The sequence below is a fragment of the Sorangium sp. So ce385 genome, from assembly GCF_051474135.1.
Classification (GTDB): domain Bacteria; phylum Myxococcota_A; class Polyangia; order Polyangiales; family Polyangiaceae; genus Sorangium; species Sorangium cellulosum_D.
Map to the genome: position 1 here is coordinate 5,112,918 of NZ_CP150337.1, position 57,671 is coordinate 5,170,588.

A 57,671-nucleotide genomic window follows, 5' to 3' on the forward strand; every position below is an offset into this window, starting at 1 on the left:
GGTGGACGCCGCGCGCTGGCGGGCGTTCTGGATGGAGCGCTGCCAGGGCTGGGATCTCGGCGCGCGGTACCGGCGGGGGCGGCCGTACGCGCCGGAGGTCGTGCTCGACGAGCTCGACGCGGGCCGGGTGACCCCGGCGGAGCGGCGGCACCTCCAGCGCGAGCTCATCGTCCGCACCGGCGCCTTCGTGCGCTTCGATCCGCACGATTTCGTGGTGGCGCAGGAGGAGGCCATCGCGGCGTGGCGGCCGATCGCCGCGCGCGCCTCGGGCGCGCCGGGGCGCTGGACGCGGCCGCGCCGGCGCGCGGGGTGAGCGAGGCGAGGGGGCGCGCGGCGTCGCGGAGCGCCCCGCTCGCGCAGAGATGCGCGCTCGCCGCCAACGCTTCACGAGCCTCGGGTCGGATCGAGCCTGCGGTCCACACGGACGTACAGCTCTTGACGTGCGCGCGGGGTGGGCGACCATTCGGTGATGGCGCGCACCGCTCCGGTTCCGAACATCCCCGCGATTCCCGGCATGAATCCAGGCGTGTGGATCATGGGCGGCGGCGCTGCCGGAGGTGGCGGCGCCGGAAAGGGGGGGCGCGGTAGCGGCGACGGTCAGGGAGCGAACGGGCAGGGCGGCGGCAACGGCGCGAACGGCGGCGGCAAGAACGCTGCCTCTTGCGGGCCTGGTAGCGGCGGCGGGTGTCCGAATCCCGCGCACGGCAATCGCGGCACCCACGCGGGCGATCCGGTCGACCCGATCACCGGGCGCGTCTACACGGTCTCTGTCGTCGATCTCGCGCTTCCAGGCGCCCTGCCTTTGTTCATCCGGCGCTCGTACTCCAGCGCCTACCGCGAAGAGGACGTCGGCCTCGGCTTTGGGTGGATGCACTCGCTCGCGTGGTCGATCGTCGAGTCGCGGCGCACCCTCCGCGTAATCGATCCGCTGGGCGCTCCGACCACGTGCGACAAGCCCGCGATGGACGAGACGGTGCGGCTCCCCTGCGGTCAACTGCGGCGCTATGAGGGCGGCTACGTCCTGGATACCGGGGACGGGCGCGCGCACATCTTCCGGCGCGAGGACGCGCTGGGCGGCTGCTATCGACTGACCCGCTTCGTCGACGAGAACGGCAACGCGATCCAGCTCTTCTACAGCGCGAAGGGGCTCGAGACGATCCTCGACAGCGCCGGGCGCGCAGTGCGGGTGCGGCGCCACGCGAGCGGGCGCATCGCGGCGTTCGAGGTGAAGAACGCGCCGCAGCAGGGTCGCTGGGTGTCGTTCCGCTCGTACACCCACGACGAGCGCGGAGACCTCGTCGCGGCCGTGGACGCCTGCGGAAACGCGGAGCGCTTCGCGTACGACGAGGAGCACCGGCTCGCATCGCGGCTGTCCGCGGCTGGCCTCGCCGTGGAGTTCCGGTACGACGGCCGCGGCCGTTGCGTTGAAAGCTGGTGTCTCCGCGCGGCAGGCGAGACCGGGCTGGACGAGCGTGTCCCCGATACACTCGCCGACGGACAGACGAACGCCAAGGGGTTCCTCCACGTCCGAATCGACCATTACGACGGGTTCAGCGAGGTAATCACGTCGCGATCCGTCCGTCGGATCGTCGGAAACGCGCTCGGGGAAGTCGACATGATGACCTGGGGGCGCGGCGTGCATTCGAAGAAATTCGACGATGCGGGGGCGCTCCTCTCGTACCAGGACGCTAGCTCCGCAACCTGGCTCTATAGCCGCGATCCGGTCGGGCAAATCGTTCGCGAGATCGATCCGCTCGGCGCCGTGACGGAGCACGAATACGATTCCCGCGGGCTTCTCGCCGCGACGCGGTACCCCCTGGGCGACGTGGTCCGCTACACGCGCGATGACAGCGGCAACCTGCTGTCGCTCGATGACGATTCCGGGCAGGTCGCAACGTTCGCTTATGACCCGAGGGGCCTCCTGATCGAGGCCACCATGCCTGAAGGTCGCGCATCGCGGATGGCCTACGACCATCACGCGAACCGCGTGGCGGTCATGGAGCCGGACGGCGCCGTGCGGCGCCTCCGCTACGACTACCTCGGCCGACTCCTGTCCGCGGTCGACGAGCGTGGCTTCGAGACCACCTTCACGTACGATGATAATGGCCTCTTACGGAGCATCCGCAAGCCGAGCGGCGCCACGACGCGCTATGATTACGATGGAGACGGGGATCTCGTCCGGGTCACCCGGCCCGATGGTCGCTTTGACGTCCTCGTGCGCGGGGGCCACCACCAGGTCGTCGCGGTCGTGCGATCGGACGGCGCCTGCGTGCAATACCGTTACGACCGCGAGCAAGATCTCGTGCGCATCATCAATGAGGCCGGTGACGAGCACCGGCTGGACCGCGATGGAGAGGGGCGCGTGGTCGCGGAGCGCACGTTCGACGGTCGCACGATTCAGTACGATCACGATCTCAACGGTCGCATCGTTTCCGTCAAGCACGATGGCGGAGATCGCGTCGACGTTGTCTATGATGATGTCGGTCGGATCCTCGAGCGCAATCACTCCGATGGGTGGACGGAGAGGTACGAGTACGATCTCGCTGGCCGTATGGTCGCCGCTGAGAACGGCGAGGTCACATGCCGCTTCGAGCATGACGCCCGCGGCAACGTCGTGCGCCAATCGACGACCTACCGGGGGGTGACCGAGGTCGTCGAGGCCGAGCACGATCGGAGCGGCAAACGAAGGCTCCTCCGGCTCCCTGGCCGCAAGGTGCGCTTCGCGCTCGATGCTGCGGGGAGGCCGATGGAGGTGCAGATCGAGGACGACGCGCGGCTGCAGCTCGCGTACGACCGCAGCGGCTACGAGGTGGGTCGCCTGCTCCCCGGCGGCGGGCGCATCGATCGAGAGTACGATCCCGACGGAACCATGGTGCGGCTTTCCGTGCGCGGAACGTCGCGCCGACGACCGCTCCGTCCTGGCGAGCCGATGTGGGTCGGCGAGCAGCAGGGTGATGAGACGCTAGTACAGAGCTTCGGCTGGTCACCCTCGCAGGATTTGCTCTGGATCGAGGATCGGCACGAGGGCGGGACGCGGATCGAGCACGAGAGCCGCGGGCGCATCGCAACGCGCCAGGCAGCGAAGGGTCGGCGCGAGGTGTTCCGCTATGGGGTCGCCGGGGAGATGTACGACGCGTCCTCGCCGGGCTCGACGCGCAGGTACGGCCCAGGCGGCAGGATCGAGGAGCGCGACGGCGTGAGCTACACCTACGACGCGCGGGGCAGGCTGGTCGAGAAGCGCGCGCCTGGCCCGGCGGGCGCCATGGATTGCTGGACCTTCGCGTGGGGGCCGCACGGCCTGTTGCAGGCGGTGACCGGACCGACCGGGCGCGTCGAGTTCGCATACGATCCGTTCGCGCGCAGGGTCGAGAAGCGGTCCTTCTCGGGCCGGGAGCTCGTGAGCGTCACGCGCTATCTCTGGGACGGTGAGGTTGTCGTGCGCTCGGTCGAGGAGCGGTATGATGTGAATGGTGGCAAGGCGCTGGAAGAGCGCGACTACCTCTACCTCCGCGACGACATCCTGCCGAGCGCGCAACGCGTGCGGCGCAACGGGGAGGCCGCGCCATGGCACTACGTGGTTGCCGACGGCCTCGGTATGCTGCCGCAGGCCATCGTGCGGGCCGACGGCGCCGTGGCGCAGCGGCTCGATCCGTCCCTCTTCGGACGCATGGACGCACCGGGGGAGTCCGCCACGCAGCTGAGGCTCCCCGGACAGATCGCGGACCGCGAGACGGGCCTGCACTACAATCGCTACCGCTACTACGATCCTGATGCCGGCACCTTCCTGAGCCCTGAACCGCTCGGGATCGAAGCGAGCCTGATGCCGTATGCGTACGCGGACAACGAGCCGCACCGCGCGTTCGACCCTGACGGGCTCGCCGTCCCTTCACGCGTCCGGGGTTCGGCGGGCACCACGGAGGTGAATGCGGGTGGCCGGACGGCCGTCGTCAACGGCCAGCGCCAGCCCCTCATGCCGCTTCACCCGGCCGTCGCCGCGGCCTTGCCGAACAGCAACGCGCGTGAGAACCCGAACCACTCGATGCTCGGCTGCGGCGATCCGCACGCGTTCAGCGAGTACCTGTACCAGTGGGAGAACCAGAACGGCCGGCGATGCGATCCTGCCACACGCCAGGGCCGCTCCGCGCTACGTGACGCGCTCCAGAGCATCGATCGCTTCGAGTCGGAGCGGACGAGCCCCAACAGGCCAACGGAGGCCTTCACCCCCTGCCCGAACTGCTCGCAGACCATCTCGCGCCTGTACGGCCTCGCCGGGCTGCATCCTCCGCGGAACGCGACCTCGGCGGAGACACCTCCCGTGGCCGGCGCGAATCCGGCGATGATGCGCGACGGCCGCCGGAGCCCGCCCGGCCCAGGCTTGCCGTCCACCACGGGCACCTACGACAGCCCGCACCCCAGCTCGCAGCTCCGGCAGGCGATGAACCAGCCTGGCGGCGCCGCCGCCCAGAGCCGAGCCAATCGGGGCGAGTACGCCAGCGCGGTCGCCGGGGCGAGCGCCGATCCCCGGGCGGCGCAGTGGAACCAGGGCTCCGCGGCGAACCCCAACGCGCCGCTGCCCAACGCCGGGATCTACGACCACAACAGCGGGCGCTGGGAGCGTCGGTGACGATGCTCTCCCGGGAAGCGCAGCAGCATCTGCAGGGCGTCACCTCGTGCACGGCCTGGTCTCCGGCGGACGTCCAGCGCGCGCCGATCCAGCTCCGCACCTTCGAAGAGGCGCTGTTCGAGGCGACCGTCCGGCGTGGCTTGCCGGTGCTCGCGGGCTTCTCGTTCGGCCACGGACAGGCGCTGCTCCGCGACGCGGTGCCTGACAGTCCCGGCGTGCCCCTGGCATGGCACCCGCGTCGCGCGACGCTCCGCCTGGCCGATGACGGTCGCGTCGTCGTCTCCGGTCCCCGCGCTCCCACGGTCGCTCCGAGCCTGGCATCGCTGGTCGATCGGCTCGTGCTCGCCGATGAGATCGCGCGTCGCGCGTACCGGCTGGTGAGCCAGCGACAGCATGCGCACGCCTTCGCGGCCGAGCTCGGCTGCAAGAAGCACCCGACGTGGGGCCACCTGTGGCTCCGGAGCGGAGGGGAAGCCTGCCTGATCGAGATCTGGGGTGAGCACACGCTGCTCTTGTGCGCTGCCCGCGCGGACGCGGAGCGGTGCTTTCGGCTGGCGCAGGAGCGCGGGCTCCTGCTCCGGCTCGAAGACGAGATGGCGACCGTCGCCGAAGCGCCCCTCGAGAACGAGGCGCCGGAGCCGAGCTCGCTCTACGAGGTAGGTCCGAGCGATCGGAGCTCCTGGTTCGGATCGACGGGGCTCCGGGTGTTCTCCGGCGAGCGCGGTCAGCTCGTCCAGAGGCGCGACGGGCTCGGCGGCTGCATCGATGTCCGCATCGCGACGCCGGGCGCGGTGCTCGTCGAATGCCCTCCGCTCGCGCGCGGCTCCTCGCGTCTCCACCGCTACCTCGTCGCGCACCGGGCGCGGCAGGTCCCGCGCCTTTGCGCGCCGGAGGAGCTATCTCGTTGGCTGGACGCGGCCGGAGCTCGGGCCTTTGGCGTGATCGCCGAGGTGGAGGCCCAGCTCGGCGGTCTCGTGTCCGCCGGCGAGTGGGGCGGTCCTGGCCCGGTGCTGCTCGGTCCATGGTTCGTCGTCACCCACCGCGAGGCGCTCGCCGAGGCGCAGTGGGGCTACAGCGTCGACGCGCAGGACAACCCCCAGCGCCTGCCTTTCGTGCACCTCGCCGGCCGCGACCTCTTCCATCTGGGGATCGCGCCCGAGCTGGAGCTCTGCGCTGACGAGCGGGGCTGGATCTGGTCGTGGGATCCGGATCGTCAGGAGCTCAGGCCGCTCGCCGAGACCGCGCTCGTCGCCCTCGAAAAGCTCGCGCTCGCGTGGGAGCTCCTCGGCGAATGGGCCCAGGACGTAGCGCTCCTGATCGAGGGCGACCCGGGCGAGGAGCTTCCGGAGAGCTTCGGAGCCCGATTGCAGGAAGAGGCTTCGGACGCCGTCTCGGCGCAGTACATCGGAGAGCGGATCTGGATCCAGCGCCACACGGCGATTCCCCCGAAGACGGCGGAGACGAGCGTCGTCACGGCGACGCTCGAGGTGATGGTCGAGGCCGCGCGGCGAGCTCGCGGCCTCTGCCCGTCCGCCGCGCTGACGCTGCGCGGATCCTCCCTCGACATCGATCTCCGGTGGAAGGCTCTGCACGACGCCGGTCTCGGCGACGTCAGCGTCGCTCCGTGAATGCAGCGCAGCGGCCGCGGACTGCGTTTGTGCAGCGGCTTCTGCGACCTCTGCTGGGCCGCCGAGGTTCCACAGATCGGCGTCGTCGCGCGGGTCACGGCACCAGGATGGACTCCAGGGTCGAGCCCGCCGCGCCGCGCAGGCGGCGCGCGCCGCCGGCCTTGCCGCGCCGCGCGCCATGGAGGGACCATGGCCCGAGCGGGGCCCCGCGCCCGCGAGGGGATCATGGACCAGGGCGGACTTCGCAAGACCGGCAGGCGGATCCTCGCGGCCGCGGCGCTCGGCGCCGCGCTGGTGGCGGCGCCTCCGGCGAGGGCCCAGACGAAGGAGGAGCTCGCGGCGGCGCGGGTGCTCTTCCAGGAGGGCGTCGCGCTCAGCGCGGCGAACAACTGCGCCGCGGCGCTCGCGAAGTTCCAGGCGGTCGCGAACGTGCGGCGCACGCCGCAGGTGCTGTTCAACATCGCCGAGTGCGAGGCGCGGCTCGGCAAGCTCGTCTCGGCGCTGGGCAACTACCGCATGGCCGCGGCCGCGGCCGAGGGCGACCCGAGGGCGAACGACGTCACCGCGAACGTCGGCGCGCGGATCGAGGACCTCGAGGCGCGCGTCCCGAGGCTCGCGATCCGCCGCGGCGCGGGGGCGCTCACCGCGACGATCCTGCTCGACGGCACCGCGCTCGGCGCCGCGGAGATGAGCGGCGACATCCCCGTCGACCCCGGGCCCCACGTGGTCGCCGCCCGGATCGGCGGCCGCGAGGTGGTGCGGGAGACGGTCACGCTCGAGGAGGGGCACGCGAAGACCGTGGAGATCACGATCGCCGAGCCGCCGGCGGCCGCGGCGCCCACGGCGGGCGCGCCGCCGCCGGGATCGCCGGCGGCGGCGACGGCGATCCCGGCGGCGGCGGCGCGGCCGTCGAAGGTGCCGGGCCTCGTGGCGCTCGGCGCCGGGATCGCGCTCGGCGCCGCGGGCGGCGTCTTCCTCGGCCTCCGCGCCGGCACGCTGAGCGATCTCGACGCGCTGTGCGGCGGCGACAGGAGCTGCCCTCCCTCGGCCAGGCCCACCGCCGACCGGGGCCGGCTCTACACGGGCGTGGCCGAGGCGACGATCGGGCTCGGCGTCATCGGCGTCGCCACGGGCATCGTCCTGCTCGCGACGAGCAGCGGCGGCGCCGCCGAGCCGGACGCGGGCGCCGCCGCCGCCCGGTCCGCGGCGCGGCGGAGCACCGGCGGGCGCGTCCGCCGCGCGGAGGTCCTGCCGCAGGCGCCCGGCGCCGACCTCGCGGGCCTCAGCGTCGCCGGCAGCTTCTGAGGCCGCCGGGGCCGCTCCGGGTCGCCTCGGCGCCCGCGGGCCGGTCGGCGCCCTTCGGGCCCCTCAGCCCTGGCTCTGGCAGCAGAACGTCCTCGGGGCGGCGCCCCGCGCCGTCCCCGTAGCGGTGCCGCCGCTCGGCGCGCACGCGCCCCCGGTGGGCGTCGCCGACGTCACCTTGCGCCCGACGATCGTGGGGTTTCCCTCGACGTTCTCGCACCCGCCAGCGAGGACCTCGACCACCGGCGTCTCGCACGTGTCCTCCGCGTTGTCGGAGTACAGGGCGATCGTCGCCCGGCACGTCCCGCTCGACGGCTCGCCGCACGAGCAGTCGTCCTCGCAGCCGCGGTCGTCCTCGATCGCGGTGAAGAACACGTGCTTCTCGGTGTACGCGCCCGGCGGGCAGGCGTTGTCGCCGTCCTTCGCGATGCAGAGCCCGCCCTCGAACGGCGCGCCCGGCCTGGGCACGCAGACCCGGCCGACGTTGCAGCCCTGGCCAGCCGGCGGCGCGGGGCACGCGCGCCCGAGCCCCGTCCATCGCGGGGGCGGCGCATCGATCTGCACGGGGTTCGGCGTGCAGCTCCCCCCGGTCGCGCCGAGCGCCCCCGCGGAGACCGACACGACGCACGGGTGCGCCTCGAGGCTCGCATCACACAGGTCTTCCGCCGGCTCGCAGGCCACCCCGCCGCCGAAGACGCCGTCGGGCCCGGCGCACTGATCCCGCATCCAGCCGGGGATGGGCTCCAGATTCCACGCGCAAACCCAGGGCGAGTCGCACGGCGCATCGCTGACGCTGATCTCGATGTTCTCCAGCGCCGCGCATCGCTGTCCCTGCACGGGGCCGCACGAGCACGTGCAGCTCGCCGGCGTCGCGGACAGGCCGCGGTTGCCGATGAACGGCTCCCCCGCGGCGAACGCGTCGGGGCAGCCCGGGTCCCTCGCGGGCTCCCCGTCGAACAGCGCGAAGTAGCCGCTCCAGCCCTCCGGCACGGCCGTCGTGCACACGAAGTCGCCGCACGCAGGGTCCGCGCAGTCGACCCGCCCGTCGCCGTCGTCGTCGGCGCCGTTCGAGCAGTCCTCCGCGCCTGCGTCGCCGCCCGTGCCGGTGCTCCCCGAGGGCTCCGGCTCGTCGAAGGTGTAGTCGGGGTACAGGCACGCCGCGGGCGCGGCGACGACGCCCGCGGCGCCGAGGCCGATCAAGGCCGCGAGGCGCGCTCCCCGGGCGACGAGAGAAGAGCTCACCGGATCACCTTCCCGACGGAGCGGCGCGCGCCGCTCCAAGGGCCGACGCGGCTCGGCTACTTCTTGGCCGGGGCGGCCGGCTTCGCCGGCGCCGCGGGCGCAGGGCCCTTGGCCGGCGGCGCGCCCTTCGCGGGCCCCGCGTCGCCGACCTGCCCGCTGTTGTACATTTGGATGGCGCGATCGGTGAGCTCGAGATCGGCGCGGTAATAGGGCGCGGCCGACTTGTCGAGGATGAGGTCGTACCCCTCCTGCGCGGCGAGGCGGCGGAGCAGGCCGAGGACCTTCTGCAGGATCGGCGTGGTCAGCTCGCTCTCCTTGCGCTGCATCTCGCGCTGGTAATCGACCATCGTCGCCTGGAGCTCGGCGGCCTGGCGCTGCCACGTCTCGAACCGGCGCTGGAGCGCGTCCTTCGGCGTCTTGCCCGCCTGCGCCTCCTTGTCGAGCTTGTCGCGCTCGTCGGCCAGCGCGCGCTGCTTGGTGTCGAGCTCGACCTGGCGGCTGTCGAACAGCTTCTTGAGCGTCGCCTGGACGCGGAGCCCTTCCTCCGTCTCCAGCATGGCGCGGCGCACGTCGACGACGGCGATCTTCGACTGCGCCGACGCGGGCGCGGGCGACAGGAGCGCCGCCCCGCCCAGCGCCACGGCCGCGAGCAGCGGCAGGAGGCGCGCCGCGGGGCGCCGGCCCGCGGCGCGGCGGGCCGGGGGCGCAGCACACCGGCTCGCGTCGGCCGAACGCACGGAGCTGGAGAGCGTGGAGCAGCGCGCGAAGGGCCGCTCAGGAGCGTTGTTTTGCATCGGGCATGGCCTTAGCTACCCGGCCACCCAACGTCAAGAACGTGGCGCGCCCTTCTCGCGCGCCGGAGCCGCCGCGCCGTCGCCGTGCGCCTCCTTGCCCTGCGCCGGCCCCGCGCCGCGCTGCCCCGCGGGATCGCCGCCCGGCGCGTCGGCGCGATCTTTCCGGGAGACGGCGCTGGCGGTCTTCGTCGCGCCCCTGCCCCGCGACGGCGCTGCAGCGGCCCGATGGACGGACGCGTCCGCCGCGGAGGCCGCGGGCAACGAGCGGCCGAGGCGCTCGCGGGCGAGGGCGATGAGCCGCCCGGCGTCGTCGCTCCCGCGCAGGAACGCCTCGCGGTGGCGGGGATCGCGGAGGGCCTCGACACGCGCGCACAGGGCGGTGAACGCGGCGTCGAGCGCCGCGTGCGCCTCGCGCTCCTCGCCGGCCGCGAGGAGGGCCTCCACGAGCGTGAGGCGGATCGCGTCGTTCCACTCCTCGATCGGCCCGCCCTCCAGGTGGCGCGCGGCCTCCCGCGCCGCCTCGACCGCGGCCCGGAGCTCGCGCCGCGCCAGCTGGACGCGGGCGAGCGCGAAGCTCGCCATCGCCTGCAGCGCGGTCGCGTGGCGCGCGGTCTCCTCGCAGAGCCAGCGCGCGATCGAGTGGGCGGTGCCGTAATCGCCGGGCGCGCCGCGCCAGACGAGGAAGATCGCCTCGTACAGCCGGCCGGCGATCCTGAGGCGCGCGACGTGGCACTCGTCGGCGATCCGGCCGGCCTGGCGCTCGTGCGCGATGCCCTCCTCGAGGTTGCCGAGCCGCGCGTACGACATGCCGAGGTTGTGGAGCGCGAAGCCCTCGAGCGCCCGGAGCTTCCGGCTCCGCGCGCCGTGCAGCGCGCGCTCGAGCAGCGCCTGCGCCTCCTCGAACAGGCCGAGCTGGTTCAGCACCGACCCGGTGTTCAGGCGGGCCCTGGCCGCGATGACGGCGTCGCCCTCGGCGTCGGCGTCCGCGACGAGCGACGCGCCCGCGGAGGCCGCGGCGGACAGGTCGCCGACGTGCATCAGCGCGGCGAGGTGCGCCTCCCGGGTGTGGAGGAGCGCGGCCGTCGAGCCGCTCGCGCGCGCGACCTCGACCGCCGCCTCCGCGGCGCCGAGCGCCTCGGCGGGCCGGCTCAGGTCGACGAGGGCGCGCACGCGCGACGCGAGCAGCGTCGCGCGGATCTGCGGCGAGAGCGCCGCCGCGAACTGCGGCGAGAGCGCGGAGGCGGCGCGCGCGTCCGCCTCGGCGCTCTGGCCGGCCGCGATCATGCACCGCACCGCGAGCAGCTGCGCCTCGCCCCACAGGTCCGAGCCGGGCAGCGCGAGGCGCGCGGCCTCCTCCGCCGCGTCGAGCCCCTCGGGGGCGCGGCCCAGGAGCTCGCACACCTCGCCCCGGTGGACGAGGAGCGTCGCGCGCGTCGTCCCCTCGGCGCCGCACGCGAGCCCGCGCGTCGCGAGATCGAGCGCCGCGTCGAGCTCCGCGCCGCTCGCCACCGCGGCCCGCGCCGCCCGGGCGTAGAGCAGCGCGGCCCGCGTCTTCTCGCCGCCGGCCTCGGCGTGGCGCGCGACGAGCCCCGGGTCGACGTCGCCCGCGGACTCGAGCCACGCGGCCGCGGCGCGGTGGAGCGCGGCGCGGTCCTCCTCGAGGATCGAGGCGTACGCCGCGTCGCGCACGAGCGACTGTCGAAACGTCCACTGCGCCTGCCCCACGACGCGCGGCGAAAGCTCGCGCGCGATGATCTCGCCCGCCTCGAGCTCGGCGAGCTCCGCGCCAACGGCGCGCTCGAGCAGCGCCTCGACGCCCGCGGTCCAGAAGACCGGGCCGAAGACGGACGCGGCGCGCAGCACCTCGCGCACCCCGCTCGACATGCGATCGACGCGGTGCTGCACGAGCGCCTGCACGCTGAGCGGCACGTCGTCGCGCCCCTCGGCGGCGTGCCGGATGAGCTCCTCCAGGAAGAGGGCGTAGCCGCCGGCGCGCTGCACGATGGCGCCGCGCGTGGCCGGGTCGGCCTGGGGGAGGGCGGTCGCCACGAGGCGATCGGCGGCCTGGGGCGACAGCGGGGAGAGCGCGATGCGGGTCACGTTGCGCTCTTGCCAGAGCGACGGGAACCGGCTCGCGAGCTCGGGGCGCGCGAAGCCGAAGACCCCGAAGCGGAGGTCGGTGCAGCCGAGCAGCCAGTCGACGAGCTCGACGGTGGTGCTGTCGGCCCAGTGCATGTCCTCGATGACCAGGATCTGCGGCGTGCTCTCGGACTTCGAGCGGAAGAACGCCTCGATCGCCATCCGCGTGCGCGACTCCATGAGCTGCGGGCTCTCGCGGGCGGCGCGCAGCGGCTCGTTGCCGTCGTTGGGGAAGGGCACGCCGGCGAGCTCCCCGATGAAGCCCGCGAGGAACCGCAGCGGGCGGGCCAGGCGCACCGCCACGTGGGCGTTCACCTTCTGCACCTGCTCGTCGAGGCGCTCGCCGTCGTGGATGCCCATGAGCGCGCGCAGGGCGCGGCCGAGGCCGGAGAGCCCCGATCCCTGGCTCATCGGATCGCCGCGGCAGAGCAGGATGACCGGCGCGTGCGGCGCCATGTCGAGGCGCTGGATCAGCTCGGCGCGGACGCGGCTCTTGCCGATGCCGGCCGGGCCGGTCACGAGCGCGGCGCGCGGGACCGCGTCCTCGGCGATGTCGCTGTAGATGCCCTGGAGCCGCGCGATCTCGTGCTCGCGCCCGATGGTCGGCGTGGGGGGCCCGAGGAGCTTGCGCGCGTCGAAGCCGGCCGCGTCCTCGTGGAGGAGCACGCCGCCGCGCGCGTCCTCCTGCACCACGAACCGCCCCTCGAGCGCCGCGGTCGCGTACCCGTCGATGCGGACGGCGCCGGGGACCGCCGACTCCAGCTGCTGCGCCGCGCGCTCGAGCGCCTCGCCGGCGAGGTTCGCGCGGCCGCGGACCGCGTGCCCGACCGCGACCGAGACCCGCGCGCCCGGCGTCGACCTGGCGACGGTCAGCGCCGCCCGCGCGGCGCGCATCGCCTCGTCCCCGCGCGAGCGCTCCACCCCGAGCACCGCGACCATCTTCCCGCTGAGGAGCGGCTCGAGCCGCGCGTCGTCGCCGAGGACCTCGCGGAGCGCGGCGTCCACCGCGGGGCTGAGCGGGCCGGCGCCGAGCTCGAAGAGCACGCACGCGACCACGCGCCGCTCGCTCGTCGCGAGGCGCACCTGCGGCCGCTCGTCGCTCGGCCCCGCGGGGCTCGCCGGGCCCGAGCGGACCTCCGGCGCCGCCGCGCGGCGGATCGCCGACGCGGACCTGTCGGTCGCGGGGGGGTCGTTGTTGAGCTCCCCGACGCGCGCGAGCGCGCGCGCGAGCTCGCCGCCGTTCTCGTACCGCACCTCGCGATCGCGGGCGATGGCGCGCGTGATCACCTCGTCGAGCGCCTCCGGCACGTCGAAGCGGATCTGCTGCGCGCGCGGCGGGTCCTCGAGCACGAGGCGGCCGAGCAGGGCGATCGCGTGCTCGGTCTCGAACACGTTCCTGCCGGTGACCAGGCGGAACAGCACGGAGCCGAGCGAGTAGACGTCGGCCCGCGCGTCCACGGGCTCGCCGCGCGCCTGCTCGGGCGCCATGAAGTGCGGGGTGCCGATGATCGTGCCGCGCTCGGTGGGGCAGTCGTCCGGGGTCGCGAGCTTGACGACGCCGAAGTCGATCAGCTTGATCGCGGTGCCCTTGCCGCGGACGAGGAAGATGTTGGAGAGCTTGAGGTCGCGGTGGACGACGCCGCGCGCGTGGATCGCCGCCATCGCGGCCGCGCTGCGCCGGACGACCTCCACCGAGTCGCGCAGGCCGAGTGGCGCGCGCCGCTGGCGCTGCCCGAGGTCCTCGCCGTCGAGCCACTCCATCGCGAAGAAGAGGCGCCCGTCGAGCCAGGTGCCGTGCGCGATGTACTGGACGATGTTCGGGTGCCGCAGATCGGCGAGGATCGCGATCTCGCGCGCGAAGCGGGCGCGCTCCTGGGGCGACGCCGCGGCGCGCAGGACCTTGATCGCGACCGGGGCGCCGGTGGTCTGATCGGTGCCCTTGAAAATATCGCCCATGCCGCCGCTTCGGCTGCGGGCTTCGATCATGAAGCGGTCGGTCGGATCGGTGAACTCCGGGAGCACCGTCAGGAAAGGCTACGCGAATTTCGCGGCTTCGTGCCAGAGAGAAGGCGTTCTGCGCCGCGGGGCGCGCACCGGCGGGCGGCCTGGGCCGACGTTCGTCGCGTGCGCCGGGCGCCGCGCGCCGCGCGCCACGCGCCACCCGAGCGCACGCGTCGAGGACCGGGCCGGTGGTTGAAAATTCCAGCCACGATCCGTGCCGCCGCGCCGTCCTCACCGTCATGAGCCCTGCCGGAAGCGTCCCGCGCGCCTCCTGCGCGCCGCGCGCGCTCGCGCCGACCGGCGCGCGCTCAGAACGACGCGATCACCCCGGCGCCCACGGACGCGCTCAGATGAGGCGCCCTCAGGACGTCGACGTCGGGGCGCTTCTGGAGCCCCACGGCCGTGAGGAGCTCGAGGTGGGTCGAGAGCGAGAGCCGGTCGTTCAGCGCGAGCTCGACCCCGGTGCGGAGCCCGAGCGCCACGAACATCAGGATCAGCCCGCTCTGGCCGCCGGGCTGCCCGGAGAGCGTCAGCACGCCGAGCTCCACGACGGTGCAGGTGGCGAGCAGGTCGTTCGTGTGGAGGCAAGGGACCAGCGCGGTCGTCACGAGCATGCGGGTGTGCACCGGCTGCCCGTCCGAGCGCCCGCCGGCGCTTGGCTGCCCGTCCGAGCGCCGGTCGGCGCTCGAGGCGCCCAGGCTCCATCCCCCCTCGCTCGGGCCTGCGCTCAGCGGGAGGAACGCATCCTGGACCTCGAGACCGAAGGAGAGGCGGTCCGACCAGCGAGCCTCGCAGAACCAGGAGACGCCGCCGACCAGCTGATCGGTCAGCCCGATCTGCGCGAACACGCCGGTGCCGCCTCGGATCGCGCTCCGGCGCCCGGCGGGCTCGGTCGCGGGGAGCGGGCGCGCCGGCGGCGCGCGCGGGTGCGGCGGGGCCGGAGGCGGCGCGAGCTCGGGGGGAGGCGGCGCCGTCGCGGGGACCTGTTCGTCGCGCAAGAACGGCGTCAGCGTGAACGCGATCGAGAGCGCGACGTAGCTCGTGAGCAGCGCGCAGGCGGCGTCGCCGCTCGGAACGTTGAAATCGCGCGGGGCGGACTCCCTGCCATCTTCGTCCCGGTACTTGAGGGTGGCGACCAGCGCCGCGCCGCGAGGCCCGATCGCCACGTCGACCGCCTCCGGCGCGTCCTCGCGGAAGGGATCGTAACCCGCGCGCCGCTGGACCTGCTCGCGCAGCGCGCCCTCTCCCGGGCACGACGCCGCCCGCGGATCCTCGCTGTAGTGCATTCGCAGCGTGCGGCGCGCCGGCTCCGCGGCCAGCGCGGGCGCGCTGAACAGGAGAGAGGCGAAAACAATCTTGTAGAGAGAGAAGCGTGGCATTCCGGTTCGATGGCTCCGCTGATGGGCTGTTGGCGGCGGCCATTGAGAGCGCTCGAGGCATAGCGCGTCAAGAGCTCATGGCGCTTCTTTGGCACGCAATCTCGAGCCCGGAGAGCTCCACGCAGCGTGATAATCGAGGAGGATGATGCGTAATGGGCTCGTGAACGTGATTTGCGAGCGGCCGAGATCCGAATCTGTGACGATTCTGGCCAGCGTACGTATTGGGTTAACGTGCGGTTCATCGAGCGAGCGTGGCTGTATTCATGGCAATCGAGGCACGCTGTCCGTAAGAGCGCGCAAACGACGCGCAAACGGTGGGCGAGCGGCGCGCGAGCAGCGTGCGAGCAGCGTGCGAGCGGCGTGCGGCGACCGCGTGCGCGCGCCCCGCCGACAGCGCGGGCCGTTCGGCCGGCGCTGCGCGGGTCGATGTTGATGGGAGGGGGAGAGGACGAGAGAGGGGGGGAAAGGCCGCCGGGCGATCAGCCCGCGCCGGCGCCGGCACCCGCGCCCGCGCCCGCGCCCGCGCGTGAGGCGAGCCGCGCGAGATCCTTGGGATCGCTGACCCGGACGAGGATGACGGTGATGTTGTCGCGGCCGCCGCCTGCGTTCGCCTTCTCGATGAGCGCCTGCGATGCCTTCTCGGGATCGGGCTCGGCGAGGAGGATGTCGCGGATGGCCTCGTGCGTCGCCATCTTCGACAGGCCGTCGGAGCAGAGGAGGTAGACGTCGCCGGGGTGCGGGCGAGCGATGATCAGGTCGACCTTGACAGCGGGGGAGATCCCGATCGCCCGGCTTAGGTGGTTGGCCATCGGCCCGGTGATCCCCGCGGCGCCCATCGTGTGATCGGTGGTGAGCTGCGTCAGCTCGTTGTCGCGGAGGCGATAACAGCGGCTGTCGCCCACGTGGCCGATGTAGAGGCGCTGCTTGTTGGGCGAGAACCGGGCGCTGACGAGGGTCGTGCCCATGCCGGTGAGGCTCCGCTCGGCGTGGGCGCGCTCGTAGATGGCCTGGTTCGCCCGCTGGATCGCCACGGCGAGCTCGCTGCCGCGGCGGGGGACGTCGGGGTAGGGGCTCTCGGCGTCGCTGTCCAAGAACGACGGGTCCTTGAACGCCCTCGCGATCGTGTCGACCGCGAGGCGGCTGGCGACGTCGCCGCCCGCGTGGCCGCCCATGCCGTCGGCCACGGCGAACAGGTAGTGCTCGTCCAGGCAGAGGTAGCAGTCCTCGTTCTTCTTGCGCTTCTGGCCGGGATCCGTCTGCCCGACGGCGCTGATGAGCAGGAGCGGCGACGAGCTGGTCGGCTCGTCCACGGCCGCCTCGTCGTCGTAGATGATCGGGACGGCGGAGGGCTCCTCGCGCTCGTGCTCATCGTCGTCATCATCGTCGTCGTCGTCGTCGCCGCCGTACGATGGGGCGCTCGGGCGCTTGATCGTGCTCTGCAGCACCTCCGGCGGCGCCAGCGTGATCAGCGTCAGGTCGTCGTCGTCGTCGTCGAAGGCGTCGTCGTCGTCGTCGCGGCGCGACGGCCCGTTCGCACGTTTCCAGTCGGCGCCCGAGACGCGCTCCGCGCGGCCGTGTCCACCCGTGGTCTTCGCGTGAGAGCTCTCGCCCGCGGGCACGCGCGCGCCTTCCTGCGGGCCAGCTGCGCCGGTTGGGCCTTCGAGATCTGCCTCCCCCTCATCGAGGGCCTGGGCTCCTGGGCCGCCTTGCAACGGCGTCGTCGCCGCGCGCGGCCGTGCCCGGTCGCCGTTGTTCGAACGAAAATACCAATAGATCAGCCCGAGAAGGGCGATTCCCATGACAAGGGCGGCTGCGAGATCGGCCATGTCCCGGCGACCAACGTAGCAAAGGCGCGCCGCGTCTCCGAGATCAACATGCAGGGGGACGGACGACGGCGATCGATCTTGCCCCGGGCTCGGCAGCGGAGCCCACGCCGGAAGGGCGCACCTTGGGTACCCATCGGCGCAGGAGAGCGACGTTGCGTCCTACCGCCGGGCGCGCTCTGGCGGGCGGGCGCCACAGCACACCTCGCGGGCGGCGGCGCCGTCACGCTGTGTGCGCTCGCCGGGCGGGCGCGGGGTGTGCTGCGTTGCGGCACGCCCCGCGGCCACCGGAGGAGCGAGCGCCTCGGTCCTCGTTCGCCGCGACGCCCGCGGAGGCCGCGCGGCGCAGGGCCCGCCTCTCCCGCGCCCTGGAAGACGGAAGCGGCGTCGCGGCGCTCCTACGGAGAGGGCCCGCGCTCGCAGGCGCGCCGTGATCGTGCGGCGGGGGCCCTGCGCTCGTAGGGAGAGGGCCCGCGCTCGAGACGTCGCGCTGCCCTCCACCGCTCGGCGCTGCGCGCTCTCCGGCGCCGGCTCCGCGCGCCGACGCTCGCGCCGGCGTGCGCCGCGCGCGTCCGCCGCAAACGAACTCGTGGAGCGGGTTGCCAGTGCTCGTGGCGCTGACTAGTCTCCGCGCCCGCATGAAGCTCGGCCGCGCACTTCTCCAGACACCTCGCATCGTCGGCGTGGGCCTCGCGGCCTCGATCTTGGGCGGGCTCGGGGGTGCCGGCTGCTTCGTCGACAGCGAGGGGCTCCCGCCGCCGGGCGAAGGGCTCTACTTCCCGACCGGCCTGGCGGCGTCCCCCGGCGGCCGGGTCCTCTACGTCGCGAACTCGGACTTCGATCTCCAGTACAACGGCGGCACGGTCCAGGCGCTGGATCTCCAGCGGCTGCGCAAGCGGGCGCTCGCGCTCCAGGCGTCGCTCTCGCCGGCCGACGCGGGCGAGGGCGGCGACGTGAGCGCGGCGTGCGGGGCCGTGGGCCTCGGCACCAACCCTGCGCCGCTGCTCTACCCGGGGCCGTGCGCGCCGCTCGATCTCTCCTCCCTCCAGGGAGACGAGGAGGTCGTGCGGAGCTCGGCCGTCATCGGCGCGTTCGCGTCGAACATCCTCCTCGTGCACCGGCCGCTCGCCGGCGACGCCGCCGGCGGCGACGCGGAAGCGCCGAAGGCGCGGCTGTTCGTGCCCGTCCGCGGCGACCCGTCCGTGACCTTCTTCGACGTCGCCGACGATCGGCTCGACGCCCCCGACGCGCAGCGCTGCAGCGGGGACTCCTGCTTTCAGCTGGACTGCGGCGCGGCCGAGGCGGGGGGGCGCTGCGGCCGAGACCACCGCATCGGGGAGGATCCGGGCCAGGAGCTCCTCCGGCGCAAGCTGCCGCTCGAGCCGTTCGGCATCGCCGCCGGCCCGGACGGGACGAGCGTCGTCGTCTCGCACCAGACGGAGGACACCGCGAGCGTCATCGTGAACCCGTGGGAGAGGGGGAAGAGGCCGCAGCTGGCCGCGGTCCTCACGGATCTCGCCCTCGGCCCCACGGAGCTCGCGGCCGTGCCGCGCCCGCGCCTCGTCACCCAGCTCGAGGCGGCCGAGGAGGAGATCGACTACCAGCCTGCGTTCGCGCTCACGTTCATCGCGGCGCCGCAGCTCGGTCTGCTCCGCTACCAGGAGGCGTCCGAGGGCGCGGCGGCGCTCCTCTTCGAGTCGCCCAGCACCCAGATCACCGCGCTCGCGAACGGCACCGACTCCCGCGGCATCGCGATCGACGCGCGCGAGCGGCAGGCGTGCGAGGCGGCCTGCGGGGACGCCGACTACGCGTGCCTCGCGCGGTGCACGGCGATCCCGCTCGAGTTGTACGTGGCGCACCGCTTCCCGAACTCGCTGCTCATCGGGGAGGTGATCACGACCCTGGTCGAGAACCCATCGGCCGACCCCGACAGGCCCGAGGACCGGTGGGGCGCGGCCTACGAGACGGTCGTGATCCGCGACGCCGCGCCGCTCGCGGCCTACCCGTCGCGGGTCGAGGTGGGCGAGGTGATCGGGGAGGACAACCAGCGCCACCGGCGGGTCTTCGCGGCCGCGTTCGACTCGGGGCGCGTCTTCTCCTACAACCCGGAAGCGCGCCGCGTCGACGCCGTCATCACCACCGGGCGCGGGCCGCAGGCGCTCGCGTTCGACACGGGCTACGCCTGCGGCGACGAGAAGGAGCGCTGCGACTGCGCGCCGGGCAGCGACGGCTGCGAACCCTATTCCCTCATGTACATCGCGCATTTTACCGACTCGTACCTCGGCGTCGTCGACCTCGACCTGCGCAAAAACACGTCCGCATCGATGATCCTCACGGTGGGCACGCCGGTCCGGCCCCGGGAGTCCCAATGAAGCTGCGCGCCGCGGTCATCGCCCCTGCCTCCGTCCTGGTGCTCGCCGGGTGCGCCGAGGACCCCGAGCCGGTCGCCGTCGAGGCGCTGTCGCAGTCCGGCCAGAGCGCCTTCGTCTGCCTCGCCGTCGACCGGCCGGATCCGAGCGCGCCGGGCGTGGTGCGCTCGCTGCCGATCACGGACTGCGGCGACCGCATGGCCAAGTCGCCCAGCGACTTCGGCGTCGACGCGGCCAGCGGCGGCAAGGCCACGCTGCCGCACCTCTACGCCCTCGTGACGCAGACGTTGCGCGGCGAGGTCGCGGTCATCGACATGACCACCGAGAGCGCGCCGATCCTCGATCAGGACACGGGCACGCCCGGCGCGAGCTTCCTCCCGATCGGCGCGCAGCCGGTCGACATCATCGCGACGCCGGGCGGCACCGCGTCGTTCGTCGCCGTCGCCGAGCCGGGGCGCGCGGGCATCTTCGCGCTCCCGTCGGCGAAGGTGGTGCCGCGCACCGGCTGTCCGGTCCCGTCGCTCACCTCGTGGCCGGCGTGCTCGCTCCCTTCGGCGCCAGGCGAGGTGCTGCTCGCCTCCGATCCGCCGGATGCCGACGGCAAGCTGCGGGCCTCGTGCTCGGGCGCCTACGACGTCGAGCCGGCGAGCCCCGAGGACGCCGAGGCGGGCGGCGACGCCTGCGGCAGCGGGAGCGGCGACCTGAGCCAGGAGGGGCTCGGCCGACAGAAGCTCCTCGTGAGCATGCCCGAGCTCGGCGGCTTCGCCGTGATCGACGCGCAGACGCTCCTCCAGGACGAGCGGTACCAGGAGGGCGGGTTCGCGCCGTGCGAGGTGGAGCGGTGGGTCCCCCTCGAGGTCTCGCTGCCCCCCTCGCCGCCGGCCCCGGCGCCCGACGAGGCCCCGGACGGCCCCGCCGCGTGCGTCCAGCGGGAGACCGCGGCGAGCCCCGCGCAGGCGGTCGCGACGCCCCGGCCCGCGGGGCTCGCGCTCGCGGGCGACCGGCTGTTCATCGGCGATCTTGACGCGCCGGTGATCCACGTCGTCCATCTCCCGACGCCCTGCGCGCCGGCCGAGCTGCCCCCGCTCCTGCCCGCGTCGACGCTCGACCCCGAGCGCGTCGTCACGACGAGCCGCATCGCGGTGAGCCAGGCGCTGCCGCCCGACTTCCGCCGCTATCTCTACGCGGTCGACGCGGGCGACGGCAGCGTCATGGTCTTCGACGTCAGCGACGGCGCGTCCAGCCGGTCGCCGCTCGCGCGCCCCCATCCGGAGTGGAACCCGTTCCAGCCGCCCGATCGCATCCGGCTGACCGCGCCGGTCCGCGATCTCGCGATCGTCCATCGCGACGCCCCCGCCATCCTCCCCGCGACGGGCGTGGCGCCGGAGGGCCTCCGGTGCGATCCCGATCCGGACCTCAAGCAGTGCGACATCAACGTCGCCTCGTGCGACCTCGCGACGCTGTACCGCACGTCGGCGGGCCGCGACGCCGGCGCCGGCCCGCTCAAGCTCCGCGGCTCGTTCGCGTACCTCGCGCTCACGAACGGCCAGGTCGCGGTCGTCGACGTCGACGACCTCGACGCGGCCTGCCGCGGGCCCGAGCGGCAGAGCGCCCGCGCGGGCTGCGCCGGCGCGCCCGCCGGCGGCGATCCGCTCGAGACGAGCGGCGAGGTCTCCTGCAACGTCGTCCTCCCGCACGCGCTCCGCTCGGAGGACTACGTCGTGACGAACGACGCCACCGGCGTCCTCGAGCCCGGCGTGCGAGCCCTGCCGATCCTCTACGATCGCAGCGGCACGGTCGTGCAGCTCTCCGCGGACAGCCCGAAGATGCGCGCCACGCTCCCGCCCGAAGCGGAGGCGCCGGCGCTCGCGCTCGCGGTGGGCGCCCAGCGCGAGGCGATCGCGTCGGCCGACACCGGCGAGAGCGCGCTCGACGAGCAGGGGCTCGTGCTGAGGTCCGGCGAGCCGCAGCACGCGCTGGCGATGAACCTCGAGGACCCCCGCGTGCACCTCGTCAACGAGGCGTGGACGGTCACCTACGAGGGGACGCTCCCCGGCTTCGCGCGGACCTTCGTCCACTTCGACGAGGACGCCGCCGCCGTGAGGAGCGGCGACGCCCGCTTCTGCCGCCGCGGCGTGCAGAGCCGGGCCAGCGTCAGGGAGCAGCTGCTCGCCGCCGGCGCCCCCGAGGGCGAGGCCGACGCGCAGGCCGCCGAGCTCGCCGACTTCGTGCAGATCACGTCCGAGCTCCCGGGCGAGGACGCCGGCTACTGGGACGAGGTCGATCCGGCCGTGTGCTCGTTCGAGAGCTGCAACGCGAAGTACGGCAGCGTCATCACGTCGCGCCCGGGGCTCCGCGTCGCCGAGGCCTACGAGGACCGCCTCGCGCTCGAGTCGCGCGATCCCGCGGTCGACGAGGTCGCGTTCGCGGCGTGCTGCTTCCCCGGCGAGGTGCAGCTCGACGTCCGCCCGGCGCGCCAGTGGGTGGTCCGGAGCAACGCGGCCGGCTTCCTGCACCGCGTGATCGCCGATCCCGAAACGGGCAGGTGCCGCAACTCGTGCGACGCGCGCCTCGCGCGGCTCAACGGGCGCGTCGCGCACACGCTCGTCGACGGGCGGGTGACCGACGGCGCGCCGGGCGCGTTCGTCAACCCGATGTTCCGCTTCGCCATCACGGGCGGCGTGCCCGAGCAGGACATGCAGTTCCGCTTCACCACCCAGGGGGCGTTCAACCCCCTCTTCGTCAACCTCGTCAGGAACGAGGTGGAGCTCCAGCCCCAGGCCATCCGGCCCGTCCCGGCGACCGGGGAGATCGCCGTCACCGACGGCTCGTTCGAGGGCCTGATCCTGCTCGGCGGAAACGGCGCCGAGGTCGTGCGCCAGTTCCACTGAGCTGGTCGCCGAGCCCGCGCGCCATTCCGATTTCTGCGCCAATTTTTCCACGAAAACCGCGGGAACAACGCGCTGCGAACGCGCGAGTCCCGCGTAGACCTCACCGGGCGTCGCGGTTACAACCCCGCCGATGCAACTGTCCGAGCAGCCCGCGGCCAGGAAGAAGCTCACGCCGGTGATGCGCCAGTACGAGGACGCGAAGGCGCTCCACCCGGACGCGATCCTCTTCTTCCGGATGGGCGACTTCTACGAGATGTTCAACGACGACGCGGTCCTCGTGTCGCGCGCGCTGAACCTGACGCTCACGAGCCGCAACAAGGGGGAGCCCGAGGAGGTCCCCATGGCCGGCGTCCCGCACCACGCGGCGCACGGGTACATCGCGCGGCTCCTCGCGCTCGGCCACAAGGTGGCGATCTGCGAGCAGTGCGGGGATCCGTCGAAGATCAAGGGGCTCGTGCCGCGGCAGGTGGTGCGCGTCGTCACGCCGGGGCTCGTGACCGAGACCGAGCAGCTCGACGCGCGCGCCAACCACTACCTCGCGGCCGTCGACGGCGGCGGCGCGCCGCGGGGCGACGCGGGCGAGGCCGGCGCGGCGGGCGGGCCGTACGGCCTCTCGCTGCTCGATCTCTCGACGGGCGAGCTCTCGGCCACCTCGGTCCCGGACGCCGCGACGCTGCTCGCGGAGCTCTCCCGGGCGGATCCGCGCGAGGCGCTGATCGCCCGGGATCTGCCGGACATCCGCGCGGCCGCGACCTCGCTCTCCTGCCGCGCGGCGCTGCGCGACGACGACGAGCTCGACAGCGCGGACGTCGCGTCGATCCTCGACGACGCCGCGATCGAGCCGATCTCGGCCGCGGCGCTGGCCGAGCACCCGCTCCCGGCGGTGCGCGCGGCGGCGCGGGCGCTGCGCTTCGCGCGCCGCTGCAGCCCCGGCGCGCGCATCCCGGTGCGGCGCATCGCCCCGCACGACACCTCGGGCACGCTGCGCATCGACGAGACGGCCCAGGCGCACCTGGAGCTCGCGCGGGCCGCCGACGGCGGCCGCCGCGGCACGCTGCTCGACGTCATCGACTGCACGGTCACCCCGGGCGGCGCCCGGCTCCTGCGCCGCCGCCTGCTCACGCCGCTCGCCGATGTGGCGGCCATCCGCCGCCGCCTCGACGAGGTGGAGCTCTTCGTCGCGAACCCGCGCGCCCGCGGCGAGCTGCGCGAGGCGCTCGGCGGCGTCGGCGACCTCGAGCGCCTCAGCGTCCGCGCGCTCCTCGGCGAGGCCACGCCGCGCGACCTCGGCTGCCTGCGCGACGGCCTCGCGGCGGCCCCCGCGGCGGTCGCCGCGGTCCGGTCGATCCCCGACCTCGGCGACGGGGGCGCGGCGCCGCTGCTCGCCGAGGCGGCGGCCGTGGACGTCGCCGCCGACGTCTGCGCCGAGCTCGCCGCCGCGCTCATCGAGCGGCCGCCGCCGAACGCGCGCGAGGGCGGCATCTTCCGCGAGGGCTACGACAAGGAGCTCGACGAGGCGCGCGCCGTGGAGAAGAACGCGACCGAGCTCATCCTCGCGCTCGAGGCGAAGCTGCGCTCGCAGACGGGCGCGCCGTCGCTCCGGGTCAAGTACACGCGCGTCTTCGGCTGGTACATCGAGGTGACGCGCGCGCACGTCGCCAAGGTCCCGGACAGCTTCCGCCGCAAGCAGACCGTCGCGACCGGCGAGCGCTACACGAGCGACGAGCTCGACGAGCTCGCCGACAAGATCGAGCACGCCGGGGCGCGCGCGCTGGAGCGCGAGGCCTCGCTCTTCGATCGGCTGCGCGGCCTCGTGGCGAAGAGCGAGGGCCGCCTCCGCGCCCTCGCGCGCAGGCTGGCGGCGTGGGACGTCGCCGCCGCCCTCGCCGACGTCGCCCACCGCAACGACTACGTGCGGCCGCACGTCACGGCCGGCGAGGCGATCGCGATCCGCGACGGCCGCCACCCCGTGGTCGAGCGCTACGCGGCCGCGGGGCACTTCGTGCCGAACGACACCCGCCTCGATCTGTCGGGCGAGCGGCTGTGGCTGATCACGGGCCCCAACATGGCCGGCAAGTCGACGCTCATGCGCCAGGTCGCGCTGATCGTGGTGCTCGCGCAGATGGGCAGCTACGTGCCGGCGCGCGAGGCCGAGATCGGCCTCGTCGACCGGATCCTCTCGCGTGTGGGCGCGAGCGACAACGTCGCGCGGGGCGAGAGCACGTTCATGGTCGAGATGCGGGAGACGGCCGAGATCCTCCGCGACGCCACGCGGCGCTCGCTGGTGATCCTCGACGAGATCGGCCGGGGCACGAGCACGTACGACGGCCTCGCGATCGCGTGGGCGGTGGCCGAGCACCTGTTCGACGCGATCGGCTGCCGCGCCCTGTTCGCGACGCACTACCACGAGCTGACGGAGCTCTCGGCGCGCGCGCCGGGCATCGCGAACTACTCGGTCGCCGCGCGCGAGCACGGCGACGACGTGATCTTCCTGCACAAGCTCGAGCCTGGCCCCGCGAGCCGCAGCTACGGCGTGGCGGTCGCGCGGCTCGCGGGCGTGCCCGAGGGCGTGCTCGCGCGCGCCCGCGCGATCCTCGCGACGCTGGAGTCGGGCGCCGCGCTGCCGGGCGGCAAGCACGCCTCGCTCCGCGGCCGCACGCGCGGCGGCGCCGCGCAGCTCGACCTGTTCGTCCCGGCGCAGGCCGCCGTGACGCCGGAGCAGTCGGCCGTCCTCGAGACCCTCCGCTCCGTGGACGTCGATCGGCTCGCGCCGCTCGACGCGCTGCGGCTCGTGGCGAAGCTGAAGGGGCTGCTCGGCGGCGCCGGCAAATGACCGCGGCGGCCGGCCGCGGCGGGGCCGCGCCTCAGTCCGGCGCCGCGATCTCCCGGAGCTCGGTGCCTCCCGCGTACGCGTAGCTCACGAACGAGTCGAACCCCGTGACGAGCAGCCCCACCGGCGCGGAAGCCGCGATCCGGTGCACGCCGTCGCGCTGCCGCCCGGGCCGCACGTTGTCCGGCGCCGGCAGCGTCGGATCGATCGACGCGAAGCTCAGCTGGCAGCGGTAGACGACGAACGGCGGCGCGCCGCCCCCGCGCTGCTCGTCGGTGAGCCCGTCGGCGGGCGCGATCTCGCACTCCTCCGGCCCGAGCGCCACGCCGTCGAGCCGCACCACGGCGGACGGCGGCGCGATCACCGAGATGAAGTCGAACGCGTACTTGTCCGGCGTCAGGAACACGTAATCCTGCCGGAACTGCTCGATCGGCGGCAGGATGACGAGGCTCGGGTCTCCGCCCGGCAGCCCCTGCCGCACCCCGGTCGCGTTCTGGCTGGCCATGATCTGCGACACGATGACCGGCTCGGAGCTGTCGATCACGAAGTCGCCCCACGCCATCACCTCGTGGAACTCGCCCTGCGACGACAGCGTGATCCGGTCGTCCGGCGGCGGCAGCGTCGTCGTGATCGCGGCGCCCTTGCTGCTCACGGCCACGATCCTGACGAACTCCGGCTCGGGCACGACCTCGATCTGCGCGCCGGCCTGCTTCACCGTCTGCGATCGGTTCGGCGTGTGCGGCACGGCGAAGCGCTTGCCGGTCGCGCGGATCGGGTCGAGCTGGTCCTCCAGGTGATCGGCGCAGCAGCGCCGATCCGCGAGCTTCGGGAAGTGGGGCGCGTCCGAGGCCTCGCCGCCGGTGAAGACCGCGATCGGCTGGTCGGCCCTGATGACCGAGCCGGTGAAGTCCTCGTTGAACCCGCCGGTCTCCAGGTTGAGCACGTCGAACGCGCCGAGCTTGACCTCGATCGACCCGCCCGGCTGCGTCTCCGGGACCGGCCCGCCGCCGACGATCTTCGCCGTCGTCGTCACCTGCACCGTGGTCTGCTCGCGCGTCCCGACGATGGTCAAGAACGCCCGCAGATCGGTCGGGTTCAGCGGATCGAAGTTCGTGTCCGGATCGTCCGTGCTCGCGATGGTCTGCGGCCAGCCGGCGACCACGTACGCCGTCGACAGCGCGCCCGGGCTGTACGTCAGCGCCTCGCGCGGCTTCAGGAGCGAGGCGTCGTTGGAGAACACGTTGACGTTCTCCAGCGGGTTGAACTGATAGGCGACGACGGGAAACTTCGAGGTGATCTTGTACGCGTGCCGCGTGAGCGCCGTGTGCGTGCCCGCGTTGTACTCGCCCTCCGGGCTGCCATCGACCTCGCGCGGCCCGAGCTTGAACACCTGGAGATAGAGCGGCGCGATCAGCGCGCTCGCGATCTCCACCGGGGCGGGCGGATCGCCCGGCGCGCCGTCGTCCTGGAAGATGTGGATCTCGTTGGGCACGTCCGGCTGCGGGTTCGAGATCACCACCGCGAACTGCTGCGCCGCCGCGTTGCTGGTCGCGTCGATCAGCGCGTTGTCCAGATCGACCGCCCAGTACTCGCACCCCACGTTGCTCCGCTCGAGCTCGGCGGCCGCGCAGAGGTGGAGGCAGCCGCCGCCGCGGCACGCCTCGCCGGCGTCCGGATCGCACGTCTCGAGCACGCCGCCGAAGCTGCCGTCCGGCGCGCACGTCACGACGTCCTGCCCTCGGCACGACGTCACGCCGGGCACGCACTCCCTGCACCCGAGGTCGATCGACGCGCACACGAGCCCCTGCGCGGCGCAGTCCTCGAGCGTCACCCACGCCGGCCCGGCCGCGGTCTCCTCGCAGCGCGAGAGCTCCGCGCCGCACCGCACCTCGCCGGCCGTGCACGGCGGAGGCGGCGGCGGCTCGTCCGGGATCTCGCCCCACCGGACGCCGCTGTCGAAGCAGCTCGGCGCGAGCCCGAGCGCCGCGGCGGCGAGGAGGGCGGCGGCCGCCGCGCGCCGCGGGCGGGCGCGGCGCCGGGACCTGCGGGATCGCGTCGTGGGGAGCGGCTCGCTCCTGCGGGATCGCGTCGGGGGGAGCGGCTCGCTCATCACAGGTGCGCGCTGAAGCTGTCGAGGGAGTAGGCCGCCATCCCTTGGGGCGTGAGCTGCCGGTAGACGAGCTTGCCGTAATCGAAGCCGTCGATCCGCGCCCCGTACACGCCGATCGTGACCGGCCCCGGCGGCAGCGCGCCGTGATCGAGCCCGAGCTGCCGGATGTCGGGCAGCTCGACGGCGTGCGACCCGGCGGGCACGGCCACGGTCCACCGGATGAGGCCGCTGCCGCTCGCGATGTCGTAGACGCTGAGGTCGACGGGCGCGCCCGCGGCGAACGAGGTCGCGAGGTGCGCGCCGTCCCAGGCGCCGTTCTGCGCCGGCGTCTCCAGGGTCGGAACGCCCACGAAGTCGCCGATGCGCACCGGCGCGCTCGTGGTGGTCGAGAGCGCGCGGCCGACGACGGACAGCGGCGCGAGCCCGGCCTGGCCGGTGACGGCGCGCGCCGACGAGTGGTAGCTCGCCCCGAGCAGATCGCGGTTGAGCGGCGGGACGCCCACGAACGACAGCCCCCCGTCGAACGGGATCAGCGGGCTCTGGGCGCCGGTGGGCAGCGTGGCGAACCCGTCGTTGCCGATCATCAAGGACACGTTCGCCTTGATCCGGTCCGGCCCCTTCGGCCCCTTCGCGGGCGCGGTGACCTCCATCGTGAGGGCGTGATCGAGCGGCTGATCGATCCGCACGAACACGTCCGTCGTCACCCGGTTCGGGAGCAGCGGGATCCCGCGGACGATCCCCATCGCGTACGCGGTGAAGCGGGGCGGGTCCGTCGAGCGATCCTCGACGCCCGCGAGCGCGTAGATCGAGCGGTTGCCGGGCGCGAGGTACATCGTGAACCCGTGCCCGAGCTCTCCCGGCGTGTCCGGGGTGATCGCCTGGTACTCGGGCGGCAGCTGGAAGGTCGCGAGCGGGTCGGCCCCCGTCGTGAACACGTACGCCGCCTTGCGCTCGGTCTCGCGCTGCGGGCTCGGGATGTTGCCCCACGCGACGGCCCCGGGGTCCAGCGCCGTGTCCCAGACGAGCTCGCCGTCGAGCACGGCCGCGCTGCCCACCTTGCCGCCGACGGGCGGGGGCGGATCGCCGGAGGCGCCGCAGGCGGGCGTGAGCACCGGGTCCAGGTACACGGTCACCGTGTCGACCGGCACGGAGGCGAACGAGATCGGGCTGTGGCACGTCGCGGCGACGGTGACGGTCCGCGGGGCGTCGAGCGAGGCGTCCTCGAACACGGCCACGCCGGACGCGTCGGCCTCGCCGAGGAGCGCGGACGAGAGGCTGCTGCCCACGACCACGCGCGCGCCCCGGATCGGGTCGCCGGTGAAGTTGTTGTAGACGAGGACCTTGAGCCGTCCGGCGAGGGGGCCGCCGCTGAGCCCGCCCTTGTAGCCGTTCTGGCTGTCCTCGTAGGTGTAGCCGTCGAGCACGAGGATCGTCTCGTCGCCGGTCGTCACCGAGATCGTCTTCGCGCCGGGCGTGCCCTGGGGCACGGTGCAGGCGAGCCGGGTCGGCTCGAGGACGGCGAGCGACGTGCAGGGCTTCTGACCGATCCTGGCGACGGTCGTCGCGTCCCAGCGCGTGCCTTGCCCGATGAGCTCGATCGTCGTGCCGCCCGAGATGGGCCCGCTCGACGGCGACGCGTAGAGCGCGTCGTAGACGTAGCCGCCCGGCAGCGATCGTCGGGTCGATGCGTCGTCGCCGTTCTGCGCCGCGAGCTCCACCGGCCCGGCTGCGCCCGGCGGCGCCACCACCTGGACCCGGCTGGGATCGATCGGCACGATCGCGGACGGATCGACCTCGACGTCGCCGAACCAGACGCGGACCTTGGAGCTGAAGCCGTTTCCGTGGAGCAGGACGCGCTGGCCCCCGTTGAACGGGCCGTGCGTCGGGTCCGCGCCGAGCAGGGCGTGCGGATCGGCGTCCGGGAGCCCGGTGCTGGCCGACGAGGACGTGGTCTGCGGATCCACCCCGAAGTCGCCGCCGCTGCCCCCGTCGCCGTCGGTCTGCCGGCGGATGCCGCTCGGGGCCGTGGCGACGCAGGCGGAGACGACCGCGAGGCCTGCGCAGAGCGGGGCGAAGCGTGCAGAAAGGAAGCGTCGTGACGCGGTTCGCACGCGCCGAGTGTACGCCATCGTGGATGCCGGGACACGGCGCGCCGCGGCCCGCGGCGCAGCGGTTTCGTGCCGCGCCGCGGCCTCACGCGCATCCCGGCCACGTCGGATTCATGCGGGACGACGCGCGCTCGCGGGGGCGCGCTCGCCGAACGGCGCTTGGCCGTTGATAACCCCGCGTAACCTTGCATAAATGCTCGAAAATATCGGCCCCGTGTTGACCGCCGCCTCCGCTTGACAAGCGCGGCGCATCGGGGTAGCAAACCGCCCCCTTCTCACGGTCTCGTGACGAGGGGGACAGCGGCGGTCGAATCCTCGCTGTCGCTGCGACGAAATCCACACGCTCTCCTGGCACCCACGGCATTCCGCGGCCCGGTGCCCCATCGGCTCGGACGCTCCTGTCCGTGCGTGGGGTTGGCGGCGGGAGGGGGAGCGGCGGACCAACCGAAAGGACACAGCCGTGACCGATACAAGCATCTCCGCATCCGCCCCGGCGGCCGACACCATGCAGGCCGTTGCCCCCCAGCCGGGGGATTTCCCGCTCCCGCTCCGCTCGCTGCTCGACGCGGGCGTGCACTTCGGCCACCAGACGAAGCGCTGGAACCCGAAGATGCGGCCGTTCATCTACGGCGCGCGCAACGGCATCCACATCATCGACCTCGACCAGACGACGCGGCTCTTCAAGCGCGCGTACGACTTCCTGACCGACGCCGTCGGCCGCGGCGGCCACGTGCTGTTCGTCGGCACGAAGCGCCAGGCGCAGGACATCGTGCAGGAGGAGGCCCGCCGGGCCGGCATGTACTTCGTCACGAACCGCTGGCTCGGCGGCACGCTGACGAACTTCCGGACGATCAAGCAGGGCCTCGATCGCCTCCGCACCCTCGAGCGCATGAAGGAGGACGGGACCTACGAGCAGCTGCTCAAGAAGGAGGTCGTCCGCCTCGAGAAGGAGCGCGAGCGGCTCGAGAAGTACCTCGGCGGCCTCAAGGGCATGGGCGGCCTGCCGGCGGCGATCTTCGTGATCGATCCGCACCAGGAGTCGATCGCGATCAGCGAGGCGCGCAAGCTGAACGTCCCGGTCGTGGCCATCACGGACACGAACTGCGACCCGGATCTCGTCGACTTCGTGATCCCTGGCAACGACGACGCCATCCGCTCGATCCGGCTGATCACGGCGCGCGTCGCGGACGCGTGCGTCGAGGGCGCGCAGCGCCGCAAGGACCACGGCGAGGGCGCGCACGGCTCGCAGCCCCCGGCCGGCGGCCGCGGCCAGCGCGACGAGATCAACGTCTACCAGGGCGGCCGCGGCGGCCGCGGCGGTCCGCGCCAGCAGCAGGCGTCGTAGCGCGGCGCGAGCCGCATCGGAGAGCGGCCCGGCGCTCGGGCGGCGGGGTGACGGCGTCGCCTCCCGCCCGGAGCGGTGGGGACCGCGGGAGCGCGGAGGGCGCGGGGACAGAAATGAAAATTTCACGCCTCTGCGCCTTCTGTGCCTCTGCGGTCCGGCGGCTCGTCGCGCGGGCCCTCGTGGTTACCAGTCTGAAGTGCGATGAAGAGGGGCCGCTCGGCGCGGCCTCTTCCTATCTAGGTTGAAGGAGAAAGAGCCATGGCCGGCATCAATGCGCAGGCGATCAAGGAGCTTCGTGAGCGTACCCAGGCGGGGATGAGCGACTGCAAGAGCGCCCTCACGGAGGCCGAGGGCGACATGGAGAAGGCGGTCGAGATCATCCTGAAGAAGGGTCTCGCGAAGAGCGCCAAGCGGGCCGGTGCGTCCGCCACCGAGGGCGAGGTTCGCGCGGTGGTCGCGGCCGATCGGCGGAGCGCGACGATGGTCGAGGTCAACATCCAGACGGACTTCGCCGCTCGCAACGACGCGTTTCGGCAGTTCGTCGGCGACGTGCTCGCCGCGGCCGAGAAGGCGGCCGACGGCGCGGACGTCGCGCAGCTCTCGATCGGCGGCAAGCCGGTCGCCGACGTCGCGACGGAGCTGACGGCGCGCATCGGCGAGAAGATCGCGGTGCGCCGGTGGGATCGGGTGTCGGTCCCCGAGGGCAAGCACGGCGTCGCGCACGCCTACGTGCACCTCGGCGGCAAGATCGGCGTGCTCGTGGCGGTCGAGACCTCGAGCCAGGCGGTGGCGGAGCACCCCGAGGTCCAGAAGTTCGTCGAGGACACGGCGATGCAGGCGGCCGCGATGAGCCCGCTGGTCCTCCGCCGCGACGAGGTCTCGGAGGAGCTGAAGGCGAAGCAGAAGGAGATCTTCGAGGCGCAGCTCCGCGAGGATCCGAAGCCGAAGCCGGAGGCGGCGTGGCCGAAGATCATCGAGGGCAAGTTCAACAAGTGGTTCTCGGAGGTCGCGCTGATCGAGCAGGAGTCGGTGGAGGCGGCGTCGCGCGGCGTGGCCGGCCAGACGATCGACAAGCTGCGCGAGGCGGCCGCGAAGGCGGCCGGCGGCGAGGTCAAGCTCACGCGCTTCGTGCGGTACGAGCGCGGCGAGGGCATCGCCAAGAAAGAGGACGACTTCGCCGCCGAGGTGGCGAAGATGGCCGCGAGCTGACGCGGTCCGATGGGGGGGCGCCTCGCCGCCGTCTCGATCGATCTCGACGAGGTCCCGAACTACTTCGCCATCCACGGGCTCGCCGTCCCGGAGCGCTCCGGGGCGGCGGCCTCGCTGAGCGCCGTCTATGACACGGCGCTGCCGCGCATCGCGGCCTTCGCCGCCTCCTACGGCATCCCTGTCACGCTGTTCGCGATCGGCCGCGATCTCGCGCGCCCCGCGAGCGCGGCGGCCTTGCGCGCGCTGAGCGACGCGGGCCACGCGGTCGAGAACCACTCGTACACGCACCGGTACGACCTCTCGCGGCTCCCGCGCCCCGCGATCGCGGCCGACGTCCTCTTGGGCGCCGAGGCGATCGCGGAGGCGGTCGGCCGGCGACCCACGGGCTTCCGCGCGCCGGGGTACACGGTGAGCGACGCGCTGTTCGACGCGCTCGACGCGGTCGGGGTCGCGTTCGACTCGTCGGTGTTCCCGTGCCCGCCGTACTACGCGGCGAAGGCGCTCGCGATGGGGGTGCAGCGCGCGAAGGGGAGGGGATCGGCGGCGATCCTCGACACCCCGCGGGTGCTCGCGGCGCCGCGGCGGCCGTACCGGCCTGGGCGGCCGTGGTACCGGCGCGGCGGGCGGCGCTTCGTCGAGCTGCCGATCCAGGTGACGCCGGGGGTGCGGCTGCCGGTGACCGGGACGAGCGTGGCGCTCGCGGGGCCGACGGGGGCGAGGTGGCTGGCGCGCGCCTGCGCCGGGGAGGCGCTCGTCAACCTGGAGCTGCACGGGATGGACTTCCTCGACCGGGGGGACGGCCTCGAGGCGCTCGCGGCGTACCAGCCGGAGCTCCGGGTGCCGCTCGGCAGGCGGATGGAGGCGCTGGGGGCATTCGTCGAGGAGACCGCGCGGGGTGGAGCGAGGTTCGTGCGGCTGGACGAGGCGGCGGGGGAGCGCGGGCTCGTGGAGTGATCCGCGACCCGAACCGATGGCGCCGTGCGCGGCGTCCAGCCTCGGCTCGTCTTACCTCGACCGCTTCAGCTCGCGACGAGCCGCCTCGCGACGACCATCCCGAGGACGCCGGCGAGCAGGCAGCCGACCAGCGTGATCGCGATGTTGACGAGCCCCGCCGCCACCGACTTGTCGTGGATGAGCCTGATCGTCTCGTTGTTGAAGCTCGAATACGTGGTGAAGCCGCCCATGACGCCGGTGCTCAGGCCGAGCCGGAGCGTCGGCGACAGGAGCTCCGTCGTCGCGGCGACCTCGCCGATCGCGCCGAGCAAGAACGACCCGAGCACGTTGACGGCGAGCGTCCCGTACGGGAAACCGGCGCCGAAGCACTCCTCGCACCACCTCGACAGCGCGTAGCGGGCCAGCGTTCCCGCCGCGCCGCCGAGCCCGATCCAGAACCACCGATCCATTCGCTTCACTCTATCGCGCCCTTAGCGCTCGTAGCGCTCGGCGGGTGCTCCCTTGCTTCTTCCCGGCCGCTGGCCCAAGGCTCGGCGGGTGAAGCGCCGCTTCAACACGACCGGCCCCTGCCGCCCTGATCTCCACTACATGATCCCGGCCGACAGCCGGCTGCCCGAGGTCCCCGGCCTCGTCGAGCAGATGGGCTACTTCGTCGTCCACGCCCCCCGGCAGACCGGCAAGACCACCGCCCTGCGCGCCGTCGCCGAGCGGCTCACCGCCTCGGGCCGGCACGCCGCCGTCCTCTTCTCCTGCGAAGAGGGAAGCGCAGCAGGCGATGACTACGGCTCCGCTCAGCGCGCCGTCCTGCGCGAGCTCGCGCGCGCCGCGCAGATTGCCCTGCCGCCCGAGCTCCAGCCGCCGCCGTTCTCGCTCGAGGGCGACGAGGGCCTCCTCTCCGCGGCGCTCACCGCGTGGGCGCGCGCCTGCCCGCGCCCGCTCGTCCTCATCTTCGACGAGATCGACTCCCTCCGCGGCCAGGGCCTCCTCAGCATCTTGCGCCAGCTCCGCGCCGGCTTCCCCAGCCGTCCCGACCACTTCCCCGCCTCGGTCATCCTCTGCGGCCTGCGCGACGTCCGCGACTACAAGGTCGCGAGCGGCGGACATCCCGAGCGCCTCGGCACCGCGAGCCCGTTCAACATCAAGCTCGAGTCCTTACGGCTCGGAGACTTCTCCGAGGAAGAGCTGCGCGCGCTCTATGCCCAGCACACCGAGGACACCGGCCAGGTCTTCCTCGACGCCGCGCTCGCCCGCGCGTTCGAGCTCACCGCTGGCCAGCCCTGGCTGGTCAACGCGCTCGGCCGCGAGATCGTCGAGAAGCTGGCCGTTGCGCCCCGCGAGGCGATCACGCGGGCGCACGTCGAGCAGGCCAAGGAGCGCCTCATCCTGGAGCGCGCCACCCACCTCGACTCGCTCGTCAGCAAGCTCGCCGAGCCGCGCGTCCGCCGCGTGCTCGAGCCCATGCTGGCGGGGACGTACGCGGGCGGCGGCGACACCTACGACGACGACGCCTCCTACGTCCGCGATCTCGGCCTCGTGGCCCAGGGCAAGCCGCTGCGCGTGGCGAACCCGATCTACCGCGAGGTGATCGCCCGCGTCCTCTCGTCGTCGGCCGAGGAGCGGATCGACGCCCCGCCCGAGCGCTTCCGCCTGTCCGACGGCCGCCTCGCCTTCCGGCGCCTGCTCCGCGCGTTCGCCGCGTTCTGGCACGAGAATGGCGAGGTGCTCGCCTCCGGGATGCCGTACCCCGAGGTCGCCCCACAGCTCGTCCTGATGGCCTTCCTGCAACGCGCGGTCAATGGCGGCGGCTTCATCGATCGCGAGTACGGCGTCGGTCGAGGGCGCATCGATCTGCTCGTCCGCTTTCCGTACCGCAAGCCCGACGGATCCCGGGCCGTCCAGCGCCGCGCGCTCGAGCTCAAGGTGTGGCGCAAGGGCCAGAAGGACCCGCTCCGCGAGGGCCTCGCCCAGCTCGACGAGTACCTCGCGCGCCTGCGGCTGAGCCGCGGGACACTCGTGATCTTCGACGCCCGCGGGCGCCTCGCTCGGAGCGAGCCCCGCTTCGGCGAAGCCACCACGCCCCGCGGCCGCCGCGTCGCCGTGCTTCGCCTGTAGTAGCCGCGCCGCGGCGCTCCGCCTGGAGCGGCACCGCCGCGCCGCGATCCGCCCTCTACTCCGCCGCCTTCCGGAACTCGATCACCTGGCCGCCGTCGCCGTTCGTGCTGTCCGCGAGCGCCGGCCGGTTCACGCGCGACACCTTCTCCGGCGCCACCCCCGCCGCCGCGATGAACTGGCGCGCCTGCTCGTTGTCGCCCGACGCCAGCTCGTCCGGCGTCCCCGACGCGACCACCCGCCCCTGGATCACGAGGAACGCCTGGTGCGCGATGCGGAACGTGCTCGCCATGTCATGCGAGATCACCACGCTCGTCACCTTGAAGCGCGCCCGCGTCTCCTCGATCAGGTCGTCGACCATCCGGCTCGTCAGCGGATCGAGCCCGCTCGTCGGCTCGTCGTAGATGAGGATCTCGGGCTCGAGCATCAGCGCGCGCGCCAGCCCCACGCGCTTGCGCTGCCCGCCGGACAGCTCCGACGGCATCCGGTCCTCCTTGTTCTCCAGGCCGAGCGAGTTCAGCATCCCCACGACCTTGTCGCGGATGTCCCGCTTCGACATGTGCTTCCGGTGCTCGCGCAGCGGGAACGCCACGTTGTCGAAGATCGTGAGCGAGTCGAGCAGCGCCGCGTACTGGAACACCATCCCGAACCGCTGGCGCATCCGGTTCATCTCGTAGTCGCCGAGCGCGCCCATATCGACGCCGTCGACCCAGATGTGCCCGGTGGTCGGCCGCTCCAGGCCGATGAGCAGACGGAGCAGCGTGGTCTTGCCCGCGCCGGACCCGCCGATGATCACCGCGGTCTCGGTCCGCTTGAGGTGCATGGTGATGCCGTGCAGCACCTTCGTCGGTCCGAAGGACTTCTTGATGTCGTCGACGAAGAGGTGGTCCCCAGGCTCCCACCCCGGCGGCATCGCGCCCCCCGGCTGCGCCCCGGAGGCGGCCCCGTCCTGGGGGGGCTGGCTGGGAGGCCTTCTCCACATCGGCGCACTACGGTACCACGGACGAGGTCCCGTACGACCCCGATCGCCTTGCAATCCAGTAAGGGGCAGCACGCGCTTGACGCGGCAGGGCGCGGGGCGGAAACGTTGCTCATGACCGACGACATCCTCAAAGCAGCCCTCGACACGGCCGAGGCCAAGACCGACAAGGATGGCTGGGCCGAGCTCCCGGAAGGGCGCGTGCTCACGCTCTACGCCGCCCACGAGGGCGTGTCGCTCCCGGTGACCAAGATCGAGGCGGTCCTCAGCGTGGGCGGGCTCCTCAAGGCGCGCAGCACCAAGGGCGAGACCTTCGTGCTCGCGCTGAAGGACGTGTTCGCCATCGCCCTCGACGGCGGCGGCAAGGGAGCCCAGGCCAGGAAGGCCGGCTTCCTCGGCTGACCGCGGCGCCCCCGATGGCCAGATCGCCGAGAGCGGGAGGAGGTCCTGCGGCGCGCTCCGCCGAGCGGGCCGTCGACCTCGCGCTCGCCGAGCTCGAGCGCAGGTTCGGCCTGGGCCGCAGCCTCGCCGCCCCGGGGTGGGTCCGCGAGCGGGTCCTCGCCGTGCTCAGCGGCGTGGCCGCGCGGCACGGCGTGTCCCCGTTCGCGGCCGCCGAGCGCCTGCACGAGGACAGGGAGGCCGTCGAGGGCATCGTCAGCGCGCTCCGCGTCGGCGAGACGCGGTTCTACCGCGATCCGATCATCTGGGAGGCCATCGCCACCGCGGTGCTGCCGAAGATCCCGCCCGACGTCCCCATCGCCGGCCTCTCGGCCGGCTGCAGCACCGGCGAGGAGGCCTATACCCTCGGGATGGTCCTCGCCAGCGCCGGCCGCCGCTTCAGCGTGCTCGGGGTCGACCGCGCCGCCCCGGCCATCGACGCGGCGCGCGAGGCCGTTTACTCGGCCGAGGCCGCCGACCAGCTCCCGCCGCCCTTGCTTCAGCGCTATTGTGAGCAGAAGGGCGGCGCGCTCCACGTCGGCCAGAAGCTCCGTGAGGTCGTCTCCTTCGAGGTCTGCGATCTGGTCCACGCCGTGCCGAGCGGCGGCTTCCAGATCATCTTCTTCAAGAACGTCCTCCTGTACCTCGCAGAGCCCGCGGGCGACGCGGTGGCCCGCCGCCTCGCCGCCGAGCTCGGCCCCGGCGGGCTCCTCTTCTCCGCCGCGAGCGAGGCGCCGCGCCTCTGCGGCGCCGGCCTCACCCCCGTCCGGGTGAACGCCCACGTCACCGCCTTCCGCGCCCCGGGCACCTGAGAAAGCGAAAGCCCTCCGCATGAGCGTCGATCTCTCCCCCACGTCCAGGCCCAGCGGGCTCGCCGAGCTCCGCGCCGCCTACGCGCGCGAGCGCGCCGGGCTCGACCGCGCCGTGCCGAGCGGCCCCACCCCGGCCGCGGATCCCTCCGCGCTCGGGGTCGCCCTCGGCCGGCGCCACGCGCGCCTGCTCGACGATCTCCTGACGCGCCTCTTCCACCTCTTGCGCGAGTCCGGCTCCCCGAGCCGCGCCGCGTGGGACGCGGTCGCGATCGCCGGGGTCGGCGGCTACGGCCGCGGCGCCGTCGCGCTGCGGAGCGACCTCGACGTGCGCATCCTCGCCCGCGACGCCCAGCGCGCCAGCGCCATCGCGGACGCGCTGCTCTACCCGCTCTGGGACATGGGGGTCACCGTGGGGCACCAGGTCGTCACCATCGACGACCTCGTCGAGGGCGCGCGCGAGGACCTGCCCACCGCGACCAGCCTGCTCGACTGGCGGCACGTCGTCGGCGACGCGTCGCTCTCCGAGTCGCTGTGGCAGCGCGCCGCCGCGGGCCTGTTCGCGCACTCGGAGCTGCCCCGCTTCATCGAGCGGCTCGGCAAGGAGATCGCGCAGCGCCACGAGCGCTTCGGCGGCTCGGTCTACCTCCTGGAGCCGGACGTGAAGAACGGCGCCGGCGGGCTGCGCGACCTCGACGTCGCCCGCTGGGCGGCGAAGGCGCGCTACGGCGTCGGCGAGTTCGCCGCCCTGGTCCGCTTCGGCGCGCTCGTCGCCCGCGAGGCGGAGGAGATCCAGGGCGCCGCCGAGATGCTCTGGCGCATCCGCAACCTCCTCCACGCCCACTCCGGCCGGCGGACCGACCGGCTGACGTTCGACGAGCAGGAGCTCGTCGCCGGCGTGCTCGGCTACAACGAGGCGGCCGAGGTCGCCCGCAAGGCCGCGCCGCCCGCCGACGAGCCCTCGGTGTCGCCCGAGGCGATCGAGCGGATGATGAGCGATTACTACCGGAGCGCCCGGACCATCTCGCGCGCCCTCGACATGATCGTATCGCGCGCCACGCCGACGCTCACGCGGCGCCGCCGCCGCGACGAGGACCTCGGCGGCGGCATCCGCCTGTTCGACGGCTGCATCACGATGAGCGATCCGGATCTGCTCCGGACCGATCCGCCGATCGCGCTGCGGCTCGTGGCCGCGGCCGTCGAGCGCGGCGTCCCGCTCCTGCCCTACGCGCGCGGGGCGATCGTCCGCGCCGCCGGCGACGCGGCGTTCTGCGCGGCGCTGCGCGAGAGCGCCGAGGCCGCCGCGCTGTTCCGGACCCTCGTGGCCACGTGCAAGGAGACGGCGCTCCAGAGCGGCTCGGTCGTCCGCGAGCTGCACGACCTCGGCCTCCTGCTCGCGATGATCCCCGAGTTCTCGCCGGTCGTCGGGCGCGTCCACCACGACGTCTACCACGTGTACACGGTCGACGTGCACTCGGTCGCCGCGGTCGATCGGCTGGCGGCGCTCGTGCGCGGCGAGCTCGCGGGCGAGTTCGGGCTCGCGTGCCGGCTCGCCGCCGAGGCGACGCGGCCGACGATGCTGTTCTTCGCCACGCTCCTGCACGACGTGGGCAAGGCGATCGGGGGCAAGGACCACAGCCGGCGCGGCGCCGAGATGGCGCGCGAGATCCTGGAGCGGCTCGGCTTCCCGCCGGAGGACATCGACGAGGCGTGCCACCTCATCCTGAAGCACCTCGTGATGTACCTCATCGCGACCCGGCGCGACCTCGACGACCCGGCCACCACCTCGGAGTTCTGCCAGGAGGTGCACGGCCGCGAGGGGCTGCGCGACCTCTACCTGCTCACGGTCGCCGACATCTCGACCACGAGCCCCACGTCGATGACGTCGTGGAAGGCGCGGATGCTCGACGAGCTCTACCTGTCGGCGGACGCGGCCCTGCGCGGCGCGCGCGGGGAGAGCGGGCCGCTCGGGATCGACGATCAGCGCATGGCGCGCGCGATCAGCGGCACGGTGGGCGCCCTCGAGGATCTCCCGGCCGCGAGCGACGCGGAGCGGCGCGCGCAGCGCGATTTCCTGGCGCGCTACCTCGCGTCGATGCCCGAGCGCTACCTCCTCGCGAACAGCCCGGCCGCGATCGCGGCGCACGCCGAGCTCGCCCGGCAGCAGGAGTCGAGCGGGAACAGCGTCTCGGTCGCGCTGGTGCCGTCGCGCCACCCCGAGGCCGCGGAGGTGTGCGTGGTCGCGCCGGACCGCCCCGGCCTGCTGGCGGCGATCACGGCGGCGTTCGCGTCCTCGCGCCTCGAGGTCCACGCCGCGCAGATCCACTCGCGCGCGTGCGACGACGACGGCGTCGCGCTCCGCGCGAGGACCGGGTCGTCGCCGCCCGCGGGCGTGCGCCTGCAGGCGGTCGACCTGTTCTGGGTGCGCGACCGCGGCGAGGGGGTAGGGGGGGTGGCCCGCGCCATCCCGAAGCTCGTGGCCGACATCCAGGCGGTGCTCTCGGGCCAGATCTCCGGCGCCGAGGTCGCCAAGAAGCGCCGCGGCGGCGGCCTGCGCGAGCGGCCGACGCCGAAGGTCAAGACGCAGATCTCCATCGACGATCGCGCGTCGCACCACACGGTCATCGAGGTCCTCACGCGCGATCGTCCGGGCCTGTTGTTCGCGATCTCGGACGCGCTCTACCAGCTCGGCCTGTCGATCTCGGTCGCCAAGATCAACACGGAGGGGACGCGCGTGGCCGACGTGTTCTATGTGAGCGAGGCGGACGGGACGAAGATCGCGAACGGCAAGCGGATGCAAGAGGTCGAGGAGCGGCTGCACGCGGTGCTCCAGGGCCTGGACGGCGAAGGGAGTGTCGGATGAACAAGGGGTGGTTTTCGCGCGCGGCACAGGCGGCGGCCGCCGCGCGCCGGGGCGTGGCGGTGGTGGCGGTCGCGGCGTGCGCCGTTTCGTGTGGTGGAGCGCAGGAGGCCCCGCGCGAGCAGCTCGGGGATCCGCTGCTCGCCGATCCGCCGGACGGCAGCGACGCGGCGACCTCCAAGGGGACGTCGACGAGCGCGCTCGACCGGGGCGTGGCCTACATCAAGAACGAGCGGTACGAGGAGGCGAAGCCGCACCTCCTCCGGGCGATCGAGCACGAGCCGGGCAACGCCGAGGCGCACTACTACCTCGGGCTCGCGCACGAGAAGACGAACGACCGCGCCGGCGCCGAGGCGTCGTACAAGAAGGCGCTCGAGCGCGATCCGAAGCTGGAGGCCGCGGCGCTGAACCTGGCGGCGCTCTACCTGGACGATCCGGCGCGGCCGGACGAGGCGATCGCGGTGCTCACGAAGGCGATCGAGCAGGCGCCGGGCCGGGCCGCGCTCCACCAGAACCTGGGCTACGCGTACGGCCTGAAGCGCGACGTCGCGAACGCGAGCAAGCACTACGAGGCGGCGCTCAAGGCCGAGGACTCGGCCGCGACGCGCTTCGCCTACGGCGCGATGCTGTTCGAGGCCAAGGAGCTCGACCGGGCCGCGGCGGAGCTGAAGAAGGCGCTCGCCGCGACCGGCGACGACGTGGCGACGATCGCGACCATCGGGCGGATGCTCGGGCCGGCGAAGGCGTACGCCGACTGCGTGGCGGCCTTCGACCGCGCCATCAAGCTGAAGCCGGAGGCGGAGTTCCACGTGCGCCGCGGGACGTGCCGCCACGAGCTCGGCGACGAGCCGGGGGCGCGCGCGGACTACCAGGCCGCGATCAAGGTGGACCCGAAGTTCGCGGCCGCGCACTACTACCTCGGCCTGTCGTTCCTGGCCGAGCGCAAGCCGCAGAGCGCGCTCGCGGCGCTCACCGAGGCCGGCAAGCACGGCGGCGACACCGAGATCGGCAAGCGCGCCCGCGCCAAGGTGAAGGAGCTCAGCGCCCGGATCAAATAGCGCGGCCGCGCGTCGAGCTCGCTCGCCGGCCCGCGGCGCGGTGTCCACCGCAGACGGCGCCGGAGGATCGAGCCGCCAAGGGCGCCAAGAACGCCAAGGATTGAGGTTCTTGGCGTCCTTGGCGCCTCGGCGGTTCCCCGAGCCCCGCGCTGCCCGCTGGCCAGGCTCAGGCGCCGAGCAGCGCGATGATCCTGTCGAGCTCGTCGAGCGACCCGTACGTGATGCCGAGCTCGCCGCGGCCGCCCTCGTCGCGCACCTCGACGCGGGTCCCGAGCCGCCGCATGAGGCGCGCCTCCAGGTCCTTGATCGCGGGCGACTTCCCCGCGCGCTTCTTCTCGCCGGGATCCTCGCCGTCCCCGGCGGCGCGGCTCTCCTTCTCCTTCGCCGCCTTGATCAGCGCCTCGACCTTGCGCACGGGGAGCTTGCCGTGGACGGTCCGCTCGGCGACGTCGGCCATCACCTTGTCGCTCGGCGCCCCGAGCAGCGCGCGCGCGTGGCCCTCGCTGAGCTCGCGCGAGATCACCATGGTGCGGATGCGCGGCGGCAACCGGAGGAGCCGGAGCGAGTTGACGATCGTCGTGCGGTCCTTGCCGACGCGCTCCGCGAGCGTCTGGTGCGTGTAGCTGTGCTCGCGCAGGAGCCGGTCGAACGCCTCGGCGATCTCGATCGGGTTGAGGTCGGCCCGCTGCACGTTCTCGACGAGGGCCAGCTCGAACGCCTCCTTGGGGGAGACGTCCTTGACGACGACGAGCACCTCCCGGAGCCCCGCGCGCTGCGCCGCGCGCCACCGCCGCTCGCCGGCGATCAGCTCGAAGCTGTCGTTCCCGGCCTGCGTCCTGCGCACGATGAGCGGCTCGATGAGCCCGTGCTCGCGGATGCTCCCGGTGAGCTCCTCCAGCTCGGCCTCGTCGAAGTGCTGCCGCGGCTGCCCCTTCTGCGGCACGATCTTCTCGATCGCGCACACGAACACGCTGCGCCCTTCGGCCGCCGTCGATGTCGCCGGCGGCGCCGCCGGGAGCAGGGCGTCGAGCCCCCGTCCGAGCGCGCGCCGCGCCCCTTTCTGATCGGCATTCATGATCTCGGTCGTGCGTCCCTCGCGCGCGCTCCGGTGGTGGTCGGGGGCTCGGCCTGCGGCTCCCCCTCGGCGTCCGCGCGCTGCCTCTTCTTCGGATCGGCCGCGGCGGCGGGCGCGCCGTCCAGGATCTCGCGCGCGAGGCTCAGGTAGCCCTGCGCCCCCTTCGACTGCGCGTCGTAGAGCAGCGCCGGCTTGCCGTGCGACGGCGCCTCGCTGAGCTTCACGTTGCGCGGGATGATCGCGTCGAACACGCGGAAGTGCGCCTTCACCTCGTCGGCCACCTGGTGGGTGAGCGAGTTGCGCCCGTCGAACATCGTGAGGACGACGCCCTCGACCGTGAGCTCCGGGTTGAAGGCGTTGCGCACCCGGTCGATCGTCGCCATGAGGTGCGTCAGCCCCTCGAGCGCGTAGTACTCGCACTGGAGCGGCACGAGCACCCGGTGCGCCGCGGTGAGCGCGTTCAGCGTGAGCAGCCCGAGCGACGGCGGGCAGTCGAGGACGACGAACGCGTACCCGTCGAGGTGCGGGCGCAGCGCCTGGCGCAGCCGCGTCGCGCGGTCGTCCGCGTCGACCAGCTCGAGCTCCGCCGCCACGAGATCCTGCGTCGCGGGGACCACGTCGAGGAGCGGCACCTCGGTCGCCACGGTCGCCTCCTTCAGCGCCGCCCGCCCGATCAGGACGTCGTAGAGCGACAGCTCGAAGCTCCCCCGCCGCACGCCGACGCCGCTCGACGCGTTCCCCTGCGGATCGCAGTCGACGAGCAGGGTCCGAAACTCCGCCGCGGCGAAGCTCGCGGCCAGGTTGACCGAGGTCGTGGTCTTGCCGACGCCCCCCTTCTGGTTGGCGACGGCGAAGACGACAGGCGAAGGCTTGGAGGCGGAGCCGGTCTTGCCGGGCGCGCCCCCCTGGTTGGGCGGTGGCATCGTGCTGTGTCGCGTCCGACCCGGCTGCTTACACGACCCCCATCGGCACGTCGAGAGATGCAGGCGTACCGGCCGGCGTATCCACGCCCGGTTCACGTCCACTCCACGTCCATCCACCGCTCGCTCGCCGGATTGTTGGCCTGAACGACAGGGGCGTCTACAGTGACCCACATGTCGCTTGATGTGGGTGTAGGTAAACGAACGACGGGGCCGCTGGCCCGCGGGCGAGCCTCGGGGCGGAGCCGTTGCTTCGGCCTCAACGGGGCGCTGTTGCCCTGCGGCGACGCCGGCCCGGTCGATCGGGTCCTCGCCCGCGCGTTCTGGTGCGACGGGCGCGAGCCTGCATTGCTCGCGCCTGCGCAGGTCCTCGTGCTTTCGCCTTCGCTTCAACGCAGGTCGACGCTCGGTTCGCGCCGCCGTCCGCCCTCGACGCGCGTCGAGGGCCGGCGCTGACCGCCCAGGATCTCACGGACGTGGTGCCCAGCTTCGCCGAGCAGACCGACGCCCCGACGTCGCCTCGGCACATGTGAGGAGGACAGATGCCGCTTCCCAGGTCGTATCAGAACTTTGCAGAGTTCGAGCGTGAGATGCTCCGCCCGAGCCGCGTGGGCTTCTCGCTCGAGGACATCGTCGAGGAGTCGTCGTTCGACGCCGAGCTCGACTTCGAGAAGGACCCCTTCGACGTCTCGGACGACGACTGAGCGCGGGCCGCGCGGCGCGGGCCAGCCTCGCAGGCCCCGCGCTCGCGCCGGTGCGGACGCTGCTGCGGTGCCCTTGCGCAGCAGCGTCCGCACCGGCGCGAGCCTCTCGCTCCGCATCAGCTTGCACGATCCCTCCCGGGATCCCCGAGCCCCGGCGGCCGCCTCTCCGCCGGGGCTCCTTTTTTTTAAAGCAGCGTCCTTTCGGCCGTCTTGACCCCCCCGGCGGCGCGTGGCACGAGTGCCGCCCTTCGAAAAAAACGCCATGCAAGTCAACGTCGAAAAGCTTTCTCCCGTGCTGATGGAGTTTCAGGTGGAGGTCCCCGCGGACCGGGTCCGGAGCGAGGTCGACAAGGCCTATACGGCGCTCCAGCGGACGGCCCGGGTCCGGGGCTATCGGCCTGGCAAGGCGCCGCGCCAGGTGCTCGCGCACCTCTACGGCGGCCGCATCCACGCCGATGTCGCCCAGCGGCTCGTCGACGCCACGCTGAACCAGGCGCTCGCCGACAAGCAGGTGCAGCCCCTGTCCCAGCCGGCGATCGCGCCCGCCGAGCTCCGCCCGGACGACGCGTTCTCCTACAAGGCCCGCTTCGAGGTCCGGCCCGACATCTCCGAGGTGAAGTGGGAGGGCTTCGAGGTGAAGCGCCCCTCGACGACGCCGTCGGAGGAGATGATCGACGCCGAGATCACGTCCCTCCGGCGCGAGCACTCGACGCTGCAGGCGCCGGAGCCGGAGCGCCCCGCCGCGAAGGGGGACATGGCGACGATCTCCTTCACCCTGGAGGTCGCCGGCGCCCTGCGCGACACGAAGGAGCAGGAGATCGAGACCGAGCTCGGCAGCGGCCAGGTCTTCAAGGAGATCGAGGACGCGCTCCTCGGCATGACGCCCGGCCAGGCGAAGGACGTCCCGGTCACGTTCTCCGAGCAGCACTCGAACGCGGATCTGCGGGGCAAGCAGGCGGTCTTCCACATCACGCTGAAGGACCTGCGGGAGCGCATCTTCCCGGAGGTCGACGACGAGTTCGCGAAGGACTGCGGCGAGGAGAGCCTCCCCGCGCTCCGCGAGTCGCTCCGCAAGAAGCTCGAGAAGGAGCTGACGCAGCGGGCGAGCGACGCGGTCGCCGAGCAGCTCGTCGTCGAGCTCTGCAAGGCGAACCCGATCCCGGTCCCGCCGTCGCTCGTCGACCAGCAGGCGCAGCTCGCCGAGCGCGAGCTGCTCGCGACGGCGCGCCGGCAGGGGCAGCGCGTCGATCCGACGCCGGAGTTCCGCGCCCGCGTGCGGCTCGACGCCGAGATGAAGGTGCGCGCGGGGCTGGTCATGGCCGAGATCGCGAAGGCGAAGGAGGTCAAGATCACCGAGGCCGACCTCGAGAAGGGCTACCAGGAGCTCGCCGAGCAGACCGGCAAGAACGTGGCGAAGATCAAGGCGGAGTACCGCGAGCCGCAGAAGCGCGAGCTCTTCGCCGGGATGATCCTCGAGGACAAGATCCTCGACATCATCGAGGCCGCCGCGAAGGTCACCGACGCGGGCTAGCCGCGGCGCCGCGCCGCCGGCTCGGCGCCGGCGGCGCGGTTCGTCCAGGTCGCGCCGCGCCCGCGCACGAAACGCGCGCGGCGCCCTCATCGAGCCGCACCCCGCAGGTTGAGCGCGCGCTCAGCGAACATCGAGCGAGCGCCGCGCCAGCGCCAGGCGCTGGCGGCGCGCGTTCCGTGCGCGACCGCAGCGGGCGGCCGACATTTTCCGGTAACCTCGGGCGCGTTCGGTCTTGCGATCGGACGAAGTCTGGCCCAGGAGTAGAACCCCTGCCTCGCGGCAGGAAACCCCCCGGAGCACCGGATGACCCGACGAGTCGAAACCCGCACCCAAGCCATCGAGTTTCTCGAACGCGAGAAGGCCTACATCCTCCCGACGGTCACGGAGGTGACCCACCGCGGCGAGCGGGAGTGGAACATCTTCAGCCGCCTCCTCAAGGACCGCATCGTCTTCATCGGCACGGAGATCGACGACTTCGTCGCGAACGCCGTGATCGCGCAGTTCCTCTTCCTGGAGAGCGAGGATCCCGAGAAGGAGATCCAGGTCTACATCAACAGCCCGGGCGGCGTGGTGACGTCGGGGCTCGCGATGTACGACACGATGCAGTACGTGCGTTGCCCGGTGTCGACGATGTGCATCGGCCAGGCCGCGTCGATGGGCGCCGTGCTGCTCGGCGCGGGCCGCAAGGGCCGGCGCTTCGCGCTGCCGCACGCGCGGATGATGATCCACCAGCCGCTCGGCGGCGCGCGCGGCCAGGCGACGGACATCGAGATCCAGGCGCGCGAGATCAAGAAGATCAAGGAGACGCTGATCGACATCCTCGTCGACGCCACCGGCAAGAACCGGGACGAGCTCGCGAGGGACATCGAGCGCGACTTCTACCTGAGCGCGACGCAGGCCAAGGAGTACGGCCTGATCGACGAGGTCTTCCCGAAGCGGAACAAGTAGGTGCCCGCGCCCCCTCGTCCGGCGGGCGTGCTCTGGCGGAGGGCCGGCGCGGAGCCGCGTCGGGCCGCGGCGTCGCGCCGCGCGCGGCGATGTCGCGCGGCGCCGGCACGTCGCGCGGCGCCGGCACGTCGCGCCGGGCGTGGCGCGCGTGCGCCCGGCGGCGGAGGCGAGCGCGCCGCGCTGCGCTCGCTCGATCCGCTGCTTTTCCCGAGGCGCGCAGCCTCATCGGCGGCGCGCGCCGCGACGCCATCGGGCGATTCCCTGACTTCGGCCACAGGCTGGAGACCACCCCCGTTAGCTTGCGACGGTACGGGCACCGGACTAGAATCCGAGCGCGGCGTTTGGCTGCGCATCGCTGAAAATCCAGGGGACGGTGGAAGCCGTCCCCATCCCGAGCGGAAGGGGCCGCCGCGGCGTGACCCCACCGCTCATCGAAGCGGAAGCGTTGGCAGACCGCACTGAGGGTCGAAGTGGAGCGAAGGCGGGACGATCACTCGAATGGCAATTTAAGCTGCTCCTTCTGCGGCAAGTCGCAGAAAGAGGTGAAGAAGCTCATCGCGGGCCCCACGGTGTACATCTGTGATGAGTGCATCGGGCTCTGCAATGACATCATCGCGGAGGAGGTCGAGAAGGACGAGCCGTACGCCGGGTCGACCCCGGTCCCCAAGCCCGCCGACATCAAGGCGACGTTGGATGAGTACGTCGTCGGCCAGAACCGCGCCAAGAAGATCCTCGCCGTAGCGGTGCACAACCACTACAAGCGCATCGACAGCCGGGTCTCCTCGGACGACGTGGAGCTGTCCAAGTCGAACATCCTCCTGCTCGGCCCCACGGGCTCCGGCAAGACGCTCCTCGCGCAGACGCTCGCCAAGATCATCAACGTCCCCTTCGCGATCGCGGACGCGACGACGCTGACCGAGGCCGGCTACGTCGGCGAGGACGTCGAGAACATCATCGTCCAGCTCCTCCAGAACGCGGATCACGACGTCGAGCGCGCGCAGCGCGGCATCGTCTACATCGACGAGATCGACAAGATCAGCCGGAAGAGCGACAACCCGAGCATCACGCGCGACGTCTCCGGCGAGGGCGTGCAGCAGGCGCTGCTCAAGATCATCGAGGGGACGATCGCCAACGTCCCCCCGAAGGGCGGCCGCAAGCACCCGCAGCAGGATTTCCTCCAGGTCGACACGACCAACATCCTGTTCATCTGCGGCGGCGCGTTCGTCGGCCTGGATCAGATCATCCAGCGGCGCATCGGCCAGAACACGCTCGGCTTCGGCGCCGACATCAAGGCGAAGAAGGACTTCAAGCTGGGCGATCTGCTCAGCGTCGTCCAGCCGGAGGACCTCCTCAAGTTCGGGCTCATCCCGGAGTTCATCGGGCGCCTGCCGATCCTCGCGACCCTGCACGAGCTCAACGAGGAGGCGCTCATCGACATCCTCACGAAGCCGAAGAACAGCCTGGTCAAGCAGTACCAGAAGCTCTTCGAGATGGACGGGGTGAAGCTCAAGTTCACCCGGGGCGCGCTCGTGGCGGTGGCCCGTCAGGCCCTGGAGAGGAATAGCGGCGCCCGCGGCCTGCGCGCCATCCTCGAGTCGGCGATGCTCGACATCATGTACGACGTCCCGTCCCGAACGGGGATCAAGGAGGTCGTCGTCAGCGAGGACGTGATCGTCAAGCACGAGCCGCCGCTCATCGTGTACACGAAGGAGGCGGAGCTCGCGTAGCGCTCGCCCCAGGGGGGCCGCTGTCCAGGGCGCGCGGCGCAGGCCCGCGCCGCGCTGGACGGCGCGCGTCCGGCGCGCCCTTGCCGGGCGCGCCTCCTCCGAGGATGCCGGCGCCGCGCGCGTCCCCCGTGGGGCGCGCGCCGCTCCGGCGGAAGTACAGCAGTCAAGCAAGCCACGTGTGACAACCGAGGCGGGGCAGCCCCGGCCTCCCGATACTCCCGGAAAGACGGCGGATGTTCTTCAAGAACGACAGTGATCGCGGCAAGAACGCACCCGAGCGCGGCATCGTCCCGTTGCTCCCTCTGCGCGACATCATCGTCTTTCCACACATGGTCTCCCAGCTGTTCGTCGGGCGCGAGCGCAGCATCGCCGCCCTCGACGAGGCGATGAACCGCGGCAAGGAGATCTTCCTGGCCGCGCAGCGGAACGCGAAGACGAACGACCCGACGCCGGACGACATCTTCGGCGTCGGCTCCGTCGGCGCCATCATGCAGCTGCTCCGGCTGCCGGATGGGACGGTGAAGGTCCTCATCGAGGGCAAGCGCCGGGCGCGCATCCGCCGTTACGTCCAGAGCGATGCGTACTTCCTGATCGAGTACGACGAGATCGTCGAGAGCTCGGTCGCGAGCGTCGAGGTCGAGGCGCTGATGCGCTCGGTCCAGTCGACGTTCGAGATGTACGTCAAGCTCAACAAGAAGATCCAGCCCGAGGTCCTGATGGCGGTGCAGGCCATCGACGAGGCCTCGCGGCTCGCCGACACCATCATCGCCAACCTGCCGACCATCAAGCTGACGGACCGTCAGGCGCTGCTCGAGATGGAGGAGCCGCAGAAGCGGCTCGAGCGTCTCATCGAGCTGATGCAGGCCGAGATCGAGATTCTCCAGGTGGAGAAGAAGATCCGGAGTCGCGTCAAGAAGCAGATGGAGAAGACGCAGAAGGAGTACTACCTCAACGAGCAGATGCAGGCCATCCAGAAGGAGCTGGGCGGCGGCGAGCGCGACGAGTTCAAGAACGAGATCCAGGAGATCGAGGAGGCCCTCAAGACCAAGCGGATGAGCAAGGAGGCCGCCGCCAAGGTCAAGAAGGAGCTCAAGAAGCTGAAGATGATGCACCCCACGAGCGCCGAGGCGACCGTGGTGCGCAACTACATCGATTGGATCCTGGAGCTCCCCTGGTACGACAAGAGCGAGGAGCGGTATGACCTCGTCGAGGCCGAGAAGATCCTCGACGAGGACCATTACGGCCTGAAGAAGATCAAGGAGCGGATCCTCGAGTACCTCGCGGTCCAGGCGCTGACGAAGAAGCTGAAGGGCCCGGTGCTCTGCTTCGTCGGCCCGCCCGGCGTCGGCAAGACGAGCCTGGCGAAGTCGATCGCGCGCGCGACCGGGCGCAAGTTCGTGCGGCTGTCGCTCGGCGGCGTGCGCGACGAGGCGGAGATCCGCGGCCACCGGCGGACGTACATCGGCGCGCTGCCCGGCAAGCTGATCCAGTCGCTCAAGAAGGTCGGGACGAACAACCCCGTGTTCCTGCTCGACGAGGTCGACAAGATGTCGACCGACTTCCGCGGGGATCCGGCGGCGGCGCTGCTCGAGGTGCTCGATCCGGAGCAGAACCACACCTTCAATGACCACTACCTCGATCTCGATTACGACCTCTCCGACGTGATGTTCATCACGACGGCGAACACGCTGTCGGGCATCCCGGTGCCGCTCCAGGACCGCATGGAGGTCATCCAGCTCTCGGGCTACACGGAGTTCGAGAAGCTGAACATCGCGGTGAAGTACCTCGTGCCCCGGCAGCGGAAGGAGTGCGGCCTCGAGGAGGTGCCGCTCGACTTCACGGAGGGGGCGCTCCGGACGATCATCCACCACTACACCAAGGAGAGCGGCGTGCGCTCGCTGGAGCGCGAGATCGCGAGCGTGTGCCGCAAGGTGGCCCGGAAGGTCGTGTCCGACGGCAAGGACAAGCCGATCGAGGTCGTCGCGAAGAGCATCCCGAAGTACCTTGGCGTCCCCAAGTACCGGCTCGGCCGGCGCGAGGAGCGGGACGAGGTCGGCCTCGTGAACGGCCTGGCGGTGACCAACGTCGGCGGCGACCTGCTCCCGGCCGAGGCGACCGTGGTGCCGGGCAAGGGCAAGCTCGTCATCACCGGGCTGCTCGAGAAGGGGATGGAGGAGAGCGGGCACGCGGCGATGAGCTACGTGCGCTCGCGCCTCGATCGGCTCGGGCTCGAGGCGGACGTTTATCAGAAGGTCGACGTCCACATTCACTTCCCCGATTTCGTCCGGAAGGACGGGCCCAGCGCGGGCGTGACCATGGTGACGGCGCTCGTGAGCGCGCTGATGAAGGTGCCGGTCCGGCGCGATCTCGCGATGACGGGCGAGATCACCCTGCGCGGCCGGGTGATGCCGATCGGCGGGCTCAAGGAGAAGCTGCTCGCCGCCCACCGCGGCGGCATCTCCACCGTGATCCTGCCGAAGGAGAACCGGAAGGATCTCCGGGACGTGCCCCGGCGCGTGCTGAAGGCGCTGCGGCTCGTGCTCGTGGAGCACGTGGACGACGTGCTCCGCGAGGCGCTGATCCTGCCCGACGCCTACGCGGTCTTCGGGCCGCCCAAGGGCGTCCTGGAGTACCGGGATGGCGAGCTCGTGACCGAGGAGGCGCCGGTCAAGGCGCCGCCGGCCGCGGCGGGCGAGCCGACGCCGGCCGCCCCGCCCGGCGCCTGAGCGGGAGCGTGCGAGCGCGGCGCGGGAGCGCGACGCGTAAGCGCGGCGCGCTGCGGACAGCGGTGACGGATCGGCTGGCGGCGGGGGCCGAGACGCACTAGCTGGCGTCGCGATGATTCGACGCGCATTGATCTCGGTTTCGGACAAGACGGGGCTGCTCCCGCTGGCCCGGCGGCTCGCGGAAAAGGGCGTGGAGATCCTCTCGACCGGGGGGACGCAGCGGGCGCTCCAGGACGCCAACGTGCCGGTCGTCGGCGTGGAGGCCTATACCGGCTCGCCCGAGGTGATGGATGGCCGGGTGAAGACGCTGCATCCCCGGGTGCACGGCGGCATCCTGATGCGCGGCGCGATCGACGAGGACGACCTCGCGCGGCTCGGGGGCCAGCCGATCGATCTCGTGGTGTGCAACCTCTACCCGTTCGAGGCGACGGTCCGGCGGCCGGGGGTCACGCACCCCGAGATCATCGAGAACATCGACATCGGCGGGCCGTCGATGGTGCGCAGCGCGGCCAAGAACCACGCGCGCGTGGCGGTGGTGGTCGATCCGGCCGACTACGACGCCGTGCTCGCCGAGATCGACAGCGCGGGTGAGGTGTCGAGCGCGACGCGCCGCCGGCTGGCCACGAAGGCGTTCGCCCACACGGCGGCCTACGACGGGATGGTGGCCGGCTACCTCTCGTCGCTGCCCGAGGAGGGCGAGCCGAACGCCGCCGAGCGCGAGGCGTACCCGCGCTTTTTGACGCTCGCCCTCGAGAGGGCCTATCCGCTCCGGTACGGCGAGAACCCGCACCAGTCGGGCGCCTTCTACCGCGAGCGCGGCGCGGCCGCCGGGTCGCTCGCCCTCGCGGATTCGCTGGGCGCGGGCGGCAAGGAGCTCTCGTTCAACAACCTCGTCGACGTGGACGCGGCGTTCGAGGCGGTGCGCGAGTTCACCCAGCCCGCGGCGGTCGTCGTGAAGCACACGAACCCGTGCGGCGTCGCCGTCGCCGGCGACCTCGCGACCGCCTACCGGACGGCGCGCGAGGCCGACTCGGTGAGCGCCTTCGGCGGGATCGTCGCGCTGAACCGCGAGGTCGACCGCGCGGCCGCGGAGGTGCTGGTCGAGACGTTCCTGGAGTGCGTGATCGCGCCCGCCTACGCCCCCGAGGCGCTGGAGGTGCTCCGGACCAAGAAGAACCTCCGGGTGCTCGCGACCGGCGCGCTCCTGCCCGCGGATCACCGGGAGCTCACGTTCAAGCGCGTCGGCGGGGGCCTCGTGGTCCAGGAGCGGGACGCGACCGCGGGCGGCGAGGTGCGCGGCGGCAAGGTCGTGACGAAGCGGGCGCCCACGGAGCGGGAGCTCGAGGCGCTCGACCTCGGCTGGCGCGTCTGCAAGCACGTGAAATCCAACGCGATTGTGCTCACGGTGCCCGGCAGCACGGTCGGGGTCGGGGCCGGGCAGATGTCGCGGGTCGAGAGCGTGCGCATCGCCTGCAGCAAGGCGGGCGAGCGGGCGCGCGGGAGCGTCCTCGCGTCCGACGCCTACTTCCCGTTCCCGGACGGCCTGGTGCTCGCCGCCGAGCACGGGATCACGGCGGTCGCGCAGCCTGGAGGCAGCGTGAGGGACCCGGAGGTCATCGCCGCGGCGGACGCGGCGGGGGTTGCGATGGTGTTCACCGGGGTCCGGCACTTCCGTCACTGAGCCTGCCGCTCCGTCCCGGTCCCGCCCCGACTGGCCCTCGTCCCGGGCCCCTCCCGGGATGCGCGCTCGCCCTTGTGCTGGAAGGGTGAGCCGTGCTCGCAGAAAAGTTGACCTTTGGGCCTTGACTGTGATGATGGTCAACGCTGCGCCTGGGCAAAGCGCTGTGCGCGGCGCGAAGGAGCGAGCTGTGGGCGGAATCAGCGAGACGTGCAGCGTGTGCGGGACCGGATTCGAGGTCCAGTTCCGGTACCAGATGGAGGAGAAGGACGGCGGCTTCTCCTTCTTCTGCTCGCAGAAGTGCCTGGAGAAGAGCCAGCTCGGCGGGGACGGCGGCGCCTCGCTCGCCACGTGCGACGCGTGCGCCAAGCGCTTCTCCCCGCAGCTCGTGTCTCAGGTGCTCTATGTCGCCGGGCGCCGGAACTACGCGTGCTCGCTGGAGTGCCGGGCGCAGCTGGTCCGCGAGGCCAAGGGGGCGCGGCTCGGCGACATCGCGGCTGCGGCCTCGGCGGCCGCCGCGCCGCCGGCCGAGGGGCAGCCGCCGACCCGCCGCGATGCGCCGCTCGCGGGGGGCGCGGCCCGCGCTGCCGGGGAGGCGGGCGAGCCGGTGTTGCCCAAGCCGGCGCTGCCCGAGCCGGGGTTGCCCGAGCCGGCGCCGCGCGCGCTGGGCGGGGCGGCGGTGGCGGCCGCGCCGCCGGCCGTGTCGGCCGCTCCGCCGACGGCGTCGGTCGGGGAGCCCAGGGGGCAGGGGGCGGTCGCGGTCTCGCTGTCGCCCGCGGTGGGCGCGAAGCGGCCGCCGCAGCGGCCGGCCGGGGTGCCGCGGTATCTGGCCGTGTTCAACCACAAGGGCGGCACGGGCAAGACGACGACGGCCGTGAGCGTGGCGGCCGGGCTCGCGGCGCGCGACAAGCGGGTGCTCCTCGTCGACACCGACGCGCAGGGGAACGTCTCGGTCTCGCTCGGCGCGAGCGCCGAGCGCTCGCTCTATCACGTGCTCGTGATGGGGCTCCGGATCGCGGACGCCACGAGGACGGTGCGGCCGAACCTGGATCTGTTGCCGTCCAACGAGACGCTGGCCGCGGCCGAGCTCTACCTGGCGGGGCGCCAGAACCGGGATCGCGTGCTCTCGGATCGCCTGTCCGCGGCGGCGGCCGAGTACGACTACGTGGTGCTCGACTGCTCGCCCAGCCTGTCGCTGATGAACCAGAACGCGCTGGTGTTCGCCGACAGCGTCCTCGTCCCGGTCGCGTGCGATTACCTGTCGCTGGTCGGCGTCCGGCAGGTGATCAAGACGGTGAAGAACGTGAACGCCCTGCTGCACCACCCGGTGCAGATCTGGGGCGTTCTGCCGACCTTCTTCGACGGCCGCGCGAAGATCGCGCGCGAGGCCGTCGGCACGATGAAACAGCACTTCGGGGAGCGCTGCCTCGCGCCGATCCGGCAGGCGATCAAGGTCAAGGAGGCGCCCGCGCAGGGGCAGACGATCTTCGAGTACGCGCCGGGGACCCCGGCGGCCGACGATTACCTGGCGGTGGTCGATCGCATCATCGAGAGCCGCGAGCGCGGCGTGACCGGCGCGGAGGCAGGGGCGGCGCGCGACGCGGGGTCGTGGAGCGTCGATTGGGCGGATGCGGCAGCAGAGCGGCCGGGCGCCGCGGCGGCCGGCGCGTGAAGGGATCCGGGGCCGCGCGGTCCCGGTGGTGGGAGGGACCCGCAACCGCGGCGTCCCGCTGAGGGAGGGGCCCGCAACCGCGGGGTCCCGCTGAGGGAGGGACCCGCAACCGCGGGGTCCCGCTGGATGAAGGGCCCGCACGCGCGGCGCCCCGACCGGGCAGGGAGCTGGAGGAAGCAATGAAGAGCGAAGGCGATCTCGGGGGCGCCGCGCGGGCGCTGCTCGATCGCGACGAGGTGGAAGGGGTTCTGTCCGGGGCGTTCTATACCCCCACGGAGGCGCCGCGTTCGCGCGCGAAGGGCCGGACGACCGGCGCTGGGGCCGAGCCGGGGGCTGCGCCGCCCGAGCGACCGCAGCACTACAAGGTCATCTGTATCTCGATGTACACCGAAGATCTCGAGAGGCTGGACGAGATGGTCAGCGCCCTCAAGGCGCGCGGCATGACGAAGGCCAACCGGAGCGCGCTGATCCGACACGCGCTCTCCCAGGTGGACCTCGACAAGATCCCCAAGGGGATTTAAGCGATCCTTCAGGGAACCTCGACAAGGCGAAGGCATCGAGGCCAGCTTTTCCTCATCGCGCCGCGGCGTCGGACGAGCCGTGCCGGCGCCCTGCGGCACCGGTGGGGCAAAATGGGGCGGCCCCGGCTTTTCCTCATCGCGCCGCGGCGTCGGATGAGCCGTGCCGGCGTCCTGCGTCACCGGTGGGGCAAAATGGGGCGGTCCCCGGCTGTCTGGGGCGAGCGGAGGAGGGGCTGGGCTGCGGCGCCGTTGCTCACGGCGTCGCGCGCTGCGCGTCCTCCGCGGGCCGCCGTGTCGCGGGCGTGTTGCGTGCGGGCCGGGCATGCCCCGTGCTAGCTTCGTACGCCGAAGCCGAAAGCCTAGAGCCGAACGTCGAGGCCTACCAGAGAGGGAACATGGACCAGAACTACGTAGGATACGGGAGCCGTTCTTCGGTGCTCCGTGCCGCCGCGGACTCGCGCGAGCGCTTCCTCGTGCGAACGTACAATCACCTGTTCGGGGCGATCGTGCTCTTCGCGGGGATCGAGGTCGCGCTGTTCAAGACCGGGGCCGCCTCGGTCATCGCCAGGGCGATGATGGGCACGAGCTGGCTGGTGGTGCTCGGAGCGTTCATGCTCGTGAGCTGGCTCGCCAGCCGCGCGGCGCACACCTCGGTGTCGAAGCCGGCGCAGTACGCCGCGCTCGCCGGCTACGTGGTCGCCCAGGCGATCATCTTCGTGCCGCTCCTGTACATCGCGGACATGGTCGCGCCCGGCGCGATCCAGAGCGCCGCGATGGTCACGATGGTCGGCTTCGCCGGGCTCACCGCGATCGCGTTCGTGACCCGCAAGGACTTCTCGTTCCTCGGGGCTCTCCTGCGCTGGGGCGGCATCTGCGCGCTCGTCCTCATCGGGGCCTCGCTGCTGTTCGGCTTCCAGCTCGGCACGTTCTTCAGCGTCGCCATGGTCGCGTTCGCCGGCGCCGCCATCCTCTACGACACGTCGAACGTCCTGCATCATTTCCCGGAGGACCGGCACGTCGGCGCCGCGCTCGAGCTCTTCGCGTCCGTCGCCATGCTGTTCTGGTACGTCCTCCGCCTCTTCATCAGCTCCCGCGATTGAGCGGGGCGCACGCGCTGCGGATACGGGCCCACCTCGGCGTTTTCGGTGCTCGGCGTACAGGAGTACGCCTGCGCGCCGAAAACGCCGATCTGGGCCCGTCTCCTGTGCGCGTGCACCCCGCTCGGCCAGCGTCGTGCCGAGTGGAGAAGACGGGGGAGCGCGCGGGGGCGGGCGCGATCGCGGTCGTGGGTGATCCAGCGGAGTGGGAAGGCTTGCCGTCGTGGGGGCGCCGGGGTCTTATCGGGGCCGAGGTGGACCTGTGAGGAGAGCGGTCGCGTGGGCGCTGGTGGCGGGGATCGGGGCTGCTCTGGGAGGGTGCCGGGGGGAAGGGGCTGAGAAGAAGCAGGGCGCGGGGGACACGGAGCTCCTCGAGAAGCCGCTCTCGCTTCGTGGGATCAGCCTCGCGGGGGCCGAGTTCGGGGTGGACACCTTCGGCAAGGGCAACCTGCCAGGAACGCACGGGGTCCACTACAACTACCCCGATCCCGCGTTCTCCAAGGGCTACACGTCGGCGGACTACTTCATCGCCAAGGGAATGAACACCTTCCGGGTGCCGTTCCGCTGGGAACGCCTTCAGCCCGCGCGCAATCAGCCGCTCAACGCGGCGGAGCTGAACCGGCTCACGACCACCGTCAACAACCTGACCGCCAAGGGCGCTTACGTGGTGCTCGACGTGCACAACTACGCTCGCTACGGGACGGGCGTCGTGGGCGCGGAGGTCCCCATCGCGGATTTCGCGGAGTTCTGGGGGAGGCTGGCCGTCGAGTTCAAGGGCAACGCGAAGGTCGTGTTCGCCCTCATGAACGAGCCGCACGACATGCCGACCGAGACGTGGATCGAGGCGGCCAACGCCGCGATCGTCTCCATCCGCGCCGCCGGGGCGACGAACCTCATCCTCGTCCCCGGCAACGGGTGGTCAGGCGCGCACAGCTTCGACGCGACCTTCTACGGGACCTCGAACGCCGAGGCGCTCCTCAAGGTCGCCGACCCGAAGGGGTACGTCGCGTTCGAGGTCCACCAGCACCTCGACGAGGACTCGTCGGGAAAGTCGCCCGCCTGCGTCAGCGAGACCGTCGGGGTCGAGCGCCTGCAGGGGTTCACGGCGTGGCTCAGGAAGCACCGGAAGAAGGGATTCCTCGGCGAGTTCAGCGGCGGCTCCAGCGCGGTATGCCTGAAGGCCATCGCCAACGTCGCGATCTACCTGGAGCAGAACAAGGACGTCTACGTAGGCTGGACCTACTGGGCGGCCGGGCCCTCCTGGAAGGGCTACTTCACGTCCCTCGAGCCGAGAGACGGCGCGGACACACCGCAGATGATCTCGCTGCAGGCCCACCTGTCGGTGTCGACCCGGTAGCGCCGTCGTCGCGGGCGCGGCCCGCGCCTCACGCGCCGAGGAGCGCCTGAAGCGCTCGCACCAGCGAGAACAGCAGCACGCCCGTCAGCGCGAGGACGCCCCCCACCGCGACCGCAAGCCCCGCGTAGAAGCCGAGATCCGAGGGCCGCGCGCCGCCCTGGGCGCGCGCGGCGAGGTGCGACCGCAGGAGGTCGAGGTTGCGCGCGTTCGCCTTGTAGGTCGCGTCGAACAGGTCGCCCAGGACGGGAATCGTGCCGATCAGCGTCTCGAGGCCCACGTTGAGCATCATCCGCAGCACCGTCGAGGCGGGGAGACGGTAACGCGCCGCCGCGAGCACGATGTATATCGAGAGGCCGAAGCCGACGAGATCCCCGACCCCCGGGATCAGCCCGATCACCGCGTCGTAGCCGACCCGGTAGCCGACGCCGGGGATGCGGATCGCGTTGTCCAGGAAGTGGCTGAGCGCGTTCAGGCGCTTCAGCCGCTCGTCCTCGATGTCGACGGTCTTCAGCGTGGCGAGGGGGGTCACAGGCATGGCCGACCGGTCTCCGAGCTCGGGGGAGCTCTCCCTCGCAATGTACGTCGCGCGCCCCGGGCCAACCAGGGCATATGCGTTGCTTCTGCGGTAGCCCCATGGAGACGACAACGGTCGTGGGAGGCGCCCGGCGTTCGCGCACCTCGGAGATTCTTCTCCTGGGGCAGGCCGCGGGGCTC

At 72.6% G+C, this 57,671-nt stretch carries 38 protein-coding genes (2 of these 38 cut by a window edge); 26 read left to right on the forward strand and 12 right to left on the reverse strand.

Going from position 1 to position 57,671, the window contains the following annotated elements:
• The 4 genes from WME83_RS18740 to WME83_RS18755 all read left to right on the forward strand — a co-directional run.
• On the forward strand, window positions 1-313 hold the 3' portion of the coding sequence (locus WME83_RS18740) for a hypothetical protein (protein WP_437320646.1). The gene continues 1,793 nt to the left of window position 1, outside the view; only the last 313 of its 2,106 coding nucleotides appear in the window; its start codon lies beyond the left edge, outside the window; its stop codon occupies window positions 311-313.
• 138 nt (window positions 314-451) lie between these two features.
• Window positions 452-4,624: an RHS repeat-associated core domain-containing protein gene (locus tag WME83_RS18745; RefSeq protein WP_437320647.1), complete on the forward strand. Its 4,173-nt coding sequence runs from the start codon at window positions 452-454 to the stop codon at window positions 4,622-4,624.
• A complete protein-coding gene (locus tag WME83_RS18750; RefSeq protein WP_437320648.1) occupies window positions 4,621-6,252 on the forward strand; it encodes a hypothetical protein in 1,632 nt (543 codons plus the stop codon). The genes WME83_RS18745 and WME83_RS18750 overlap by 4 nt, the downstream gene beginning before the upstream one ends.
• A gap of 189 nt (window positions 6,253-6,441) precedes the next feature.
• The gene (locus tag WME83_RS18755) at window positions 6,442-7,557 is read left to right on the forward strand and encodes a PEGA domain-containing protein (RefSeq protein ID WP_437320649.1); all 1,116 of its coding nucleotides are present in this window, start codon (window positions 6,442-6,444) and stop codon (window positions 7,555-7,557) included.
• A 63-nt stretch (window positions 7,558-7,620) separates the two neighbouring features.
• Here WME83_RS18755 and WME83_RS18760 read toward each other — a convergent pair whose 3' ends face one another.
• From WME83_RS18760 to WME83_RS18780, 5 genes are all read right to left on the reverse strand, one after another.
• Entirely contained in the window at window positions 7,621-8,796 is a 1,176-nt protein-coding gene (locus WME83_RS18760; protein ID WP_437320650.1) for a hypothetical protein, read from the reverse strand.
• Window positions 8,797-8,852: 56 nt separating this feature from the next.
• Complete coding sequence (locus WME83_RS18765) at window positions 8,853-9,590, reverse strand: OmpH family outer membrane protein (protein ID WP_437320651.1); 738 nt, start codon at window positions 9,588-9,590, stop codon at window positions 8,853-8,855.
• Window positions 9,591-9,623: 33 nt separating this feature from the next.
• Entirely contained in the window at window positions 9,624-13,685 is a 4,062-nt protein-coding gene (locus WME83_RS18770) for a serine/threonine-protein kinase (protein WP_437320652.1), read from the reverse strand.
• A gap of 353 nt (window positions 13,686-14,038) precedes the next feature.
• Window positions 14,039-15,109: a hypothetical protein gene (locus tag WME83_RS18775; RefSeq protein ID WP_437320653.1), complete on the reverse strand. Its 1,071-nt coding sequence runs from the start codon at window positions 15,107-15,109 to the stop codon at window positions 14,039-14,041.
• A gap of 479 nt (window positions 15,110-15,588) precedes the next feature.
• Window positions 15,589-16,728, reverse strand: coding sequence for a PP2C family protein-serine/threonine phosphatase (locus WME83_RS18780; RefSeq protein ID WP_437320654.1), 1,140 nt, complete (start codon window positions 16,726-16,728; stop codon window positions 15,589-15,591).
• Window positions 16,729-17,570: 842 nt separating this feature from the next.
• Between WME83_RS18780 and WME83_RS18785 the strand changes: the two genes are divergently transcribed.
• The 3 genes from WME83_RS18785 to mutS all read left to right on the forward strand — a co-directional run bounded on the left by WME83_RS18785 (window position 17,571) and on the right by mutS (window position 25,025).
• The gene (locus WME83_RS18785) at window positions 17,571-19,304 is read left to right on the forward strand and encodes a hypothetical protein (RefSeq protein WP_437320655.1); all 1,734 of its coding nucleotides are present in this window, start codon (window positions 17,571-17,573) and stop codon (window positions 19,302-19,304) included.
• Window positions 19,301-22,192 (forward strand): hypothetical protein, encoded by a 2,892-nt coding sequence (locus WME83_RS18790; protein WP_437320656.1) that lies wholly within the window; start codon window positions 19,301-19,303, stop codon window positions 22,190-22,192. The genes WME83_RS18785 and WME83_RS18790 overlap by 4 nt, the downstream gene beginning before the upstream one ends.
• A 130-nt stretch (window positions 22,193-22,322) precedes the next feature.
• Entirely contained in the window at window positions 22,323-25,025 is a 2,703-nt protein-coding gene (mutS, locus tag WME83_RS18795) for a DNA mismatch repair protein MutS (RefSeq protein WP_437320657.1), read from the forward strand.
• Window positions 25,026-25,056: 31 nt separating this feature from the next.
• Here mutS and WME83_RS18800 read toward each other — a convergent pair whose 3' ends face one another.
• Both WME83_RS18800 and WME83_RS18805 read right to left on the reverse strand, forming a co-directional pair.
• Window positions 25,057-27,132 carry an IgGFc-binding protein gene (locus tag WME83_RS18800; protein WP_437320658.1) on the reverse strand — a complete coding sequence of 692 codons (2,076 nt, stop codon included), beginning with the start codon at window positions 27,130-27,132 and terminating at the stop codon, window positions 25,057-25,059.
• Window positions 27,132-29,243, reverse strand: a complete 2,112-nt coding sequence (locus WME83_RS18805) for an IPT/TIG domain-containing protein (RefSeq protein WP_437320659.1) — start codon at window positions 29,241-29,243, stop codon at window positions 27,132-27,134. The genes WME83_RS18800 and WME83_RS18805 overlap by 1 nt, the downstream gene beginning before the upstream one ends.
• A gap of 457 nt (window positions 29,244-29,700) precedes the next feature.
• Between WME83_RS18805 and rpsB the strand changes: the two genes are divergently transcribed.
• The 3 genes from rpsB to WME83_RS18820 all read left to right on the forward strand — a co-directional run bounded on the left by rpsB (window position 29,701) and on the right by WME83_RS18820 (window position 32,748).
• A complete protein-coding gene (gene rpsB, locus WME83_RS18810; RefSeq protein ID WP_437320660.1) occupies window positions 29,701-30,585 on the forward strand; it encodes a 30S ribosomal protein S2 in 885 nt (294 codons plus the stop codon).
• A 258-nt stretch (window positions 30,586-30,843) separates the two neighbouring features.
• Entirely contained in the window at window positions 30,844-31,794 is a 951-nt protein-coding gene (gene tsf / locus WME83_RS18815; protein ID WP_437320661.1) for a translation elongation factor Ts, read from the forward strand.
• Window positions 31,795-31,803: 9 nt separating this feature from the next.
• Window positions 31,804-32,748 (forward strand): polysaccharide deacetylase family protein, encoded by a 945-nt coding sequence (locus WME83_RS18820; RefSeq protein WP_437320662.1) that lies wholly within the window; start codon window positions 31,804-31,806, stop codon window positions 32,746-32,748.
• 65 nt (window positions 32,749-32,813) lie between these two features.
• On the opposite strand, the gene crcB is transcribed toward WME83_RS18820, so the two are convergent.
• Entirely contained in the window at window positions 32,814-33,197 is a 384-nt protein-coding gene (gene crcB, locus WME83_RS18825; RefSeq protein ID WP_437320663.1) for a fluoride efflux transporter CrcB, read from the reverse strand.
• Window positions 33,198-33,285: 88 nt separating this feature from the next.
• Here crcB and WME83_RS18830 point away from each other — a divergent pair, with 88 nt between their 5' ends.
• A complete protein-coding gene (locus WME83_RS18830; protein WP_437320664.1) occupies window positions 33,286-34,860 on the forward strand; it encodes an AAA family ATPase in 1,575 nt (524 codons plus the stop codon).
• A 55-nt stretch (window positions 34,861-34,915) separates the two neighbouring features.
• On the opposite strand, the gene WME83_RS18835 is transcribed toward WME83_RS18830, so the two are convergent.
• Window positions 34,916-35,839: an ABC transporter ATP-binding protein gene (locus WME83_RS18835; RefSeq protein ID WP_437320665.1), complete on the reverse strand. Its 924-nt coding sequence runs from the start codon at window positions 35,837-35,839 to the stop codon at window positions 34,916-34,918.
• A 111-nt stretch (window positions 35,840-35,950) separates the two neighbouring features.
• Between WME83_RS18835 and WME83_RS18840 the strand changes: the two genes are divergently transcribed.
• Genes WME83_RS18840 through WME83_RS18855 form a run of 4 tightly spaced genes read left to right on the forward strand, consistent with a single transcriptional unit; the run spans window position 35,951 to window position 41,001 of the window.
• Window positions 35,951-36,238 carry a hypothetical protein gene (locus WME83_RS18840; protein ID WP_437320666.1) on the forward strand — a complete coding sequence of 96 codons (288 nt, stop codon included), beginning with the start codon at window positions 35,951-35,953 and terminating at the stop codon, window positions 36,236-36,238.
• Window positions 36,239-36,252: 14 nt separating this feature from the next.
• Window positions 36,253-37,086, forward strand: a complete 834-nt coding sequence (locus tag WME83_RS18845; protein WP_437320667.1) for a CheR family methyltransferase — start codon at window positions 36,253-36,255, stop codon at window positions 37,084-37,086.
• A 19-nt stretch (window positions 37,087-37,105) separates the two neighbouring features.
• Window positions 37,106-39,946, forward strand: coding sequence for a [protein-PII] uridylyltransferase (glnD, locus tag WME83_RS18850; RefSeq protein WP_437320668.1), 2,841 nt, complete (start codon window positions 37,106-37,108; stop codon window positions 39,944-39,946).
• Entirely contained in the window at window positions 39,943-41,001 is a 1,059-nt protein-coding gene (locus WME83_RS18855; RefSeq protein ID WP_437320669.1) for a tetratricopeptide repeat protein, read from the forward strand. Before glnD ends, WME83_RS18855 begins: the two co-directional genes overlap by 4 nt.
• Before the next feature lie 166 nt (window positions 41,002-41,167).
• Here the strand turns inward: WME83_RS18855 and WME83_RS18860 are convergent, their stop codons facing one another.
• Window positions 41,168-42,076, reverse strand: a complete 909-nt coding sequence (locus WME83_RS18860) for a ParB/RepB/Spo0J family partition protein (RefSeq protein ID WP_437320670.1) — start codon at window positions 42,074-42,076, stop codon at window positions 41,168-41,170.
• Complete coding sequence (locus WME83_RS18865; RefSeq protein ID WP_437320671.1) at window positions 42,073-42,999, reverse strand: ParA family protein; 927 nt, start codon at window positions 42,997-42,999, stop codon at window positions 42,073-42,075. Before WME83_RS18865 ends, WME83_RS18860 begins: the two co-directional genes overlap by 4 nt.
• Window positions 43,000-43,538: 539 nt before the next feature.
• On the opposite strand from WME83_RS18865, the gene WME83_RS18870 reads away from it, so the two are divergent.
• The 10 genes from WME83_RS18870 to WME83_RS18915 all read left to right on the forward strand — a co-directional run bounded on the left by WME83_RS18870 (window position 43,539) and on the right by WME83_RS18915 (window position 56,957).
• A complete protein-coding gene (locus WME83_RS18870) occupies window positions 43,539-43,700 on the forward strand; it encodes a hypothetical protein (RefSeq protein ID WP_061626656.1) in 162 nt (53 codons plus the stop codon).
• Between the two features lie 262 nt (window positions 43,701-43,962).
• Window positions 43,963-45,231, forward strand: a complete 1,269-nt coding sequence (gene tig / locus WME83_RS18875) for a trigger factor (protein ID WP_437320672.1) — start codon at window positions 43,963-43,965, stop codon at window positions 45,229-45,231.
• Window positions 45,232-45,534: 303 nt separating this feature from the next.
• Window positions 45,535-46,179, forward strand: coding sequence for an ATP-dependent Clp protease proteolytic subunit (locus tag WME83_RS18880; protein WP_020735738.1), 645 nt, complete (start codon window positions 45,535-45,537; stop codon window positions 46,177-46,179).
• Window positions 46,180-46,649: 470 nt separating this feature from the next.
• A complete protein-coding gene (gene clpX / locus WME83_RS18885) occupies window positions 46,650-47,906 on the forward strand; it encodes an ATP-dependent Clp protease ATP-binding subunit ClpX (protein WP_020735740.1) in 1,257 nt (418 codons plus the stop codon).
• A 233-nt stretch (window positions 47,907-48,139) separates the two neighbouring features.
• Window positions 48,140-50,632 (forward strand): endopeptidase La, encoded by a 2,493-nt coding sequence (gene lon, locus WME83_RS18890; protein ID WP_437320673.1) that lies wholly within the window; start codon window positions 48,140-48,142, stop codon window positions 50,630-50,632.
• Window positions 50,633-50,744: 112 nt separating this feature from the next.
• Window positions 50,745-52,313, forward strand: a complete 1,569-nt coding sequence (gene purH, locus WME83_RS18895; protein WP_437320674.1) for a bifunctional phosphoribosylaminoimidazolecarboxamide formyltransferase/IMP cyclohydrolase — start codon at window positions 50,745-50,747, stop codon at window positions 52,311-52,313.
• Between the two features lie 187 nt (window positions 52,314-52,500).
• A complete protein-coding gene (locus tag WME83_RS18900) occupies window positions 52,501-53,982 on the forward strand; it encodes a ParA family protein (protein WP_437320675.1) in 1,482 nt (493 codons plus the stop codon).
• A 179-nt stretch (window positions 53,983-54,161) separates the two neighbouring features.
• Window positions 54,162-54,503 (forward strand): hypothetical protein, encoded by a 342-nt coding sequence (locus tag WME83_RS18905; RefSeq protein WP_437320676.1) that lies wholly within the window; start codon window positions 54,162-54,164, stop codon window positions 54,501-54,503.
• Window positions 54,504-54,898: 395 nt separating this feature from the next.
• Window positions 54,899-55,603 (forward strand): Bax inhibitor-1/YccA family protein, encoded by a 705-nt coding sequence (locus WME83_RS18910; protein ID WP_437320677.1) that lies wholly within the window; start codon window positions 54,899-54,901, stop codon window positions 55,601-55,603.
• 259 nt (window positions 55,604-55,862) lie between these two features.
• Window positions 55,863-56,957 (forward strand): glycoside hydrolase family 5 protein, encoded by a 1,095-nt coding sequence (locus WME83_RS18915; protein ID WP_437320678.1) that lies wholly within the window; start codon window positions 55,863-55,865, stop codon window positions 56,955-56,957.
• A 28-nt stretch (window positions 56,958-56,985) separates the two neighbouring features.
• Here the strand turns inward: WME83_RS18915 and WME83_RS18920 are convergent, their stop codons facing one another.
• Complete coding sequence (locus WME83_RS18920) at window positions 56,986-57,492, reverse strand: DUF4112 domain-containing protein (RefSeq protein ID WP_437320679.1); 507 nt, start codon at window positions 57,490-57,492, stop codon at window positions 56,986-56,988.
• A gap of 98 nt (window positions 57,493-57,590) precedes the next feature.
• Here WME83_RS18920 and WME83_RS18925 point away from each other — a divergent pair, with 98 nt between their 5' ends.
• Window positions 57,591-57,671, forward strand: partial view of a DUF4126 family protein gene (locus WME83_RS18925; RefSeq protein WP_437320680.1) — the beginning only. The gene runs 444 nt beyond the window's last position; the window shows 81 of its 525 coding nt (coding positions 1-81); it begins with the start codon at window positions 57,591-57,593; the stop codon falls past the right edge of the window.

Coding starts and splice junctions, on each gene's coding strand:
- WME83_RS18755 (WP_437320649.1), top strand. CDS start 6,442: ATGGCCCGAGCGGGGCCCCGCGCCCGCGAGGGGATCATGGACCAGGGC.
- WME83_RS18765 (WP_437320651.1), bottom strand. CDS start 9,590: ATGCAAAACAACGCTCCTGAGCGGCCCTTCGCGCGCTGCTCCACGCTC.
- WME83_RS18770 (WP_437320652.1), bottom strand. CDS start 13,685: ATGGGCGATATTTTCAAGGGCACCGATCAGACCACCGGCGCCCCGGTC.
- WME83_RS18775 (WP_437320653.1), bottom strand. CDS start 15,109: ATGCCACGCTTCTCTCTCTACAAGATTGTTTTCGCCTCTCTCCTGTTC.
- WME83_RS18785 (WP_437320655.1), top strand. CDS start 17,571: ATGAAGCTCGGCCGCGCACTTCTCCAGACACCTCGCATCGTCGGCGTG.
- WME83_RS18790 (WP_437320656.1), top strand. CDS start 19,301: ATGAAGCTGCGCGCCGCGGTCATCGCCCCTGCCTCCGTCCTGGTGCTC.
- mutS (WP_437320657.1), top strand. CDS start 22,323: ATGCAACTGTCCGAGCAGCCCGCGGCCAGGAAGAAGCTCACGCCGGTG.
- WME83_RS18800 (WP_437320658.1), bottom strand. CDS start 27,132: ATGAGCGAGCCGCTCCCCCCGACGCGATCCCGCAGGAGCGAGCCGCTC.
- tsf (WP_437320661.1), top strand. CDS start 30,844: ATGGCCGGCATCAATGCGCAGGCGATCAAGGAGCTTCGTGAGCGTACC.
- WME83_RS18820 (WP_437320662.1), top strand. CDS start 31,804: ATGGGGGGGCGCCTCGCCGCCGTCTCGATCGATCTCGACGAGGTCCCG.
- crcB (WP_437320663.1), bottom strand. CDS start 33,197: ATGGATCGGTGGTTCTGGATCGGGCTCGGCGGCGCGGCGGGAACGCTG.
- WME83_RS18835 (WP_437320665.1), bottom strand. CDS start 35,839: ATGTGGAGAAGGCCTCCCAGCCAGCCCCCCCAGGACGGGGCCGCCTCC.
- WME83_RS18840 (WP_437320666.1), top strand. CDS start 35,951: ATGACCGACGACATCCTCAAAGCAGCCCTCGACACGGCCGAGGCCAAG.
- WME83_RS18845 (WP_437320667.1), top strand. CDS start 36,253: ATGGCCAGATCGCCGAGAGCGGGAGGAGGTCCTGCGGCGCGCTCCGCC.
- glnD (WP_437320668.1), top strand. CDS start 37,106: ATGAGCGTCGATCTCTCCCCCACGTCCAGGCCCAGCGGGCTCGCCGAG.
- WME83_RS18855 (WP_437320669.1), top strand. CDS start 39,943: ATGAACAAGGGGTGGTTTTCGCGCGCGGCACAGGCGGCGGCCGCCGCG.
- WME83_RS18860 (WP_437320670.1), bottom strand. CDS start 42,076: ATGAATGCCGATCAGAAAGGGGCGCGGCGCGCGCTCGGACGGGGGCTC.
- WME83_RS18865 (WP_437320671.1), bottom strand. CDS start 42,999: ATGCCACCGCCCAACCAGGGGGGCGCGCCCGGCAAGACCGGCTCCGCC.
- WME83_RS18870 (WP_061626656.1), top strand. CDS start 43,539: ATGCCGCTTCCCAGGTCGTATCAGAACTTTGCAGAGTTCGAGCGTGAG.
- tig (WP_437320672.1), top strand. CDS start 43,963: ATGCAAGTCAACGTCGAAAAGCTTTCTCCCGTGCTGATGGAGTTTCAG.
- WME83_RS18880 (WP_020735738.1), top strand. CDS start 45,535: ATGACCCGACGAGTCGAAACCCGCACCCAAGCCATCGAGTTTCTCGAA.
- lon (WP_437320673.1), top strand. CDS start 48,140: ATGTTCTTCAAGAACGACAGTGATCGCGGCAAGAACGCACCCGAGCGC.
- purH (WP_437320674.1), top strand. CDS start 50,745: ATGATTCGACGCGCATTGATCTCGGTTTCGGACAAGACGGGGCTGCTC.
- WME83_RS18905 (WP_437320676.1), top strand. CDS start 54,162: ATGAAGAGCGAAGGCGATCTCGGGGGCGCCGCGCGGGCGCTGCTCGAT.
- WME83_RS18910 (WP_437320677.1), top strand. CDS start 54,899: ATGGACCAGAACTACGTAGGATACGGGAGCCGTTCTTCGGTGCTCCGT.
- WME83_RS18920 (WP_437320679.1), bottom strand. CDS start 57,492: ATGCCTGTGACCCCCCTCGCCACGCTGAAGACCGTCGACATCGAGGAC.